Source organism: Mycobacterium timonense (genome assembly GCF_025821985.1).
Taxonomy (GTDB): domain Bacteria; phylum Actinomycetota; class Actinomycetes; order Mycobacteriales; family Mycobacteriaceae; genus Mycobacterium; species Mycobacterium avium.
Map to the genome: position 1 here is coordinate 172,643 of NZ_JACKSY010000038.1, position 50,954 is coordinate 223,596.

General features: G+C 70.1%; 40 protein-coding genes, 1 tRNA gene and 1 pseudogene (1 of these 42 cut by a window edge). 27 read left to right on the forward strand and 15 right to left on the reverse strand.

Annotated features, from left to right (window positions below; all coding sequences use genetic code 11):
* From mbtD to H7I87_RS10950, 7 genes are all read left to right on the forward strand, one after another.
* Positions 1-1,848 carry the 3' portion of a mycobactin polyketide synthase MbtD gene (gene mbtD / locus H7I87_RS10920; protein WP_081256531.1) on the forward strand. Its footprint begins 1,197 nt before the window's first position, so only the last 1,848 of its 3,045 coding nucleotides appear in the window; its start codon lies off the left edge, out of view; it ends in the stop codon at positions 1,846-1,848.
* A gap of 1 nt (position 1,849) precedes the next feature.
* Entirely contained in the window at positions 1,850-8,422 is a 6,573-nt protein-coding gene (locus H7I87_RS10925; protein ID WP_011724535.1) for a non-ribosomal peptide synthetase, read from the forward strand.
* Entirely contained in the window at positions 8,419-12,861 is a 4,443-nt protein-coding gene (locus tag H7I87_RS10930; protein WP_033713222.1) for a non-ribosomal peptide synthetase, read from the forward strand. The genes H7I87_RS10925 and H7I87_RS10930 overlap by 4 nt, the downstream gene beginning before the upstream one ends.
* On the forward strand, positions 12,858-14,144 hold the full coding sequence (gene mbtG, locus H7I87_RS10935) for an NADPH-dependent L-lysine N(6)-monooxygenase MbtG (RefSeq protein WP_011724537.1): 1,287 nt from the start codon (positions 12,858-12,860) through the stop codon (positions 14,142-14,144). Before H7I87_RS10930 ends, mbtG begins: the two co-directional genes overlap by 4 nt.
* On the forward strand, positions 14,125-14,340 hold the full coding sequence (locus H7I87_RS10940) for an MbtH family protein (protein WP_003875997.1): 216 nt from the start codon (positions 14,125-14,127) through the stop codon (positions 14,338-14,340). The genes mbtG and H7I87_RS10940 overlap by 20 nt, the downstream gene beginning before the upstream one ends.
* Positions 14,341-14,515: 175 nt before the next feature.
* Positions 14,516-15,052, forward strand: a complete 537-nt coding sequence (locus tag H7I87_RS10945; RefSeq protein ID WP_011724538.1) for an MTB12 family secreted protein — start codon at positions 14,516-14,518, stop codon at positions 15,050-15,052.
* A gap of 293 nt (positions 15,053-15,345) precedes the next feature.
* The gene (locus H7I87_RS10950) at positions 15,346-15,864 is read left to right on the forward strand and encodes an MTB12 family secreted protein (RefSeq protein WP_011724539.1); all 519 of its coding nucleotides are present in this window, start codon (positions 15,346-15,348) and stop codon (positions 15,862-15,864) included.
* Here the strand turns inward: H7I87_RS10950 and H7I87_RS10955 are convergent.
* From H7I87_RS10955 to H7I87_RS10965, 3 genes are all read right to left on the reverse strand, one after another.
* On the reverse strand, positions 15,858-16,748 hold the full coding sequence (locus tag H7I87_RS10955) for a sigma-70 family RNA polymerase sigma factor (protein WP_011724540.1): 891 nt from the start codon (positions 16,746-16,748) through the stop codon (positions 15,858-15,860). The genes H7I87_RS10950 and H7I87_RS10955 overlap by 7 nt on opposite strands.
* Positions 16,745-17,341, reverse strand: a complete 597-nt coding sequence (locus H7I87_RS10960) for a carboxymuconolactone decarboxylase family protein (RefSeq protein WP_024637522.1) — start codon at positions 17,339-17,341, stop codon at positions 16,745-16,747. Before H7I87_RS10960 ends, H7I87_RS10955 begins: the two co-directional genes overlap by 4 nt.
* 81 nt (positions 17,342-17,422) lie before the next feature.
* Positions 17,423-17,737, reverse strand: a complete 315-nt coding sequence (locus H7I87_RS10965; protein WP_003876002.1) for a type II toxin-antitoxin system VapB family antitoxin — start codon at positions 17,735-17,737, stop codon at positions 17,423-17,425.
* A gap of 215 nt (positions 17,738-17,952) precedes the next feature.
* On the opposite strand from H7I87_RS10965, the gene hrcA reads away from it, so the two are divergent.
* The 9 genes from hrcA to H7I87_RS11010 all read left to right on the forward strand — a co-directional run bounded on the left by hrcA (position 17,953) and on the right by H7I87_RS11010 (position 26,364).
* Positions 17,953-18,984 (forward strand): heat-inducible transcriptional repressor HrcA, encoded by a 1,032-nt coding sequence (hrcA, locus tag H7I87_RS10970; RefSeq protein WP_063967204.1) that lies wholly within the window; start codon positions 17,953-17,955, stop codon positions 18,982-18,984.
* Between the two features lie 56 nt (positions 18,985-19,040).
* Positions 19,041-20,186: a molecular chaperone DnaJ gene (gene dnaJ / locus H7I87_RS10975; RefSeq protein WP_019731900.1), complete on the forward strand. Its 1,146-nt coding sequence runs from the start codon at positions 19,041-19,043 to the stop codon at positions 20,184-20,186.
* Between the two features lie 23 nt (positions 20,187-20,209).
* Positions 20,210-20,971 (forward strand): 16S rRNA (uracil(1498)-N(3))-methyltransferase, encoded by a 762-nt coding sequence (locus tag H7I87_RS10980; RefSeq protein WP_003876005.1) that lies wholly within the window; start codon positions 20,210-20,212, stop codon positions 20,969-20,971.
* Positions 20,972-21,131: 160 nt separating this feature from the next.
* Positions 21,132-22,190, forward strand: a complete 1,059-nt coding sequence (locus tag H7I87_RS10985) for a PhoH family protein (RefSeq protein WP_011724544.1) — start codon at positions 21,132-21,134, stop codon at positions 22,188-22,190.
* 22 nt (positions 22,191-22,212) lie between these two features.
* A complete protein-coding gene (gene ybeY / locus H7I87_RS10990; protein ID WP_009976249.1) occupies positions 22,213-22,746 on the forward strand; it encodes an rRNA maturation RNase YbeY in 534 nt (177 codons plus the stop codon).
* Positions 22,746-24,023: a hypothetical protein gene (locus H7I87_RS10995; protein ID WP_011724545.1), complete on the forward strand. Its 1,278-nt coding sequence runs from the start codon at positions 22,746-22,748 to the stop codon at positions 24,021-24,023. Before ybeY ends, H7I87_RS10995 begins: the two co-directional genes overlap by 1 nt.
* On the forward strand, positions 24,020-25,330 hold the full coding sequence (locus tag H7I87_RS11000) for a hemolysin family protein (RefSeq protein WP_003872523.1): 1,311 nt from the start codon (positions 24,020-24,022) through the stop codon (positions 25,328-25,330). The genes H7I87_RS10995 and H7I87_RS11000 overlap by 4 nt, the downstream gene beginning before the upstream one ends.
* On the forward strand, positions 25,323-26,222 hold the full coding sequence (gene era, locus H7I87_RS11005) for a GTPase Era (RefSeq protein ID WP_011724546.1): 900 nt from the start codon (positions 25,323-25,325) through the stop codon (positions 26,220-26,222). The genes H7I87_RS11000 and era overlap by 8 nt, the downstream gene beginning before the upstream one ends.
* A 4-nt stretch (positions 26,223-26,226) precedes the next feature.
* A complete protein-coding gene (locus tag H7I87_RS11010) occupies positions 26,227-26,364 on the forward strand; it encodes a hypothetical protein (RefSeq protein WP_011724547.1) in 138 nt (45 codons plus the stop codon).
* Positions 26,365-26,368: 4 nt separating this feature from the next.
* Here the strand turns inward: H7I87_RS11010 and H7I87_RS11015 are convergent, their stop codons facing one another.
* Together H7I87_RS11015 and H7I87_RS11020 are read right to left on the reverse strand one after the other, a co-directional pair.
* A complete protein-coding gene (locus H7I87_RS11015; RefSeq protein ID WP_011724548.1) occupies positions 26,369-27,826 on the reverse strand; it encodes an aminotransferase class I/II-fold pyridoxal phosphate-dependent enzyme in 1,458 nt (485 codons plus the stop codon).
* Positions 27,827-27,900: 74 nt separating this feature from the next.
* Entirely contained in the window at positions 27,901-29,412 is a 1,512-nt protein-coding gene (locus H7I87_RS11020) for an amidase (protein WP_023861401.1), read from the reverse strand.
* A 61-nt stretch (positions 29,413-29,473) separates the two neighbouring features.
* On the opposite strand from H7I87_RS11020, the gene recO reads away from it, so the two are divergent.
* From recO to H7I87_RS11035, 3 genes are read left to right on the forward strand one after another with little or no spacing between them, the layout of a single operon-like run.
* On the forward strand, positions 29,474-30,271 hold the full coding sequence (recO, locus tag H7I87_RS11025; RefSeq protein ID WP_003878322.1) for a DNA repair protein RecO: 798 nt from the start codon (positions 29,474-29,476) through the stop codon (positions 30,269-30,271).
* The gene (locus H7I87_RS11030; protein ID WP_011724550.1) at positions 30,264-31,154 is read left to right on the forward strand and encodes a decaprenyl diphosphate synthase; all 891 of its coding nucleotides are present in this window, start codon (positions 30,264-30,266) and stop codon (positions 31,152-31,154) included. Before recO ends, H7I87_RS11030 begins: the two co-directional genes overlap by 8 nt.
* Complete coding sequence (locus H7I87_RS11035) at positions 31,154-31,582, forward strand: hypothetical protein (protein WP_011724551.1); 429 nt, start codon at positions 31,154-31,156, stop codon at positions 31,580-31,582. The genes H7I87_RS11030 and H7I87_RS11035 overlap by 1 nt, the downstream gene beginning before the upstream one ends.
* Before the next feature lie 78 nt (positions 31,583-31,660).
* Here the strand turns inward: H7I87_RS11035 and H7I87_RS11040 are convergent, their stop codons facing one another.
* On the reverse strand, positions 31,661-32,068 hold the full coding sequence (locus H7I87_RS11040) for a Fur family transcriptional regulator (RefSeq protein WP_003872515.1): 408 nt from the start codon (positions 32,066-32,068) through the stop codon (positions 31,661-31,663).
* Entirely contained in the window at positions 32,065-32,445 is a 381-nt protein-coding gene (locus tag H7I87_RS11045; protein WP_003878320.1) for an ArsR/SmtB family transcription factor, read from the reverse strand. Before H7I87_RS11045 ends, H7I87_RS11040 begins: the two co-directional genes overlap by 4 nt.
* 242 nt (positions 32,446-32,687) lie before the next feature.
* On the opposite strand from H7I87_RS11045, the gene H7I87_RS11050 reads away from it, so the two are divergent.
* The 3 genes and pseudogenes from H7I87_RS11050 to H7I87_RS29170 all read left to right on the forward strand — a co-directional run bounded on the left by H7I87_RS11050 (position 32,688) and on the right by H7I87_RS29170 (position 36,291).
* On the forward strand, positions 32,688-34,079 hold the full coding sequence (locus H7I87_RS11050; RefSeq protein ID WP_019732215.1) for a glycine--tRNA ligase: 1,392 nt from the start codon (positions 32,688-32,690) through the stop codon (positions 34,077-34,079).
* Between the two features lie 183 nt (positions 34,080-34,262).
* Positions 34,263-35,496 (forward strand): annotated as a pseudogene (locus tag H7I87_RS11055) (PPE family protein).
* Positions 35,497-36,003: 507 nt separating this feature from the next.
* Positions 36,004-36,291, forward strand: coding sequence for a hypothetical protein (locus H7I87_RS29170; RefSeq protein WP_029245112.1), 288 nt, complete (start codon positions 36,004-36,006; stop codon positions 36,289-36,291).
* A 46-nt stretch (positions 36,292-36,337) separates the two neighbouring features.
* Here the strand turns inward: H7I87_RS29170 and H7I87_RS11065 are convergent, their stop codons facing one another.
* On the reverse strand, positions 36,338-38,323 hold the full coding sequence (locus H7I87_RS11065) for a TPM domain-containing protein (protein ID WP_063967205.1): 1,986 nt from the start codon (positions 38,321-38,323) through the stop codon (positions 36,338-36,340).
* 143 nt (positions 38,324-38,466) lie between these two features.
* Between H7I87_RS11065 and H7I87_RS11070 the strand changes: the two genes are divergently transcribed.
* The 3 genes from H7I87_RS11070 (at position 38,467) to dnaG (ending at position 42,417) form a co-directional block, all read left to right on the forward strand.
* Positions 38,467-39,738, forward strand: a complete 1,272-nt coding sequence (locus H7I87_RS11070; RefSeq protein ID WP_003872507.1) for a deoxyguanosinetriphosphate triphosphohydrolase — start codon at positions 38,467-38,469, stop codon at positions 39,736-39,738.
* Between the two features lie 67 nt (positions 39,739-39,805).
* Entirely contained in the window at positions 39,806-40,423 is a 618-nt protein-coding gene (gene sodC / locus H7I87_RS11075; RefSeq protein WP_009976271.1) for a superoxide dismutase[Cu-Zn], read from the forward strand.
* 41 nt (positions 40,424-40,464) lie between these two features.
* The gene (gene dnaG / locus H7I87_RS11080; protein ID WP_011724556.1) at positions 40,465-42,417 is read left to right on the forward strand and encodes a DNA primase; all 1,953 of its coding nucleotides are present in this window, start codon (positions 40,465-40,467) and stop codon (positions 42,415-42,417) included.
* Here dnaG and H7I87_RS11085 read toward each other — a convergent pair.
* Positions 42,401-42,676, reverse strand: coding sequence for a hypothetical protein (locus H7I87_RS11085; protein ID WP_011724557.1), 276 nt, complete (start codon positions 42,674-42,676; stop codon positions 42,401-42,403). The genes dnaG and H7I87_RS11085 overlap by 17 nt on opposite strands.
* A gap of 142 nt (positions 42,677-42,818) precedes the next feature.
* Between H7I87_RS11085 and H7I87_RS11090 the strand changes: the two genes are divergently transcribed.
* Positions 42,819-42,891: transfer RNA gene (locus H7I87_RS11090), tRNA-Asn, on the forward strand.
* A gap of 51 nt (positions 42,892-42,942) precedes the next feature.
* Entirely contained in the window at positions 42,943-43,578 is a 636-nt protein-coding gene (locus tag H7I87_RS11095) for a muconolactone Delta-isomerase family protein (protein ID WP_011724558.1), read from the forward strand.
* A gap of 4 nt (positions 43,579-43,582) precedes the next feature.
* Here H7I87_RS11095 and H7I87_RS11100 read toward each other — a convergent pair whose 3' ends face one another.
* The 6 genes from H7I87_RS11100 to H7I87_RS11125 all read right to left on the reverse strand — a co-directional run bounded on the left by H7I87_RS11100 (position 43,583) and on the right by H7I87_RS11125 (position 50,372).
* A complete protein-coding gene (locus H7I87_RS11100) occupies positions 43,583-44,974 on the reverse strand; it encodes an NtaA/DmoA family FMN-dependent monooxygenase (RefSeq protein WP_011724559.1) in 1,392 nt (463 codons plus the stop codon).
* On the reverse strand, positions 44,971-46,092 hold the full coding sequence (locus H7I87_RS11105) for an LLM class flavin-dependent oxidoreductase (protein WP_011724560.1): 1,122 nt from the start codon (positions 46,090-46,092) through the stop codon (positions 44,971-44,973). The genes H7I87_RS11100 and H7I87_RS11105 overlap by 4 nt, the downstream gene beginning before the upstream one ends.
* Positions 46,089-47,210, reverse strand: coding sequence for an LLM class flavin-dependent oxidoreductase (locus tag H7I87_RS11110; protein ID WP_023881337.1), 1,122 nt, complete (start codon positions 47,208-47,210; stop codon positions 46,089-46,091). The genes H7I87_RS11105 and H7I87_RS11110 overlap by 4 nt, the downstream gene beginning before the upstream one ends.
* A gap of 245 nt (positions 47,211-47,455) precedes the next feature.
* Positions 47,456-48,145 (reverse strand): serine O-acetyltransferase, encoded by a 690-nt coding sequence (gene cysE / locus H7I87_RS11115; protein ID WP_011724562.1) that lies wholly within the window; start codon positions 48,143-48,145, stop codon positions 47,456-47,458.
* A gap of 1 nt (position 48,146) precedes the next feature.
* Positions 48,147-49,079 carry a cysteine synthase A gene (gene cysK, locus H7I87_RS11120; protein WP_019731913.1) on the reverse strand — a complete coding sequence of 311 codons (933 nt, stop codon included), beginning with the start codon at positions 49,077-49,079 and terminating at the stop codon, positions 48,147-48,149.
* Positions 49,080-50,372, reverse strand: coding sequence for a thioester domain-containing protein (locus tag H7I87_RS11125; RefSeq protein WP_023881338.1), 1,293 nt, complete (start codon positions 50,370-50,372; stop codon positions 49,080-49,082).
* Positions 50,373-50,954: the final 582 nt, after the last annotated feature.

The following is a 50,954-nucleotide window of genomic DNA, read 5'->3' on the forward strand; positions in this document are numbered from 1 at the left end:
GAATCGCTGTCGGCGAGTATGGCCGCCGTCGCGACCGCCGATCCCGGATACCGGTGGTCCGAGACCGTGCCCACCCGCAATCAGCCTGCGCTGCACGGATTCCCGAACGCGCCGATGCGGGCGACCCACCTGTGGGCCGCACCGGACCGCGTCACCGAAGCGGCGCCGCGGCCGAGGCTCACCGTGGCCGTCGAGGATTGGCGGCACACCACGTCCCCGACCACACCGACTGCGGCCGACCTCGGATTCGCCGGTGCGCACCCGATGACCCGGCGGCTCGCCGATGCCGCGGCGGCACAAGGCGGTTGCCGGGTGGTCGCGCCCGGCGAGGCGGAGATCGTGGCCATCGTCGCCCCGGAGCTCGACCAGCTCGACGCCGTCGCCGCCGTCGAGCAGATCGGCGCCCGCGAGGACGCCGGCCTCCCCGATTACCGGGGACTGATCGGTCCGCGATGCCGGGCGGTCTGGCTGCTGACCGTGCGCGCCGAACACGTCGATGGCGATGACGATCAGGCCTGCGTCGCGCAGGCGGCGCTGGCGGCGATGCACCGCAGCATCGGCTTCGAGTTCCCGGACCAGGCCTTCGGGCATGTCGACCTGCCGCACCGCGACGTCGACGCCGCCACCGCGTACGCGATCATCGAGGTTCTGCTCGCGGAGCCGGCCGAGGTTGCGCTGCGCGGCGAGCAGTCGCCGCGACGTCATGTCCGAACCTTCCGCGCGCACCACGAATCCGCCGACCGGCCCCTCGATGACGCCGCCCTGGAGCATGTGGTGATCACCGGCGGCAGCGGCGCCATCGGACTGCACTACGCGCGGTACTGCCTGCAGCGCGGGGCGCGCAACCTCACCCTGTTGAGCCGCAACGGGATCGAGGCGGCCGTGCTGCGTGAACTCACCGGCAGCCACGACGCCCGGGTGTCGGCCCCGCGCTGCGACATCACCGACCGCGCCGCCGTGACCGAGGCCGCCGCCCGATACGCGGGCTCGGGCGCGACGCTGCTGATCCACACCGCGGGCATCGCGCAGGCGCGTTCGCGAACCGATCTCACCGGCGCCGACGTGGCGGCGGTGTGCGCGGCCAAGGTCCGCGGACTGGCGCTGATGGCCGACGTCTGGCCGCTGCGGCCGGACTGCCGAATCCTGGCCTGCTCCTCGGTTTTCGGCGTATGGGGCGGTTACCACCACGCGGCGTACGCGGCCTCCAACCGGATGCTCGACGTGCTGGCAACCCAGCTGCGCGCCCGGGGTCTGGACTGCACGGCCATTCGGTGGGGGCTGTGGCAGGACGCCGGGGTGGTGGCGGGCAGTGAGATCGCCCGCACCGAACGCTCCGGACTGGTGGCGATGGACCCGCGGCGGGCGCTGCAGGCCAGCCTGCACCGGTACGAGTCCGATCCGCTGATCTTCGACGCCGACTTCGACCGGCTGCAGGTGTTCTTCGAAAGCCAGGGAATGCCAATGCCGTTCAGCGATACGCCGGCCCGCGACGACGAAGCGGCCGTCGCCGCCCCGGCGGGCAAACCCCTGGCGGAGCTGGTGCGGGCCGAACTGGCCGCGACGCTGCACCTGGGCGACTCGGTGTCGATCGATCCCAGCGCGTCGCTGATCGACCTCGGCGTGGACTCATTGCTCGCGCTCGATCTGCGCAAGCGGCTGCGCCGCACGGTGGGCAACTCGGTTCCGGTGGCCCGCATGCTCGGCGGCATCACCGTCGCGGAGCTGGTCGACGCGCTGCGCGCCGACGCCACCGGCGGCCCCGTGGTCCCACCAACCATCCAGCGCACCGGCGCCGTCAGCGGTGCGCATCCCTCAAAGCTCGCGATGCTAGAAAGGTTGGACTCCTAGCGTGACAGAAACCACCGGCGCCGGCACCCGCCTCGACGACGAGCGGCTGGAGTTGTTGCGCCGCAAGCTTGCTGAGCGCGGCCTGTCCCGGTCGGCCGGCACGGCCAGGCACGACGAGCCACGCATGTCCGTCGGTCAGCACCGGATGTGGTTCGTGCAGTCGGTCGATCCCGACAGCGCGCTGCTCAACATCTGCGTTTCCTATCGCCTCACCGGCGGCGTCGACACCGGGCGGCTGCACCGCGCGGTCGACGCCGTTGCGGCCCGACACCCGGTCCTGCACACCACGTATGACACCACCGATGAGGGGGACCCGCGGCCGGTGCTCCGCGCGGACCTGCGGCCCGAGTGGGCCGAACACGACCTGTCCGGGCTGACCGAGCAGGCCCGCCGGTTGCGGCTGGATGTGTTGGCCCAGCGGGACTTTCGCCGGCCGTTCGACCTGAGCAAGGATTCGCCGCTGCGCGTCACGGCGGCCCGCCTGGCCGACGACGAGCTGATGCTGTTGATCACCGCCCACCACATCGCCTGGGACGACGGCTCATGGGCGCCGTTTTTCGCCGACCTGACCCGGGCGTACACCGCCCCGGGCGATTTCGATGCCACGCCGGTGGTGCCTGACCTATCGGCGGATCCGACCGCGATCCGCCGGGAAGACCTGGACTATTGGCGTCCGCTGATGGCCGATCTGCCGGAGCCGCTCGAGCTGCCCGGACCTAACGGTTCGGTGGTGCCCAGCACCTGGCGCGCGCAGCGTGCCTTCGCCGAATTGCCGGCGGAGATCGTCGACCGGGCGGCCGCGCTGGCCCGCGAGACGGGCGCCACCCCGTACATGGTGTTGATGGCCGCGTTCGCCGCGCTGGTGCACCGCTACACCGGGTCGACGGACTTCCTCGTCGCCGCCCCGGTGCTCAACCGCGGCGCGGCGACCGAGAACGTCATCGGCTACTACGGCAACACCGTGGTCATCCGGCTGCGACCGCAGTCGCATCAGAGCTTTCGCGAGCTGCTGGCCCAAACCCGCGACGGCGCGGTGGGCGCCTTCGCTCACTCCCGCGCCGACCTGGATTGGCTGGTGCGCGAATCGAATCCGGATCGCCGGCACGGCGCCGACCGGATGACCCGGGTCAGCTTTGGGCAGCGCGAGCCCGATGGCGCCGGCTTCTGCCCGCCCGGCGTGCGTTGTGAACGCGGCGATTTGCGAGGGCATTTCAACCAGCTGCCGCTGAGCCTGATGGTCGAGCTGAACCGCACGCCGGACGGTTCCGGTGGCGGTTTGGTGGAGGCCGAGTATCTGGTCGAGGTGCTCGATCAGCAGTTGGTGGAGCAGATGCTGCGTCACTACCGCACCCTGCTCGACAGCCTGCTGTCCGACCCGGACGCGACGCTGTCGGCATGCGCGCTGATGAGCGACGCGGACGCCGAGTGGCTGCGCGCGGTGTCGACCGGTGAACAATTCATCACCCCGGCCGCCACGTTGTCGGAGTTGGTCAGCCGCCGGGCGGCGCGCACCCCCGACGCCGTTGCCGTCGTCTACGAGGGCCGCACCTACACCTACCGGGACATCGAGGAAGAGTCGAACCGGGTGGCGCACTGGCTCATCGAGCGGGGCGTCGGCACCGAGGACCGGGTCGCGGTGCTGCTGGACAAGTCACCCGAGCTGGTCATCACCGCGCTCGGCGTGCTCAAGGCGGGCGGGGTGTACCTGCCGGTGGACCCCACCTATCCGCAGGACCGGCTGAACTTCATCCTCGGCGACGCCGACGCCAAACTCGTGCTGCGCGAACCGGTTACCGACCTGGCCGACTATCCGGCCACCGCACCTACCGAGTTGCTGCGGCCGCTGACCCCGCAGAACACCGCCTACCTCATCTACACCTCGGGTTCCACCGGGCTGCCCAAGGGCGTTCCGGTGCCGCACGCGCCCATCGCCGAGTACTTCGTCTGGTTCGGCGACGAGTACCGCATCGACGAGACGGACCGGCTGTTGCAGGTCGCATCGCCCAGCTTCGACGTGTCCATCGGAGAGATCTTCGGCACCCTGATCATGGGTGCGCGCCTGGTGATTCCGCGGCCCGACGGGTTGCGTGACATCGGCTACCTCACCGAACTGCTGGCCCGGGAGGGCATCACGTCGATGCACTTCGTGCCGTCGCTGCTGGGGCTGTTTCTGTCGTTGCCCGGGGTCAGCCAGTGGCGCACCCTGCGTCGGGTACCCATCGGCGGCGAGGCGCTGCCCGGCGAGATCGCCGACAAGTTCCACGCCACCTTCGACGCGTCGCTGTACAACTTCTACGGGCCGACCGAGACGGTGGTCAACTGCACCAGCTACCCGGTGGAAGGCGCACAGGGGACCCGGGTGGTGCCCATCGGGCGGCCCAAGATCAACACCCGGGTGTATCTGCTCGACAACGCCCTGCAGCCGGTTCCGCCCGGTGTGATCGGCGAAATCTACATCGCCGGAACACATGTCGCGCACGGATACCACCGCCGGCCGCAGCTGACCGCCGAGCGTTTCGTCGCCGACCCGTTCTCCCGGGGCGGGCGCATGTACCGCTCCGGCGACCTGGCCCGGCGCAACGCCAACGGCGACATCGAGTTCGTCGGCCGCGCCGACGAACAGGTGAAGATCCGCGGCTTCCGCATCGAGCTGGGCGAGATCGCCGCCGCCATCTCGGTCGACCCCAGCGTGGGGCAAGCGGTCGTGCTGGCCATGGACCTGCCCCAGTTGGGCAAGAGCCTGGTGGGATACGTGACACCGGCCCAGGGTGCCGGCACGGAAACCGTTGACGTCGAACGCATCCGGGCCCGGGTGGCGGCCGCGCTGCCGGACTACATGACGCCGGCCGCCTACGTGGTGCTCGACGAGATCCCGATCACCGCGCACCAGAAGATCGACCGCGCCGCGCTGCCGCAGCCGCAGATCGGCGCGGGCACCGAATACCGCGATCCCACGACTCCCACCGAACACCGCATCGCCCAACTGTTTTCCGGACTGCTCGGTCACGAACGGGTGGGCGTCGACGACTCGTTCTTCGATCTGGGTGGCCACTCGCTGGTCGCGACCAAACTGGTCACCGCGATCCGCGCCGAATGCGGGGTCGAGATCGGGATCCGCGACGTGTTCGAGCTGGCGACGGTGGGCCTGTTGGCGGAGCGGGTCGATCAGCTCAGTTCGGGCGAACTGACCGGAACGCGGCCCAAACTGATCGCGACCGCCCACGACGAGCCCCTGCCGCTTTCGGCGTCCCAGCTGCGCAGCTGGTTCGCCTACCGGATGGATGGGCCCAGTCCGGTCAACAACATTCCCTTCGCGGCGAGGCTGACCGGGCCGTGGGACATCGACGCGCTGATCGCGGCCGTCGGCGACGTCGTCGCCCGGCACGAGATCCTGCGCACCCGCTACGTCGAACTCGACGGCGTGCCCTACCAGGTGGTGGGCCCGCCCGGCGTCGAGATCCCGGTGCGCCGCGAGGACGGCCCCGACGACCCCTGGCTGCAGCAGCAGCTCGACGCCGAGCGGCGGCACTGCTTCGAGCTGGACGGCGAATTGCCGATCCGGGTCGCGGTGCTGCGCGTCGCGAACGCGGCCGAGCATGTGCTGTCTCTGGTCGTGCACCACATCGCATCCGACCATTGGTCGGCGGGTGTGCTGTTCGCCGACGTGATGACCGCCTACCGCGCGCGGCGCGGTGGGGAAGCGCCGTCCTGGGCTCCGCTGCGCGTGCAGTACGCCGACTACGCGGCCTGGCAGCGCACGTTTCTCGGTGACGCTGGCGGCCAGGAGTCCGCGGTTGCCGGTGCGCAGCGCGAGTACTGGACCCGGCAGCTGGCCGGGCTGCCGGAGGACACCGGGCTGCGCCCGGACTTCCCGCGCCAGCCGGTGCCCAGCGGGGACGGCGAATCCGTCGACTTCCACATCGACGCGGCCACCAGGGCCAAGCTCGCCGACGTGTGCCGCGAATTGGGCATCACCGAGTTCATGCTGCTGCAAACGGCGGTCGCCGTCGTGCTGCACAAGGCCGGTGGCGGCGTGGACATTCCGCTGGGCACCCCGGTAGCCGGTCGCACCGAAGCCGAATTGGACCAGCTGATTGGCTTTTTCGTCAACATCCTGGTGCTGCGCAACGACCTGGACGGCAACCCGACGTTGCGCGAACTGCTCAAGCGGGCCCGGGAAACCGCGCTGGCCGCCTATGCGCACCAGGACCTGCCGTTCGACCGGGTGGTCGACAGCGTCAGCCCGGTGCGGTCATTGTCGCGCAATCCGCTGTTCCAGGTCGTCGTGCACGTCCGCGATCACCTGTCCGCCACCCGGGTCATCGAGACCGCACCCGTCGGAGGCGACGGCCAGGACACCGTGTGCACGTCGCTGGATCCCGTCTTCGACATGGCGCACGCCGACCTGAGCGTGAACTTCTTCGGCACCGACGGCGCCGGCGACATCGGCTACAACTGCCATCTGATCTTCCGCACCGACCTGTATCGCAGGACCACCATCGAGCGGCTGGCCGGATGGCTGGTCCGGGCCGTCACCGCGTTCGCCGACGACCTCGACCAGACGTTGCGGGACGTCGCGCTGATCGACGCCGGCGAACAACAGCGCATCCTGCGACAGTGGAGCCGCGGCGCGCAGCCGCCACGGGACCGGCCGCGCACCATACCGGAACTGCTGCAAGCCAGCCGGTCGCTGGGGGCCGACCGGATCGCGGTGCGCTGCGGCGCCGAGCACATCGACTACCCTGCGCTGCACCGCCGTTCGGACAACCTGGCCGCGCTGCTCGTCGACAGGGGGGTAGGACCGGGCACGCTGGTCGGGCTGTCCACCCGGCGCAGCATCGAGCTGGTGGTGGCGCTGGTGGCCATCATGAAGGCCGGTGCCGGTTACTTCCCCGTCGATCCCGGATATCCTTCGGCGCGTAAGCAATTCATGCTCGACGACGTGCGGCCACCGGTCGTGGTCGCGACGGTCGAAGCGGTGGACACCATGCCGGGGCTGCCCGGGGTCGAGCTGCTCTCGCTGGACGATCCGCAGGTCCGCGCGCTGGTGGACCGCGACGACGTGGACCCGCGGGCGGGCCGACTGCGACCGCCCCACCCCGACGATCCGATGTATCTGGTGTTCACCTCGGGCTCCACCGGCAAGCCGAAAGGTGCTGTGGGAACGCATCGCTCGATGGCGGCCCGGCTGGATTGGCAGCTGCGGCACTACCCGCCGCGCACCGACGACGTTCGATTGGCGCAGGCCTCCATCACCTTCCTGGAAGGCGGCATGGAGATGCTGGCCGGGCTGGCGGCGGGCGCGACGATGATCCTGGCCGACGACGCCGAACACCGCGACCCCGAGGCGCTCGGGGAGTTGATGCACCGGCATTCGGTCGCCCAGGTGACCGCGGTGCCCAGCCTGGTCTCCGCGCTGCTGGACAGCCGGCCCGATGCGGTGCGCTCGCTGTCGCGGCTGGTGTGCGGCGGCGAGCCGGTCAGCACCTCGCTGCTGCAGCGGCTGGTGTCGGTGTGCGACGAAGCCGACGGCGGCGGCCCCGAGTTGTTGAACAACATCGGCTCGACCGAAACCTCCGGCGCGGTGTCCCGCGGGCCGTTGAGTCCGCCGAATCCGCTTGTCGGGAAACCCGTTCCGGGTGCGCAGGCGTATCTGCTCGACGACGGGCTGCGCCCGGTGCCGGTCGGCGTGGTGGGGGAGCTCTACTACGCCGGCGACCAGCTCGCTCGGGGGTATTGGAAACGTCCCGGCCTGACCGCGGCCCGGTTCGTCGCGAATCCGTTCGGGGCGGAACCCGGTTCGCGCCTGTACCGCAGCGGTGACCTGGCCCGGTGGACCGAGGACGGCCAGCTGGAATTCGTCGGGCGCTCCGACCACCAGGTGCAGGTCCGTGGTTTCCGGGTCGAGTTGGCCGAGGTCGAGGCGGCTCTGGCGGGCGCCGATGGCGTCGCCGCGGCGGCGGCCCGCACCTGGGAGGTGCACGGCGGCACCTCCCTGGCCGGCTACGTGGTGCCGCAACGGCCCATTGCCGACGAGGCCGAGAAGGCGGCGTTCGCCGCACAGGTGCGCGCCGAGATCGCTGCCACCTTGCCGGGCTACATGATGCCGTCGTCGCTGACCGTGCTCGACGCCCTGCCGAAAACCGAATCCGGCAAGCTGAATCGGCCCGGCCTGCCCCGGCCGGCGGTCAGCACCGGCGGCCGGACCGAGCCGGCCCGCACCGACACCGAACGGGCATTGGCCAACGTGTTCGCCGAGCTGCTGTCCACACCCGAGGTCGGGCGGTTCGACGACTTCTTCGCGCTGGGCGGCGACAGCATCCTGTCGGTGCAGCTGGCGTCGCGGGCGCGGGCAGCCGGCCTGCCGGTGAGTCCGCGGATGATCTTCGAGAACCCCACCGTGCAGCAGCTGGCTGCCGCCCTGGATGCGTTGGGAGACAACGATAGTGACGGTCGGCTGGACGATCAGCCGGCCGACACCCGGTTCGAGCCGATGAGCACCTCCGGGTTGTCGGCCTCGGATCTGGCCGCGGTGACCCAGCTTTGGTCGTCGTCGCGGGAAGGCACCGCATGACCGCCGCCGAAACCGATGTCGCCCCCGACATCGAGGATGTGATGGCGCTGAGCCCGCTGCAGGAGGGCTTGTATTCGCTGACCACGCTTGCCGAGTTCGCCGACGGCCAGCCGGCGGACGACCCGTACGTGATCGGGATGGCCGCCGACATCACCGGGACACTCGATGTCGCCCTGCTGCGCGATTGCGCGGAAAAGATGTTGGTGCGCCACCCGAACCTGCGGGCCAGCTTCTTTTCCCGAGGCATCCCGCGGCCGGTGCAGATCGTGCCGTCCCGGGTCGAGCTGCCGTGGCGGTCCGTCACGGCCTCGCCCGCTGAGGTGCCGATGCTGGAAACCGCCGAACGCCGGCGCCCCTTCGATCTCGAGCGCGGGCCGGCCATCCGTTTCCTGCTCATCGAATTACCGGATGCGCATTGGCGTTTGGTGCTGACCGCTCATCACATCGTGATCGACGGCTGGTCGCTGCCGGTGTTCGTCAACGAGCTGATGACCCTGTACCGGGCCGGCGGCGATCGGTCGGCGCTGCCCGCCGCGCCGCGGCCCTATCGCGACTACATCGGTTGGCTGGCCGGCCGCGATCTACAAGCCAGCCAACGGGTTTGGCGCGAACACCTGGCCGGGCTGCCCGGTCCCACCCTGCTGGCCGCCTCGCTCGGCTCGGCCGAGGCGACCGGGGGACAGCGGACTGCGTTGCCGCGCACCACCGAATTGCGGATGCCGGCGGAGGCCACCGCGCGGCTGGCCGCCGAGACCCGGTCCCGCGGCATCACCGTCAACACCCTGATGCAGATGGCGTGGGCGCTGGTGCTGTCCCGGCTGACCGACACCCGCGACGTGGTTTTCGGGGTCACGGTGTCGGGCCGGCCGCCGGAGTTGACCGGTGTGGAGACCATGGTCGGTCTGTTCATCAACACCGTGCCGCTGCGGGTGCGGCTCGACCCCGCCGCGACCGTCGGCGAACAGTGCCGGGCCGTGCAGCGCGACGCCGCGCTGCTGCGTGAGCACAGCTACCTCGGGCATGCCCAGCTGCGCGCCCTCGGCGGGATCGGCGAGATGTTCGACACGCTGCTGGTGTACGAGAACTTCCCGATGGACGGATTGACCGCCGGCGGTGAATTGTCCGCCGGCGGTGCGACATTCCGGCCGTCGGCCCTGCAAACGCTGTCCCACTTCCCGATCGCCGTCGCCGCCCACATGGAAGGCGGCGAACTGGTGGTGCTGATCGAAGTGGTCGACGGCGCGCTCGGTGTCATCCCCGCCGATGCGGTCGGGCGCCGGCTGCTGACCACCGCCGAGCGACTGCTGCGGCACTGGGAGCGCCCGTTGCGTGCCGTCAGCGTCCTGTTCGACGACGAAGCCGCACCGCTGCGCGCCGCCGGGCCCATCGCGCCGCCGTCACCGAAATGCCTGCCCGCCCGATTCGCCGACGTGGTGGCGCAGACACCCGACGCGCCGGCGGTCAGCTGGGCGCAGGGCTCGCTCACCTACCGCGAACTGGACGAGGCGACCAACCGGCTCGCGGCACAACTTGTCGCGCTCGGGGTCGAACCCGAAACACCGGTCGCGATCAAGCTTTCCCGCGGGCCGCGCTACGTCGTCGCGATGCTGGCGGTGCTGAAGGCCGGCGGCATGTGCGTGCCGATGGAGCCGGGAATGCCCGCGCCGCGGGTGAACTCGATTCTGCGCCAGTCCGGCGCCTCGATCGTGCTGGACGAGGAGCGGATCGACGAACTCCTCGAGGCCGGCAGATCCCAGCACGGCGGCTTCGAGCCGCCCGACATCCCGCCGGCCCAGGCCGCCTATGTGGTGTTCACCTCCGGCACGACGGGAGAACCCAAGGGCGTCATCGGAACTCACGGCGCGGTGGGCGCCTACGCCGACGACCACCTCGACCGGGTGTTACGCCCGGCGGCGGCCGCGCTGGGCCGCCCGTTGCGCATCGCCCACGCCTGGTCCTTCGCCTTCGACGCCGCCTGGCAGCCGCTGGTTGCATTGCTCGACGGCCACGGCGTGCACGTCGTCGACGAAGCCACCCAGACCGACGCGGAGGCGCTGGTCGCGCTGATCGCCGAGCACGGCGTCGACATGATCGACACCACCCCGTCGATGTTCGCCCAGCTGCAGGCCTTCGGCCTGCTGAGCGAGGCGCCGCTGACCGTGCTGGCGTTGGGGGGCGAGGCGCTCGGCAGCGCGGCCTGGGCCCGAATCCGCAACGCGTGCAACACCACAACGATGTCGGCGTACAACTGCTACGGCCCGACCGAGACCACCGTCGAGGCGGTGGTGGCCGCCATCGCCGAGCACGCCGAGCCGTCCATCGGGCGGCCCACCCGGCACACCCGCGGCTACGTGCTGGACTCCGAGTTGCGCCCGGTGCCGTGCGGGGCGACCGGCGAGCTGTACCTGGGCGGCGCCCAGCTGGCCCGCGGCTATCTGGGCCGCGCGGGGGAGACCGCGTCCCGGTTCGTCGCCGACCCGTTCGCGGCCTCCGAACGGATGTATCGAACCGGGGACCTGGTGCGCCGGTTGCCCGACGGCTCACTGCAATACGTGGGACGCGCCGACGCCCAGGTGAAGATCCGCGGCCACCGGGTGGAGCCCGGCGAGATCGCGGCCGCACTGGAATCACACCCCGCCGTCCGGCACGCCGGTGTGCTGGTGCGCCACCGCGACGGCGCACCGCGGCTCACCGCCTACGTGGCGACGCACCGGGCCGCACCCGACACGCCGAGCCCGGCCGAGCTGCGCGGCATGCTCAGCGCCCGGCTGCCGCGCTACATGGTGCCGCAGCGCATCATCATGGTCGACGAAATCCCGTTGACCCCCAACGGGAAGCTCGACGAAACCGCGCTGGCCGCCGTGGACAACGCCGAAGCCGTCGACGGCGCGGCCACGCCACAGACCGGCACCGAATCAGCGCTGGCCGAACTGATCGCCGAGCTGCTCGGCCAGCCGCGAGTCGACGTCACCGCGGACTTCCTGGCGCTGGGCCTGGACAGCATCATGGCGCTCTCGGTGGTCCAGGCGGCCCGGGCCCGCGGAATCGCGTTGCGCGCCAGGCTCGTTCTCGACTGCACCAGCATCCGCGAACTTGCCGAAGCGATCGACGCGGAAAGCACGCCCGCCGCGGGCCGAGTGGACGACGGAACGGGCCCGATGCCGTTGCTGCCCAACGGCCGCTGGCTCTACGAACACGGCCAGCCGCGCAGACTGGCCCAAACCGAAGCCATCCGGGTCCCGCAGACGCTGCGCCGCGACCAGTTGGAGACCGCCCTGGCCGGCATCATCGACGGTCACGAGGTGCTGCGCAGCCGGGTGGACCGCGCCACGATGACCCTGGTTGCGGGACCGGCTCCCGACATCGGTAGGGAACTGGAAGAGGTTGCGGTGGTTGGTGATCTGCGCGCGGCGGTGGCCGACCACGCCACCCGGGCGATCGACCGGCTGGACCCCGAACGCGGGGTGCTGCTGAGCGCGGTGTGGCTGCGACCGGCCGACGGGGACGGCGTGCTGCTGCTCACCGCGCACGTCATCGCCCTCGACCCGGCGTCGTGGCGGGTGGTCCTCGGCGAACTCGGCGCCGCCTTGACGGCGGCGGCCACCGGTCACTCGCCGGCGGCCGTCCGGGAGCACACCAGCTACCGCCGCTGGGCGCACGCGCTGACCGCGCGTGCGCACCGGTTGGACACCGTGGGGTTCTGGGCGTCCGAATTGGACGGCGACGACCCCGATCTCGGCGCCCGGCGCGTCGACCCGGCCCGCGACCGCGCCCGCGACCTGCTCGTCCGCAACGTCGCCACCGACGCCGACCTCACCCGCCGGCTCCTGGAGTCGGGTCTGCCGCTGCCCACGCTGCTGGTGGCCGCCACCGCGGCCACCGTGACGCGCTGGCGCCGGCAACGCGGACAATCCACGCCGCCGCCACTGCTGGCCCTCGAAACACACGGCCGCGCAGACAGTTTGGTGGACGGCCCGGGTGCACACACCATCGACACCGGCGACACGGTGGGCCTGCTCAGCTCCATCTACCCGATCCGGGTCGACGCGGCGGACCCGCGACGGGTGGCCGACAAGCTGGCCGCGATCCCCGGCGACGGACTCGACTACGGGCTGCTGCGCTACCTGCGTGACGACACCGCCGAACGGCTCGCCGCCCTCCCGTCGCCGCAACTGCTGCTGAACTACCTGGGCGCCGCCCACACCGACGGCGGCACCGGGCTGACGCTCGAGCGTGAGCTGCTCGCCGGACTGTCACCGATCCCCGAGCCCGACCTGGCCGTGCGCCACGAGCTCACCATCGCGGCGATGGTGCTGACATACGGCGGACAACGGGTGCTGGCCGCGCAGTGGCGCACCCTGCCCGATATTCTCACAGACACGGATATCACTGCGCTGCAAGAGCTTTGGGTCGATTCACTGCGGGAGATGGTGACATGAGCACACTTGCGATCCTGGGCGCGGGAGCCAAGGCGGTGGCGGTGGCCGCCAAGGCTTCGGTGCTGCGCGACATGGGTGTCGAGGTTCCCGACGTGGTCGCGGTGGAACGCATCGGCGTGGCGGCGAACTGGCAGGCCAGCGGCGGCTGGACCGACGGTGCGCACCGGCTGGGTACCAGCCCGGAAAAGGACGTCGGCTTCCCCTACCGCTCGGCGCTGGTGCCGCGCCGCAACGCCGAACTGGACGAGCGGATGACCCGCTACAGTTGGCAGTCCTATCTGATCGCGACGGCGTCGTTCGCCGAATGGATCGACCGCGGCAGGCCGGCGCCGACGCACCGCCGGTGGAGCCAGTATCTGTCCTGGGTGGCCGACCACGTGGGGATGACCGTGGTGCACGGCGAGGTCGAACAACTGGCCGTCACCGGGGACCGCTGGGCGCTGCATACCCACGAAACCACCGTGCACGCCGACGCGTTGATGATCACCGGCCCCGGCCAGGCCGAAAAGTCTTTGCTCCCAGGCAATCCGCGGATGCTGTCCATCGCCCAGTTCTGGGATCGCGCCGCCAACCACGACCGGATCAGCGCCGAGCGGGTCGCGGTGATCGGCGGTGGAGAGACGGCCGCGGCGATGCTCAACGAGTTGTTCCGGCACCGGGTGTCCAGCATCACCGTCATCTCGCCCCAGGCGACGCTGTTCACCCGGGGCGAAGGGTATTTCGAGAACTCGCTGTTCTCCGACCCGACCAACTGGCCGGCCCTGACCCTGGCCGAACGCCGGGATGCGTTGGCCCGCACCGATCGCGGGGTGTTCTCGTCGTCCGTGCAGGAAGCGCTGCTGGCCGACGACCGTATCCACCACCTTCGGGGACGGGTCGCCCACGCGGTGGGCGTGCAGGGACAGATCCGGCTGACGCTGTCCACCAACCGCGGCAGTGAGAACCTGGAGACCGTGCACGGCTTCGACCTGGTGATCGACGGCTCCGGTGCCGACTCGCTTTGGTTCGCACCGCTGTTCAGCCAGGAGGCCCTCGATCTGCTGGAGCTCGGTCTGGGCGGACCCCTGAGCTCGGAGCGGCTGCAGGAGGCGATAGGTTATGACCTGGCCGTCACCGACGTCACCCCCAAGTTGTTCCTACCGAACCTGTCCGGGCTCACCCAGGGGCCCGGGTTCCCCAACCTGAGCTGCCTCGGCTTGCTGTCCGACCGGGTGTTGGGATCGACCCTTGGCCCGACGAAGTATCCCGCGCGAAGGAGACATGATGAGCGCCAACCCCTTTGACGACGACACCGCGACCTTCGTGGTGCTGGTCAACGACGAGGACCAGCACAGCCTGTGGCCGACCTTCGCCGAGACGCCCCCGGGCTGGCGTGTGGTCTTCGGTGCGGCCGGCCGCGCCGACTGCCTGCAGTACGTGGAGCAGAATTGGTCGGATATCCGGCCCAAGAGCCTGATCGAGGCGCTCGCCGGCGAGTAGCCGCCACCGCGAAACGCGGTCCGCGGCCGGAGCGTCGTCGTAACGTGACCAACTCGAGACACAAAATGCCGTGTCGCAAGGCACACTTACACCATCTTCAACCATGAAGACGTGTGACCGCGTGCGGCGCAACCGCAAAACCCCGCCACGGTCCATGCGCATCGAAGGGGGACCTGTGAAAACCGTGAAGTCCATTGCCACGGGCGTGGCGGCGCTGACCGCCATCGGCGGCCCGGCCGCCGGTGTGGCTTCCATGGCAGCGCCGACCGGTCTGCATGACGTGCAGTTGGCGGCGTTCGGAGCGCCGCTGCCGCAAGACCCGCCGCCACCGCCGCCCCTGCCGCCGGGAGCGCCGGGCCAGTTGCCGACGGCGGATCAATTGGCCAACCTCTGCAACCAGGTGACCGATCCGGGCGTGAACTACCGGGAGAAGGCCAACTTGGTGGAAAACGGCGTCAGCCAGAACGAGGGTATGGTGGCCGACCACGACCTGCGGAAGGCCTACCGCAACGGGAACTTCCCCGAGCAGTTCAACGTCACCAACATCGCGCCGGCCGGACCCAACATGGCCCAAGCCGACGTCGGCATCACGGGGCCCAAGTTCGCCGGGCCGGTCAACAAGCACCTGGTGTTCGTCAACCAGGGCGGCAACTGGGTCCTGCAGCACGACGCCGCGATCGCGCTGATCCAGGCGGCCACCGCGATGAACTGACCGACATCGGTAAACCCTTGCCGGACCGCCGAATTCGTGCACACGCAGTGACGGTCATCGACCCCCATGCGCCACCCGTCCAGGGGCGCATGGGGGTTCGGCGTCTTACCGCGCAACCATCGGCTCGCACAGCCCGCGCACAGTTTGCTCATGTCCCCTGCACATCGGCAGGCCGTAACGTATCGGTGCCGAGACACGAATTAGCAGATGCAACGGGGCACCATCCACATCCAACAAAGGGCGACCGGGGTACCACCTGCGCGTCGACATTCGTGCCCACCGAAGGGGGAATCATGAACACCGTCAAAACCATTGCCACCGGCGTGGCGGCGCTGGCCATCGTCGGGGGCGCCGCCGCCGGACTGGCCGCCGCCGCGGCGCCGAGCGCGCCGGGCACCGTGCGGCTCGCCGCCGTCGGCGCACCGCTTCCGCAGGATCCGCCGCCGGCACAGCCGGTCGCGGGCGCCAACGTCCCGACTTCCGACCAGCTCACCGGCCTGCTCAACAGCCTGGCCGACCCGAGTGTTCCGTTCGCGAACAAGAGCAACCTGGTGCAGGGCGGGATCAGCGGTGTGGAAGCGCACGTCGCCGACAAGAAGCTGCAGAAGGCCGCCAAAAATGGTGACCTGCCGCTGTCGTTCGACGTGACCAACATCCAACCGACCGCCTCGGGTGCGGCGACGGCCGACGTTTCGGTGTCCGGTCCCAAGCTGACCTCGCCGGTCACCCAGAACGTCACCTTCGTCAACCAGGGCGGTTGGGTGCTGTCGCGGGCGTCGGCGATGGAGTTGCTGCAGGCCGCCGGTCAGTGATCGGCGCGTAGCGCACCCAGCTCCAGTTTCGCGATGCGGTCCGGATCCGCCAGCACGTCGATCGCGCGGATCCGGCCGCCGCGCACCACGAAACCCATGACCGACGCGGCGCGGCCTGCGACGAAGATGACGGCACCCGCGGCGCCGTTGACCGTCGCGGCGCACGCCTCGCGCTCGGGCCCCGCGTAGCTGCGGGCCAGCTTGGCCACCGCGGCCGCGCCCTGCACCCGAACCGTCGCGGTGGCCGGCCCGAAGTCGCCGCGCAGCACCACGTCGGGATGCAGCACCGACACCAGGCGGTCGAAGTCCCCGCTGCGGCCCGCCGCGAAGAAGGCGTCGACCACCTCGCGCTGCGCGGCCAGGTCGCCGTCCGGGACCGGATCGGCCCGCTCGATGCGTCGGCGCGCCCGGCTGGCCAGCTTGCGGGCCGACTCCGGCGTGCCGTCCACGATCGCGGCGATCTGCGCGAACGGGACGGCGAACACGTCGTGCAGCACGAACGCCAGCCGCTCCGCCGGCGGCAGCGTGTCCAGCACCACGAACAGCGCCATCCCCACCGCGTCGGCCAGCATCGCGCGGTGCTCTGGATCGAACTCGCCGGCCGGCTCCACGATCGGGTCCGGCAGGTGGGCCGCCGGCTCGGCGCCGTCGCGAGTTCGGCGGTCGCGCAACATGTTCAGGCAGATGCGGGCCACCACCGTGGTCAGCCAGGCGTCCAGGTTGGCGATGTCCGCGCCGCCGCTGCGGTCGAGCCGCAGCCAGGCCTCCTGCACGGCGTCCTGGGCGTCATCGATCGAGCCCAGCATGCGGTACGCGAGCGCACCCAGCCGGGGCCGGGCCGCCTCGAACCGGGCCGTCAGGTCCGCCGCGTCCGGGCTCGTCATGGCCGCGGGGTGTCGGGCAGCGCACACACCCGGCTCCCGGAGAACCCGGACGAGGCGATGCCGAGCGCGATGTTGAAGCGGGCGCGCAGGTTGCCCAGCGTGATGACGTGGGTCAGGCCGACCAGTTGTGCGGTGTCGAAGTGCGCGCGCAGCGCGTCGAACAGCTCATCGCTCACCTCGACCGGGGTGCGGCTGATCGCGGTGGCGTATTCCAGGATCAGCTTGTCGACGTCGGAAAAGCATGCGGCGTCGCGGTAGTCGGCCATGGCCAGCAGTTCCTCGTCGGTGATTCCCCATCGCCGGGCGATCTGGGAGCCCAGGTCGATGCAGTATTCGCAGCGCACCGTCGTCGCCGCCTTCAGCTCGGCCAGCGCGCGGTGCCGCGGCGACAGGATGTCCAGCCTGGACTCGGCCTGCTCCAACCTGCCGTAGGCGTTGAGCAGTCTCGGGATATGCGCATACATGCGCAGCGGTTCCAGCATCCCCGCGGTTTCCAGCCCGGTCATCTGGGCGAGCTTGCGCCTGGTGAAGAAGAAGGCGATCCTGGCGCCCAGGCCGGCGTCGCGGTCGGACACTCCCGGCAGCCGTGACATGGCGATCCTCCTGGCAAGTTGTGCTGTTGACCAAGGTCCTCACTAGGTCGACACGCGGCCAGGCCCAAACGTGACCGCGGGTTATCCGGACGGGCCCAACGGCAGGTCCATGTCGTACACCCGGGCGTGCAACACCGTGCGGTTCCGCAGCGCCGCCCGCACCGCGCGGTGCAGCCCGTCCTCGAGATAGGTGATGCCCTTCCACCGCACCGCGTGCGGGAAGAGGTCGCCATAGAAGGTGGAGTCCTCCGACAGCAACCGATCCAGCGCCAGCACCGTTGTGGTGGTGACCAATTCGTCGAGCCGGATCTGCTGCGGCGGGATCTGCGACCAGTCCCGGTAGGACAGGTTGTGCTCGGGATAGGGTTTGCCGTCGCGCACGCCCTTGAAAATCATCGGCGCCTCTTTCCCGACGCGGTCTGGTGGGCCGAGCGTTTCATGCTGGAAAGGCTAGCCGGGACCCCGGTCGTCCGGCGAGCAGACGCGAAAGCACCCGACACGCCGGGCGGCGGGGAGCTTTTGCGTCTGCTCGCGCTTCAACGGTGAGGTCGGCGCCGCTCGAGACCGTAAAATGAACCCAGCTAACGCGGTATCGATGGAGGTGAGGGCCAGTGGGGAGTGCCGATGAGCGTCGCTTCGAGGTGCTGCGCGCCATCGTCGCCGACTTCATCGCCACCAAGGAGCCGATCGGTTCCAAGACCTTGGTGGAGCGTCACAACCTGGGCGTGTCGTCGGCCACCGTCCGCAACGACATGGCGGTGCTGGAGGCCGAGGGCTACATCACCCAGCCGCACACCAGCTCCGGGCGGGTCCCCACCGAGAAGGGCTACCGCGAATTCGTCGACCGGCTCGACGACGTCAAGCCGCTGTCGGCGGCCGAACGGCGCGCGATCCGGAACTTCATGGAATCGGGTGTCGACCTCGACGACGTGCTGCGCCGCGCGGTGCGGCTGCTCGCGCAGCTGACCCGGCAGGTGGCCATCGTGCAGTACCCGACGTTGTCGTCGTCCACCGTGCGGCACCTCGAGGTGATCGCCCTGACCCCGGCGCGGCTGCTGATGGTCGTCATCACCGACTCTGGCCGGGTGGATCAGCGCATCGTCGAACTCGGCGACGTCATCGACGACCACGAGCTGTCCCGGCTGCGCGAGATGCTCGGGCAGGCGCTGGTCGGCAAGAAGCTGTCCGCCGCGTCGGTCGCGGTGGCCGACCTTGCCGAGCAGCTGCGCAGCCCCGACGGCCTGGGTGACGCGGTGGGCCGGTCGGCCACGGTGTTGCTGGAGTCGCTGGTCGAACACAGCGAGGAACGCCTGCTGATGGGCGGTACCGCCAACCTGACCCGCAACGCCGCCGATTTCGGCGGCTCGTTGCGTTCCATCCTGGAGGCGCTCGAGGAGCAGGTCGTGGTGCTGCGGTTGCTGGCCGCCCAGCAGGAGGCCGGTAAGGTGACGGTGCGCATCGGCCACGAGACGGCCGCCGAGCAGATGGTGGGCACCTCGATGGTCACCACCGCCTACGGCACCTCCGACACCGTTTACGGGGGAATGGGTGTGCTGGGGCCCACCCGGATGGACTATCCGGGAACTATCGCCAGCGTTGCTGCGGTTGCCATGTATATCGGCGAAGTCCTGGGTGCTCGATGAGCGCGCACCCGCACCGTGGGTAGGCGCGGAAAAGACCAGGTATAGGAGAGGCAAGCGTGGCACGCGACTATTACGGGCTGCTCGGCGTGAGCCGAGGCGCCAGCGATGCGGAGATCAAACGCGCGTACCGCAAGCTGGCGCGCGAACTGCATCCCGACGTCAACCCCGACGAGGCCGCGCAGGCGAAATTCAAGGAGATCAGCGTCGCCTACGAGGTGCTCAGCGACCCGGAGAAACGGCGGATCGTCGACCTGGGCGGTGATCCGCTGGAGGGGGCGGCCGCGGCGGGCGGCGGCTTCGGAGGGTTCGGCGGCCTCGGCGATGTGTTCGAGGCCTTTTTCGGGGGCGGCTTCGGCGGCGGCACCACCTCCCGCGGCCCGATCGGGCGGGTCCGGCCGGGCTCGGATTCGCTGCTGCGGATGCGGCTCGACCTCGAGGAGTGCGCCACCGGGGTGACCAAGCAGGTCACCGTCGACACCGCCGTGCTGTGCGACCGCTGCCACGGCAAGGGCACCAACGGCGACTCCGCCCCGGTGCCATGCGACACCTGCGGCGGCCGCGGCGAGGTGCAGACGGTGCAGCGCTCGCTGCTCGGCCAGGTGATGACGTCCCGGCCGTGCCCGACCTGCCGCGGCGTCGGCGTCGTCATCCCCGACCCGTGCCACCAGTGCATGGGCGACGGCCGGGTGCGGGCCCGCCGCGAGATCAGCGTCAAGATCCCCGCCGGGGTGGGTGACGGCATGCGGGTGCGGCTGGCCGCCCAGGGCGAGGTGGGTCCCGGCGGTGGCCCGGCCGGTGACCTCTACGTCGAGGTGCACGAACAGCCCCACGACGTCTTCGTCCGCGAGGGCGACGACCTGCACTGCACGGTGTCGGTGCCGATGGTCGACGCGGCGCTGGGCGCCACCGTCACCGTCGACGCCATCCTGGACGGCGTCAGCGAAATCACCATTCCGCCCGGCACCCAACCGGGTTCGGTCATCACGCTGCGCGGCCACGGCATGCCGCACCTGCGGTCGGGCACCCGCGGCGATCTGCACGTGCACGTCGAGGTGGTGGTGCCCAGCCGGCTGGACGCCCGCGACACCGAGCTGCTGCGCGAATTCAAGGCCCGCCGCGGCCGCGACGTCCCCGAGGTCCGCTCCACCCACGCCGGCGGCGGATTGTTCAGCCGGCTGCGCGAAACCTTCACCGGGCGCTAGCCCGACGCCGCGCGGGCCCCGCCATGGTCGCGACGCTGTTCTACACCGACGAGCTGCCCGACGCCGGCTCGCTGGCCGTGCTGGGCGGCGACGAGGGGTTTCACGCCGCCACCGTCCGGCGGATCCGCCCCGGGGAACGCCTGGTGCTCGGCGACGGCGCCGGCGGGCTGGCCCGCTGCGAGGTGGAGCACGCCGGGCGCGACGGGCTGCGGGCGCGGGTGCTCGAACGCTGGACCGTGGCGCCGCCGAACCCGCCGGTGACCGTGGTACAGGCCCTGCCGAAGTCCGAGCGCTCGGAGCTGGCTGTCGAACTGGCCACCGAGGCCGGCGCGGATGGGTTCCTGGCCTGGCAGGCCGCCCGGTGTGTGGCCAATTGGCACGGCCCGCGGGTGGACAAGGGTTTGCGCCGCTGGCGGGCGGTCGCCAAGGCGGCGGCCCGCCAGTCCCGCCGGCCGCACATTCCCACCGTCGACGGGGTGCTGTCCACCGCGTCGCTGACGTCGCGGATCCGCGACGAGGTGGCCGCCGGCGCGGTGGTGCTGGCCCTGCACGAGTCGGCCACCGACCGGCTTACGGATGTGCCTGTGGCACAGGCGAAGTCGCTGTTCCTGGTGATCGGCCCCGAAGGCGGTATCGCCGACGACGAGCTCGCCGCCCTGCGGCAGGCGGGCGCGCTGAGCGTCCGGCTGGGCCCCCAGGTGCTGCGCACGTCGACGGCCGCCGCGGTGGCGCTGGGCGCGCTCGGGGTGCTGACCCCGCGCTGGGACGACGCCGCGAGCCCGTAATTTCGTCGCACTTTGGCCGCAGAAACGCAGGTCGGCCAACGACCGGGCCGCCCGGTGCGCCGCCTGAACATTGGGGCCAGCGTCGCGGCGGCGGTAGGATTAAAACGCCAGAAATCGCCGCGATCGGCCAGAACTTCAGAAGGCAGGCATCGAAAACCACGTGACGCCCCGCGACACCAGCGCTGCTGACGCAGCCGGAGCCCTCCAGGCCGACGCTCAAGTTCGCATCAGCATCGATGTTCCGCCCGACATCGTCATGGGCCTGCTGGGTTCGGCAGACGAGAACCTGCGCGCCCTGGAACGCAGCGTGATCGCCGACCTGCACGTGCGCGGCAACGCCATCACCATCTCCGGTGAGTCCGCCGATGTCGCCCGCGCCGAACGGGTGATCTCCGAGCTCGTCGCGATCGTCGCCAACGGCCAGGTGCTGACGCCGGAGGTGGTCCGGCACAGCGTCGCCATGCTGGCCGGCACCGACAACGAGTCACCGGCCGAGGTACTGACGCTGGACATCTTGTCCCGGCGCGGCAAGACGATCCGGCCCAAGACCCTCAACCAGAAGCGCTACGTCGACGCCATCGACGCCAACACCATCGTGTTCGGGGTCGGCCCGGCCGGCACCGGCAAGACCTACCTGGCGATGGCCAAGGCGGTCAACGCGTTGCAGACCAAGCAGGTCAGCCGCATCATCTTGACCCGGCCGGCGGTGGAAGCCGGTGAGCGCCTTGGCTTTCTGCCGGGCACGCTGAGCGAGAAGATCGACCCGTATCTGCGGCCGCTGTATGACGCCCTGTACGACATGATGGACCCCGAGGTGATCCCGAAGCTGATGTCGGCCGGGGTCATCGAGGTGGCGCCGCTGGCCTACATGCGCGGCCGCACCCTGAATTCGGCGTTCATCGTGCTCGACGAGGCCCAGAACACCACCGCCGAGCAGATGAAGATGTTCCTCACCCGGCTGGGTTTCGGGTCCAAGATCGTCGTCACCGGCGACATCACCCAGGTCGACCTGCCCGGCGGCGCCACGTCGGGCCTGCGCTCGGCGATGGAGATCCTGGACAGCGTCGACGACATCCACGTCGCCGAGCTGACCAGCGTGGACGTGGTGCGCCACCGGCTGGTGTCGGAGATCGTCGACGCCTATGCGAAGTTTGAAGAGCCCGGCCTGACCATGAACCGGGCGGCGCGGCGGGCGTCGGGCTCGCGCGGTCGTCGATGATGGTGTGCGGTGAGCGGGATCTATGAGCATTGAGGTGTCCAACGAGTCGGGTATCGACGTCTCCGAAGCCGAGCTGATCAGCGTCGCGCGGTTCGTCATCGCCAAGATGGACGTCAATCCGGCGGCCGAGCTGTCGATGGTGCTGCTGGACACCGCGGCGATGGCCGACCTGCACATGCGCTGGATGGACCTGCCCGGGCCGACCGACGTGATGAGCTTCCCGATGGACGAGCTGGAGCCGGGCGGCCGCCCGGATGCCCCGGAGCCGGGGCCCGCGATGCTGGGCGACATCGTGCTGTGCCCGGAATTCGCCGCCGATCAGGCGGCCGCGGCCGGGCACAGCCTGGGGCACGAGTTGGCGCTGCTGACCATCCACGGGGTGCTGCATCTGCTCGGCTACGACCACGGCGAGCCGGACGAGGAAAAGGAGATGTTCGCCCTCCAGGACCGGTTGCTCGAGGAATGGGTGGCCGATCAGGTGGAGGCCTACCACCAGGACCGCCAGCAGGAGCGCGACCGCCGATTGCTGGACAAGTCAAGGTATTTCGACAACTGATGCCCGCAAAATTGAGCCGACTCCGGATTCTGGCGGCCGCCGCGATCGCTTTCGCGCCGTTGTCGGTGGTGGTCGACGGCCCGGTGGCGCAGGCGGCGCCGTGTGCCGGCGCCGGGTCGAACCCGGTCTCCTGCCAGCACTGCATGTTCTACGTGAACGCCTACCACACCGCCAACGTGTGCAACGAGGACCGGCGGGGGGTGCAGGGCCCGCCGAGCAACGCGCCCACCCGGCCCCCGGAAGTGCCGGTGCCGGCTTACGAGCCGCCCCCGATCCCGGTGCCGGTGCAAAGCCCGCTGGTGTTGCCGCCGCCCAACGCGGGCCAGGGCGCCGTGCCGGTGCTCGAGATCAATCCGCCCGGGCCCGACGCGCCGCGCGACGCCCCCGTGGTGGCACCGCCCCGCGGCCTGGATGCGCCGTCGCTGGCGATCGCCGCGGCCAAGGCCGCCCCGGTGACCCGCGTCGACCCGGCCAACCCGCCCAAACCGCCCACCCAGGTGGACTTCAACCAGCAGGTGCAGAACGTGGTGGCCGCGCACCGGGAAAACGTCGACGTGCTCAAGGTCGACGAGCAACGGCTGATCCGCCCCCGCCACTGGGACTACATCGACTACGACGACGCCTACCGCCGCCCCACCCTCTACAACCCGCTCAATTCGGCGGTCACCTTCCGCTACTTCTACAACGGCGCCTACCAGCAGGCCTACCTGGCGCGCGGCGCGCGGATGGTGCTCGACGCCGCGACGGTCGGCGTGGTCCCGTTCACCGCGGTCGGCGACAGCTATGTGGCCGCGGGCAGCTTCTACGGCGGCGGATCGATCCCGCTGAACGGCTACAACGGCCCGCCGCCGCCGGACTACAAGCCGCCGGCGCCGCCGAAGCTGTACGAGAACGTGACGGCCTTCATTCCCGCCAAGGGTGAGACCGTCGAAGTCGGCCACGTGGCGGTGGTGGGTCACGACGGCAGCCAACCCGCGGGCAGCCAGGACACCTTCCTGCTCGACGACTCCACCCTGGCCTGGGGCCAGATCGACAACTCCAGCAGCGCCCCGGCCCAGATCCGGGTGATCAAGACCCAACCGCTGCCGGGCGCCGGGCCGACCGACGACGGCGGCTTTTTGGTGCTGCTGGCGGTCCACCACCAGGAGCCCGGTCAGCCCAGGCAGTCCGGGTGGGGTCTGGCGCTGCGGTTCGGGGGCTTCGCGGTGGTGGTGGGCGTGATCGCCTGGCTGCTGGCCCGCCGGAGCCGGTCCGAGGAGCAGAACGCCGATTCATGACCGGCTGGTCTGAGTTGCTGGGTGCGGTGGCGTTGATCGCCTTGGGCGGCCTGTTCGCGGCGATCGATGCGGCCATCAGCACGGTGTCGCTGGCCCGGGTGCAGGAGCTGGTGCGTGACGAGCGGCCCGGCGCGGTGGCGCTGTCCAAGGTGATGTCCGAGCGGCCCCGCTACATCAACCTGGTGGTGCTGCTGCGGATCACCTGCGAGATCACCGCGACCGTGCTGCTGGTGGTGTTTCTCTACGACAACTTCGGGCTCAGGTGGGGGCTGTTCGGCGCCGCCGCCATCATGGTGGTGACCAGTTTCGTGGTCATGGGGGTGGGTCCGCGCACCCTGGGCCGTCAGAACGCCTATTCCATCGCGTTGACGACAGTCCTTCCGCTGCAAGTCATTTCATGGCTGCTGATGCCGATCAGCCGGTTGCTGGTGGTGCTGGGTAATGCGGTCACTCCCGGCCGGGGGTTGCGCAACGGGCCGTTCGCCTCCGAGATCGAGCTGCGCGAGGTCGTCGACCTGGCCCAGCAACGCGGCGTGGTCGCCGCCGAGGAACGCCGCATGATCCAGTCGGTGTTCGAACTCGGTGACACCCCGGCCCGTGAGGTGATGGTGCCGCGCACCGAGATGATCTGGATCGAGAGCGACAAATCGGCGAGCCAGGCGATCAACCTGGCGGTGCGCAGCGGGCACTCGCGCATCCCGGTGATCGGCGAGAACGTCGACGACATCGTCGGGGTGGTGTACCTCAAAGACCTTGTGCAGCAGGCGCTCTTACCCGGCGGCAGCGGCCGGGCCACACCGGTGTCGCAGGTGATGCGGCCCGCCGTCTTCGTGCCGGACTCCAAGCCGCTGGATGCGTTGCTGCGGGAGATGCAGCGCGACCGGAACCACATGGCGCTGCTGGTCGACGAGTACGGGGCGATCGCCGGGCTGGTCAGCATCGAAGACGTGCTGGAGGAGATCGTCGGCGAGATCGCCGACGAATACGACCAGGCCGAGACCGCACCGATAGAAGACCTGGGCGACAAGCGGTTCCGCGTGTCGGCGCGGCTGCCCATCGAAGACCTCGGCGAGCTCTACGGCGTGGAGTTCGACGACGATCTCGACGTCGACACGGTGGGCGGCCTGCTCGCCCTGGAGCTGGGTCGGGTGCCGCTGCCCGGCGCCGAGGTGATATCGCACGGCTTGCGGCTGCACGCCGAAGGCGGCACCGATCACCGCGGCCGGGTGCGGGTGGGCACCGTGCTGCTCAGCCCGGTCGAATCCGACGGGTCACCCGACGGTGAGGAACCCGAGCATCATGACTGAATTCCGTTCCGGCTTCGTGTGTTTGGTCGGGCGCCCCAACACCGGGAAGTCCACGCTGACCAACGCGCTGGTCGGCACCAAGGTCGCGATCACCTCGATGCGGCCCCAGACCACCCGGCACACCATCCGCGGCATCGTGCACCGCGACGACTTCCAGATCATTCTGGTGGACACGCCGGGTCTGCACCGTCCCCGCACCTTGCTGGGCAAGCGGCTCAACGACTTGGTGCGCGACACCTACGCCGAAGTCGACGTGATTGGGCTGTGCATCCCGGCCGACGAGGCGATCGGCCCGGGAGACCGCTGGATCGTCGAGCAGATCCGCGCGACCGCGCCGAAGACGACGCTGGTCGCCATCGTCACCAAGATCGACAAGGTACCCAAGGACCGGGTGGCCGCGCAGTTGGTCGCGGTCAGCGAATTGGTCGGCGACTCAGCCGAGATCGTTCCGGTCTCGGCGGTGACCGGGGCGCAGGTCGACATCGTGATCGACGTGCTCGCCGCGGCGCTGCCGCCCGGGCCGGCCTACTACCCCGACGGGGAGCTCACCGACGAGCCCGAGGAGGTGCTGATGGCCGAGCTCATCCGGGAGGCCGCCCTCGAGGGTGTTCGCGACGAGCTGCCGCATTCGCTGGCGGTGGTCATCGACGAGGTCAATCCGCGGGAGGACCGCGACGATCTGATCGACGTGCACGCGCTGCTCTACGTCGAACGCGACAGCCAGAAGGGCATCATCATCGGCAAAGGGGGTGCGCGGCTGCGCGAAGTCGGCACCGCCGCGCGCGCCCAGATCGAGAAGCTGCTCGGCACCAAGGTGTATCTCGACCTGCGCGTCAAGGTCGCCAAGAACTGGCAAAGCGATCCCAAACAGCTTGGCAGGCTGGGCTTTTAGCGGGATGTGGTCGGTACGCGCAATCCTGCCCGGTCTGCGGCCGCGACTGCACCCGAACGGACCGGGCGGGCTGCGAGCATCGCTGGTGGCCGACGTGCCGGTGGACGAGGTGACCGGCGAGGTGCGCCAGTTGCTCGGGTGACGCCTCAGGCGAGCACCCGGATGGTCTGCAGCGACGGATCGGCCGCGTCGGGCAGGTTCGTCCCCGCGGCCACCCCGGAGCAAAGGTAGTCCAGCACAGCATCATTGAGCCGCTCGCCGGGGACGACGGCGGGGATGCCCGGGGGATAGGGCGTGATCTGTTCGGCGGCGATCCGGCCGGCTGCGGTTTTGGTCGGCACCTCCTGCACCCGCCCGAAAAACGCGTCGCGCGGCAATTCGACCGTTTCCAACTGCATTTCGCCCGGCGACGGCAGCGCGATCCGGGGGGCGGGGTCGAAGTCCTGCGCCGCGGTGCGCCACGCCCGCAGCGCATCGGTGAGACGGCCCAGCGTCTCCTTGTCGTCGGCCATGGACAAGGTGGCCAGGATGCGGCGGTGGTCGCTCATGCCCACGTCGATGCGCGCGTGCTCGCGCAGCCAGTCGGCGGCCTGATAACCCGATGTGCCGGTGCCGCATACGTCGATCAGCACCTGCATGCGGTCCAGGTCGTGGGACGCCTGCACGCCCAGCAGCTCGTCGTCGAGCACCTCCACATCGGGAATGAGCTCGATCTCGTCGCGCACCTGCCGCGCCAAATCCAATGCGGCGCCGAGCAATTGGTGACCGTGCTGCACCATCTGCCGGCGCCAGCCATCCATCGCCGCGTAGATCAGGACGTTGGGGCTGGTGGTCATCAGCAGATCCGCGCACGCCGAGAGGCGGTCCCGGTCGATAAGGTCGCCCTGGACGTGGAACACCGAGCCCTGCTCGAAACCGGCGCCCATCTTGTGCACGCTGACCACGCACACGTCGGCGCCGGCATCCATCGCCCAGGTCGGCAGGTCCTCGTGGAACGGCAGGTGCGCCCCCCACGCCTCGTCGAGGATCAACGGCTTGCCCCGCCGATGACACACCTCGGCGATGCCGGCGATGTCGGCGCAGGTGCCGTACGGGCTGGGGCTGACGACCAGCGCACCGGCGGCATCGGGATGCTTGTCCCAGGCCTCTTCGACCTGCTGCGGCGAGGGCGGATGAGAGAAGTGGCGCTCGGCGTCCCAGCGGGGAGTGATCCAGCGCGGCTGCACCCCGGAGAAGATCAGCCCTGCCACGATCGACTTGTGGCTGTCCCGGCCGACCAGCAGGCTGCCCTGGCCACCGGCCACCGCCATCATCGCCGCGCGCACCGACAGGGAGCTGCCGCAGGTGGAGAACCAGGCGATCTCGGCGCCGACGGCTTCGGCCATCAGGTCCTCCGCGCGCTGCAGGTAGCCGTTGCTGGTGCGACGGTCGTCGAGCCCGCCGCTGGCCAGCACGTCGTCGAGAAAGGGCTCGCGGCCCAGCACCGCGAGGACCCGATCGTCGGTGCCGCGGCCCTGCCGGTGCCCGGGCGGCGCGAACCCGTACCGGTTCTTGTCGCGATAGTCGGCCAGCGCGTTGAGCAAAGGTGCGTCGGATTGGTCCATTGCGCTCGGATACCCCGGTTGTGCACGGCCGACTCGCCGCGGCCGGCCGCCGGCGCGCTCGTCGCGGGCGGCCGTCACCCGGTGGGCGCGGGCTGGCCGGGGGCGGGGGGAGTGTCGGCGCTCTGGTCCCACCAGGGCTGCGGCTGTTTGCTCGCCCACCCGGACACCGCCTCCAACTCGGCGGCCAGCGAGATCAGCATGCCCTCGCTGTTGGCCGGGCCCATCAGCTGCACGCCGATCGGCAGGCCGTCGGAGGTGAAGCCGGCCGGAACGTTGATGGACGGCCAGCCCAGCACGTTCCACGGGAAGGTCAGCGGGCACGCCGCAATCATGGCGCGGTCGGTGCCGAAGCCGCTGAGCCGGTCGAAGGCGCGGGCCAGCGGCGGGGGTTGCGCGGTGGTCGGCGCCAGCACCACGTCGACGATGTCGAAGATCGAGCCCACCCGGCGCTGGTCGGCGGCCTCGTGGCGGCGGGCGCTGCGCAGGATCGCCTGTCCCAGCAGATGACCCAGCCGCAAGTTGGCCACCGTGCGGGGGTCCAGCACCACGCCGTCGCCCAACCGCTCCTCCCAGTCCCGCAGGCCGGCGGTGGAGCGGGCGAGAAAATCCCACGACAGCCGCATGCCGTAGTCCGGGTTGCCCGGCACCACGGTGTGGCCCAGCAGCTCGAGTTGCTTGCCCACCGCACGGGTCGCGGCCAGGATCTCCGGATGCAGCTTCGGCCGAAACCCCGTGTAGGGGAACCGGGTCGACAGCGCGATGTTCAACGGACCGGGCGCCTTGCCCACATAGTCGGAGGCGGTGATCGGGGGCGGTTTGTGCCGGTCGCCGTCGACGTTGCCGGACGCCGCGTCGAGCACCAACGCCGCGTCGGCCACCGTGCGGGCCAGCACGCCGTTGACCGTGATCCCGTTGAACGCCTCCGGCAGCGGCCAGGTCGAGATGCGTCCGCGCTGCGGCTTGATGCCCACCAGATGCGTCCACGCCGCCGGGATGCGGATGCTGCCGGCGCCGTCGGACCCGATGGCCGCGGTCACCAGGCCCGCGGCCACCGCCGCGGCGCTGCCGCCCGACGATCCGCCCGGGGTGTGCCGGCGCGACCAGGGATTGCGGGTGTGCCCGAAGCCCGGTCCGCTGGTGAACGGCCATTGCCCGAGTTCACAGGTGTTGGTTTTGCCGACGATCACCGCGCCGGCGGCCTTGAGGCGGCGAACCACCTCGGCATCGTGCGTGGCGGGCGGCACCGAGCCCTCGGTGCCGAAGGCGGTGGGCACGCCGGCAATGTCGACGTCGTCCTTGACGGCGATCGGAATGCCCAGCAGCGGGGCGGTGTCCCCGGCCGCGCGGCGCCGATCGGCCTCGGCGGCGTCGGCCAGCGCCGACTCGGTGAGCACCACCCGGAAGGCGTTCAGCGTGGGCTGGCTGGCATGGATGGCGTGCAGCGAGCGACCCACCAGTGTGGTGGAACTCACCGACCGGCTGGCCAGCTGATACAGCAGGTCAGTCAGGGTGGGCAGGCGCCGGTTGCCGGATCCGGAACCCGAGCCGGAAAGCGCCCCGGAACCCGACTCAGAAGCGCCAATCACGGGGTACGAGACTAACGGCGCGGATCCCCGCAATGTCGCGGCGGGGTGCAAAACTATTGGGATGCGGCTGTATCGAGACCGAGCTGTTGTGCTGCGCCAGCACAAGCTCGGCGAAGCCGACCGGATCGTCACCCTGTTGACCCGGGACCACGGGCTGGTTCGCGCGGTGGCCAAGGGGGTACGCCGCACCCGCAGCAAATTCGGCGCGCGGCTGGAGCCGTTCGCCCATATCGACGCGCAGTTGCATCCGGGCCGCAACCTCGACATCGTCACCCAGGTCGTCTCGATCGACGCGTTCGCCACCGACATCGTCAGCGATTACGGCCGCTACACCTGCGCGTGCGCGATGCTGGAAACCGCCGAACGCCTCGCCGGTGAGGAGCGCGCCCCCGCCCCGGCCCTGCACGGGCTCACGGTGAGCGCGTTGCGGGCGGTGGCCGACGGCCGCCGGTCCCGGGACCTGCTGCTGGACGCCTACCTGTTGCGCGCGATGGGCATCGCCGGATGGGCGCCGGCGCTGACCGAGTGCGCCCGCTGCGCCACCCCCGGCCCGCATCGGGCGTTCCACGTCGGCGCCGGCGGCAGCGTGTGCCCGCACTGCCGCCCGGCCGGTTCGACGACACCGCCTCCCGGCGTGCTGGACCTGATGTCGGCGTTGCACGACGGCGACTGGGAGTTCGCCGAGCAGACGCCGCAATCGCACCGCAACTACGTCAGCGGCCTGGTGGCCGCGCACCTGCAATGGCATCTGGAGCGCCAGCTCAAGACGTTGCCGCTCGTCGAGCGGACCTATCACATCGACCGCACCATCGCCGACCAGCGCGCCACGCTGATCGGGCAGGATATGGACTGTGGTTAGAGCCGAGCGCGCCCCGAAGTCGACCGGCTTCCCGCAGCTGCCCCCGGCGCCCGACGACTACCCGGTGTTCCCGGACAAGTCGACGTGGCCGGTGGTCTTCCCCGAGTTGCCGCCGTCGCCCGGCGGCGGGCCGAGCCGGCCGCCGCAGCACATCTCCAAGGCGGCAGCGCCGCGCATCCCCGCGGACCGACTGCCCAACCACGTGGCCATCGTGATGGACGGCAACGGCCGCTGGGCCACCGAACGGGGCATGTCACGCACCGACGGCCACAAGGCCGGCGAGGCGGTGGTCATCGACATCGTCTGCGGCGCAATCGAAATCGGCATCAAGTGGCTCAGCCTGTACGCCTTTTCCACCGAGAACTGGAAGCGGTCCCCCGAAGAGGTCCGGTTTTTGATGGGCTTCAACCGCGACGTGGTGCGGATGCGACGGGTGAACCTGAACACGATAGGGGTCAAGATCCGCTGGGTGGGTTCGCGGCCCCGGCTGTGGCGCAGCGTGATCAACGAATTGGCGATCGCCGAGGAGATGACCAAGCGCAACGACGTCATCACCGTCAACTACTGCGTCAACTACGGGGGCCGGGCCGAAATTGCCGAGGCCACAAAGGAAATCGCCCGGCTGGCCGCCGCCGGCCGGTTGAACCCCGAGCGCATCACCGAGTCCACCGTGGCGCATCACCTGCAACGGCCCGACATCCCCGATGTGGACCTGTTCTTGCGGACCTCGGGGGAGCAGCGGTCCAGCAACTTCATGTTGTGGCAGGCCGCCTACGCCGAATACATCTTCCAGGACAAGTTGTGGCCCGACTACGACCGCCGCGATCTGTGGGCCGCCTGCCAGGAATACGCTTCCCGCAACCGCAGATTCGGGAGCGCATAATGTCCTCGCTGCAAGAGCGTCTGGCATCGGTGCTGCGCGAGGTGCTGCCGTCGCAGGAGGAATCCGACGGCGCGCTGACCGTCCACCACCAGGGCACCATCGCCTCGCTGCGGGTGGTCAACATCGCCGAGGACCTCGACCTGGTGTCGCTCACCCAGATCCTGGCCTGGGACCTGCCGCTGACCAAGAAGGTCAGCGACCACGTGGCCAGGCAGGCCCGGGATGCCAACTTCGGCAGCGTGAGCGTGGTCGAGAAGGTCAACAAGACTGCGGTGCAGCGCAATTCGGGCAAGAACACCGCCAAGCTCGCCGACGTGATGCTGCGCTACAACTTTCCCGGCGCCGGCCTGACCGACGACGCGCTGCGCACCCTGGTGTTGCTGGTGCTCGATACCGGCGCCCGGATCCGTCACACCCTGACCGATTGAGTCCTTCCCGCCTGCCGAGCGTGAAGCTAGTTTCACGCTCGACCGCGAACGTGAAACTAGCGTCACGTTCGGCGCGGTTTACCGGCACTCCGAGCAGGTGCCGAAGATTTCGATGGTGTGGCTGACGTCGGAGAAACCGTGCTTGGCGGCCACCGCGGTGGCCCACTCCTCGACCTCGTGATCGCCCACCTCGATGGTGGACCCGCAACTGCGGCACACCAGGTGGTGGTGATGGTGCTCGGAACATCGGCGGTACACCGACTCGCCGGTGTCGGTGCGCAGCGTGTCGATCAGGCCCGCGGCGGCCATCGACTGCAGCGTGCGGTAGACGGTGGTCAGCCCGATGTTCTCGCCACGGCGGCGCAGCTCGTCGTGCAACTCCTGGGCGGAGCGGAAGTCGTCGAGGGTCTCCAGCAGGGTGGAGATCGCGGCGCGCTGCCGGGTGGAGCGGACACTGACTCCTGCCCCGTCGCCGGACGGCGTCATGGGCGCGGCTCTTCGCCGGCGTGGGCGACGGCGTCGACCACGATGTGCGCGAGGTGATGATCGGCGAGCCGGTAGAGCACCTCGCGTCCGGACCGCTCCCCGGCGACCACACCGGCCGCCTTGAGGATCTTCAGGTGCTGGCTGACCAGCGGCTGGGGCACCCCGAGCGCGTCGACCAGCTCGTGCACGCAGCGATGGGACTGGCGCAACTGCAGCACGATCGCGATCCGCACCGGCGCCGCCAGCGCCCGCAACAGCTCGCCGGCGGCGTCGAGGATGTCCCGCGGCGGCGGGACGGGGTAGTCGGCCGGACCGGGGTGGCCCGCGGCGGCGAGCCCGTCGTGGTCGTGGGCGGGCAGGCCCGGCTCCGGTCCCATGTCGCCGTCGGTGGCTGCCGGCATCGAAGCAGGTGAGGGGGACATCGTCATGGGAGCGGCATCACCTCGAGAATTGCCAGGTAGTGGGAAAGCATCCGCCGTTGAGTATCGCGACCGGCCGGCTTCCACTGTCACATGCATGATGACGCATGTCAAAGGTGGCGGGGCCGATCGCTACCATGACTGATGCTCTGCGCACCGCGGTCGATCGCCGCGCGTGCCCGCCCGAACCCGGAAAGGGAGTGCACCGCCTCGTGGCGTCCGTCATCGACACCGTAGTGAACCTGGCCAAACGGCGCGGCTTCGTCTATCCCTCGGGGGAGATCTACGGTGGCACCCGCTCGGCCTGGGACTACGGCCCGCTGGGCGTGGAGTTCAAGGAGAACATCAAGCGGCAATGGTGGCGCTCGGTGGTCACCGCCCGCGAGGACGTCGTCGGCCTGGATTCGTCGATCATCCTGCCCCGCCAGGTGTGGGTGGCCTCCGGCCATGTCGAGGTCTTCCACGACCCGCTGGTCGAGTCGTTGATCACCCACAAGCGCTACCGCGCCGACCATCTCATCGAGGCCTACGAGGCCAAACACGGCCACCCGCCGCCCAACGGGCTGGCCGACATCCGCGACCCGGACACCGGCGAACCCGGCCGGTGGACCGAACCGCGCGAGTTCAACATGATGCTCAAGACCTACCTCGGACCCATCGAGACCGAGGAAGGCCTGCACTATCTGCGCCCGGAGACCGCGCAGGGTATTTTCGTCAACTTCGCCAACGTGGTGACGACCGCACGCAAGAAGCCGCCGTTCGGTATCGGCCAGATCGGCAAGAGCTTTCGCAACGAGATCACCCCGGGCAACTTCATTTTCCGCACCCGCGAGTTCGAGCAAATGGAAATGGAGTTCTTCGTCGAGCCCTCGACCGCCAAGGAATGGCATCAGTATTGGATCGACACCCGGCTGCAATGGTATGTCGAATTGGGTATCGATCCGCAGAACCTGCGGCTGTTCGAGCATCCCGCCGACAAGCTGTCGCACTACTCCGACCGCACCGTCGACATCGAGTACAAGTTCGGCTTCGCCGGTAACCCGTGGGGCGAGCTGGAGGGGGTCGCCAACCGCACGGACTTCGACTTGTCCACGCACTCAAAGCATTCCGGGGTCGACCTGTCCTTCTACGACCAGGCCACCGACTCCCGCTACATCCCGTACGTGATCGAGCCGGCGGCCGGCCTGACCCGGTCGTTCATGGCCTTTCTGATCGACGCCTACGTCGAGGACGAGGCGCCGAATGCCAAGGGCAAGATGGAAAAGCGCACCGTGTTGCGGCTGGACCCGCGGCTGGCTCCGGTCAAGGCGGCGGTGCTTCCGCTGTCGCGGCACGCCGACCTGAGTCCCAAGGCCCGCGACCTGGCGGCCGAGCTGCGCCGGTTCTGGAATATCGAATTCGACGACGCGGGCGCCATCGGCCGGCGGTATCGGCGCCAGGACGAGATCGGCACACCGTTTTGCGTGACGGTGGATTTCGACTCGCTGGAGGACAACGCCGTGACGGTGCGCCGGCGCGACGACATGTCCCAGGAGCGGATCGGCATGGACGCCGTGGCCGACTACCTGTCGGCGCGGCTCAAGGGCTGCTAGCGCCGTCGTCGCCGACGCCTCCGCAGGACCGGATTCGGGAAATAAGGTTTGCGTAAATTCCGGCTTCCAACGCTAAGGGTGCCTTAGGATCTGCTCTGGGGCATAAGTCGATAACTAGTCGCCATGGGCGGATGTCGGGCCGTCCGTTGCAGGAGCCGTTAACTCGGCCGGTTGGGGTTGCGAATGATTCCCGCGTTTGTGTTCTTCCCTCCCGAGATCAACTCGGCCCTGATTGCGGGAGGCGCGGGCTCCGGACCCCTATTCGAGGCGGCCTCGGCCTGGGACGGGCTGGCCGCCGAATTGTCGTCGTCGGCGTCGTCATTCCAAACCGTGGTGACGGATTTGGCGGCGGGTCCGTGGATGGGGCCGTCGTCGGTGGCCATGACCGCGGCCGCTGCGCCCTATGTGCAGTGGCTGATCATCGCAGCGGCCCAGGCGGAAGTGGCCGCGTTGCAGGCCCGGCTGGCGGCGCTGGCCTTCGAGGGGGCGTTGGTGGCGACGGTCCCGCTGCCGGCGGTGCTGGCCAATCGGGCCAGGCTGCTGGTGTTGATCGCGACGAATTTCTTCGGCCAGAACACGGCGGCGATCGCGCAGACCGAGCTCGAGTACGTCGAGATGTGGTTGCGGGACGTGGCCGCCATGCTCGGGTATCACGCCGGCGCGCAATCGGCGGCGCAGGCCCTGCCGGCGTTCACGGTGCCCCCCGCCGGCCTGGGCGGCGGCGCGGCGTCCGCGGGCCTGGGCGGCCTGGCCGGGTTGGTGAGCGCACCGCTGAGCTTCGCGTCGCAGTTCTTCGAGGGCCTGTCCTCGCTGGGAACGGCGTTCGCCACCCAGCTGCAGTCCGTGTTGGCGGCGCTGCCGCCGGCGGTGTCGTCGCTGACCTCGTTGATCACCTCGACGCCAGTGGCGACGTTGACATCGGTGGCGCAGGCCGGGATGTATCCGGCCACCGCGCTGATGACGCCCATGGTGACGCTGGCCCAAAGCACCGCCCCGGCGGCGGCGCCGGCGGCGACACCCGCGCCGGCGCTGGTGAACACCGCCAAGATGCCCGTCGAGACCCCGCATGCCGCCGCCAACCCATTGGCCGACCTGCAGCCGCTGGCCGGTGGCGGGCTGGGCGCCCGTGGGGGTGGCCTCGGCGGGCCTGGGCACCGCGCGGTTCGTCGGGGCGATGGCAGTCCCGCCGACCTGGCAGGGGTCGATGCCGGCGTACATCGCCACCCCCGCGATGTCGGGCGCGCCCGGCGCGGCGCCGATGACGGCGGCGACAACGGGTTCGACCGGTTCGAGCAGCGGCGTGCCGGTGACCGCGATGGCGGTGGGGGACAAGAAGCCCGAGGGCGAGGACCGCGCGACCCGGGCGGAGGTGGTGCGGTCCCGGCCGAAGGTGGTGCCCCGAAACCGGCCCGGATAACGCCGCGCGGTGCCGCTGTGGCAGATGTGCATGAAGTGCATTGCGGCGCGAATTCGGAATTCTTCGGCCGGCGCGAAAACCGCGCACCGGCAAAGCCGAATTCGTCCGCCGTGTCGGTCAAACCGGAGCCCGGCGCCCGCTGCCCGCGGTGTCCCTGCCTCGCCCCGCAAGACGTCCCCGCGGTCGCCGGCCCGTCCGGCGCTCGGGGTTGCCCCGACCCCGCACGCCGTTCCCGGGCAGCGGAACCCCGTGCACGGCAAGGGTTTTAGCGCTGCCGGCGCGTACGAGGGATTAGCGCGGGCACCGGTCGGCGGCGTGTCGCGCTGCGACGGTGCACCGCCCGGGGCCGGACGGCGGCGGCCGATGCCGTTCGCCACACGCGTAACGTAAGGAAAATCAGCAATTCCCGCATATTCTCTTCAGTTTGTCTTACGATGTGAACCGGTTGGTGTAAATAGGTTCGCCACAGCGTCCGAACGCTTCGATCGGCTGTGGAAGGGGGCAGGGGTGCTGTTGCCTCTTGGTTCGCCGTTGCCGGATGACACGGTGTCGGCAGTACGCGGTGAGTCAGGCGTGCTGGGTGGCTTGTCGGTCCCACTCAAATGGGGCGTGGCCGTTCCACCCGACGACTACGACCACTGGGCGCCGAAGCCGGAAGCGAGCGCCGAGGCCGTCGAGGAGACGGCCGAGATGCCCCGCCCGACCGCGGTCGCCGACGGGGTCTGGAGCGGGTGGGACGGCGAAGCCGTACCGCGCACCGCGGGCGTTATACCGCATTCCCCGGCCGCCGGCTGAGCCCCGCTAGCACCGAAAGTCCCTGCGGGGGCTGGTTTCTGGTCGCTCAGAATCGGCCGCCGCCACCCAGGACACCGCCGCCGGAGGAACTCGTGCTGCCGCCGAACGACGCCGGGCTCCAGCCGCCGAACCCGCCGCGCATGCCCGAGCTCAGCAGGTCGCCGATGATGATGCCGCCGAGCATCGCGCCCATGTCACCGCCCCCGCCGCGCGGATAGGCGCGTCGCGCCGCTTGCACGTCGCCGTTGGCCAGCGACTGGGCCTCGGCGGCCAGCGTCGACGCCGCGTTGGCGTGCGCGATCGCATCGGCCGGGTCCGTCGCCCGCCTGTCCGCCGCGGCGTGCAAGTGCCGTTGCGCCTCGGCCAGCCGGGTGCGGGCCTCCGGCCCGATGCTGCCCCGGCGGGTGTCGATGTAGTCGGAGACCGCCCGCACCCGCGATTGCGCGGTGAACAGCGCCTGCTCCAGCGACCGGGCGAGTCGCTCGGCGGCGGCCCGCTCCTGAGCCACGGCGGCCAGCACCGCGTTGAGGCCCGCGTCGGCCTTGGTCAGCTGCCCGAACGCGCCCAGCGGATCGTCGGGCGCACCGGCGCGTGCGCCCTCGACGGCCCTGGTGGCCGCGTCGCGCGCGGCGGCCAACTCGGCGGCGTGGCCGGATTTGGTGTCGCGGGTGGCGGCCAGTAACTCCGCGGCGCGCTTGATGTCGTTTTCGATATCGGCCATCGCCGAAGGCAATTGGTCGATCGCGTGCCGGATGTCACCGGCCGCGTGGTCCACCGCGTCGAGTAGCGACCGGGCCTGCCCGAGCGCCGACTCGGCGGCGCGCACCGCGTCCACCAATCGGCCTTGCTGTCCGCTGACGGCCTGGCCGGCGAGCTCGCGGGCGGTGCCGATGTTGCGGTCGGCGAACGCCAGCCGCTCCTTGGCCGCCGTGACATTGCCGGACACCGAAGTCAGTGCGGCAGCGCTGAACTCGTTGTGCAGCGCCGCCAGCTGTTGCTCGGCCGGGCCGATGCGGGCGGTCAGTTCGACGTACTGCTGCGTCAGCCCGTCCAGCCGCGACGGGGCGTTGATCACCAGATCGCGCAGGCCCTCGAAGGCCTCGGTCTGCGATTCCAGTTCGCGGTCGGTGCGCGCCGCCGACACGATCACCTGGGTGAGCAGCTCGCGGCGCTGCGCGGGTGTCTCCGGCATGCCGTCATCCAATTGCTGGCGCACCGTAAACGCTTGGGAGAGAGCGGCTTTGGCGTTGGTGACGGCCTGGGTGAACGGTTGGGTGCGCTGGTCGCCGAATTCGGCGACGGCCAGGTCCAGTTCGTTGGCGCTGGTGCGCAACGCGTTGTCGACGTCGACCACCAGCGCGCGGGACAGGTCGTCGAGTGTCGGCAGCGGCAGCGCGGCCAGCGCGTCGAGGTCGGTGGGGTCGAGGCGGCGCGCCGCGGCCAATGCGGCGGCCCGGCGGCGCCGCCCGCGATAACGCATGACCAGCAGCAGAGCCATCACCGCGACGAGAAGGGCCGCCAGCGTCGCCAGCAGGATCACCCGGCCCGACGAGCCGGGCGCGGTGTCGAGCCCGGTGGCCGCGGCCACCGCCGCGCCGCTCCAGTCGCCGTCGTGCAGGGCGGGTTCGATCTTGTTGTGCCGCAAGGCGTCGACTCGACTCTGGTTGACGCCCCTGATGGTGGGCGGCACCAGGAAGGCGTAGGCGCGGTCGGTGGTGGCGACGGCCAGCAGCGCGTCGTAGTCGCCCAGGTCGCTGGTGCGCAGGGTGTCTTGTGCCCACCGGGTCGCGGTCTGCCCGGAGAAGGTGTCGACGTAGACCACCCACAGCCGGATGTGGCGGTCGGTGTAGAGCTTGTCGACGGCGGTGGTGATCGCCTTACGGCCGGAATCCGATAGCACTCCGGCGGTGTCGGTGAGGTAGTCGGACAAGCGCAGTGGTGGTTGCGCGCCGGCCGGCGGTGCCAGCAGACCCGCGCTGAGGCCGACCGTGAGGAGCGCGGCGAGCACGGCGAGCAGGCGAGCTGTGCGCATAGGGTCAATCTAGCCCCGCGACGATTCGGGCCGGAGGGCCCGATGAGGAGTGGGGCAATCGAACACAGCCCCGCGACGATTCGGGCCGGAGGGCCCGAGTCGAGCCGGACTCGGGCGGGCATTCCCTGGCAGACTGTGCGTCGGTGACCAGGAATCAGCACGACCCCTACGACGACTTCGACCGTCAGCGACGGGTGGCCGAAGCGCCCAAGACTGCGGGTCTGCCGGGCACCGAAGGTCAGCACCGCACCGACTTCGCCCGCGACCGCGCCCGCGTGCTGCACAGCGCCGCGCTGCGCCGCTTGGCCGACAAGACCCAGGTCGTCGGGCCGCGAGAGGGAGACACGCCGCGTACCCGGCTGACGCACTCGCTCGAGGTCGCCCAGATCGGTCGGGGGATGGCGGTGGGGCTGGGTTGCGATCTCGACCTCGTCGAGCTCGCGGGGCTGGCCCACGACATCGGCCACCCGCCCTACGGCCACAACGGCGAACGCGCGCTCGACGAGGTCGCCGCGGCATACGGCGGGTTTGAGGGCAACGCCCAGAACTTCCGGATCCTGACCAGCCTCGAGCCCAAAGTTCTTGACGCCCAAGGAAATAGCGCCGGGTTGAACCTGACGCGCGCGTCACTGGATGCGGTGATCAAATATCCGTGGCGGCGCGGCGAAGGCCCCGGGACAAGCAAGTTCGGCTTCTACGACGACGACCGGGAAGCGGCGGCCTGGGTGCGCGCCGGCGCCCCGGCCGGCCGGATGTGCCTGGAAGCGCAGGTGATGGACTGGGCCGACGATGTCGCCTATTCGGTGCACGACGTCGAGGACGGCGTCGTCTCGCAACGCATCGACCTGCGGGTGCTCGCCGACGACGACGAGGCCGCGGCCCTGGCCAAACTGGGCGAGAGCGAATTCTCCCGGGTGGGCGCCGACGACTTCATGGCCGCCGCGCGCCGGCTGTCGGCCCTGCCGGTGGTCGCCGCCGTCGGCAAGTACGACGCCACGCTGGCCTCCTCGGTGGCGCTCAAACGGTTGACCAGTGAGCTGGTCGGCAGGTTTGCCTCGGCCGCCATCGCCACCACCCGCGCGGCCGCCGGACCCGGGCCGCTGGTGCGCTACCGCGCCGAGCTCGCGGTCCCCGATCTGGTCCGCGCCGAGGTGGCCTTGCTGAAAATCCTGGCGCTGCAGTTCATCATGTCCGATCCCCGCCATCAACAGACCCAGGCCGGGCAGCGGGAACGGATCCACCGGGTGGCGCACTGGCTGTATGCGGGGGCGCCGCGAACGCTGGATCCGGTCTTTGCCGCCGCGTTCAACACCGCGGCCGATGACGGCGCCCGGTGGCGGGTGATCGTGGATCAGATCGCCTCCTACACCGAGGGCCGGCTGGAACGCATCGACGCCCGCCAGGCCGGTCCGTAGCACCGCGCCGGCGACAAGTCGCGCGGCCCGGGAAGCGGCGCGGGCGCGGCGAGTTAGGCTCCCCGATATGAAGAAAATCAGCGGCTCGCCCTGCATCGCCACCCTCTTGATGGGGCTTCCGGTTCTCGCCATGACCGCGTGCAGTTCACCGCAGCACGCGAGCACCCAGCCGGGCACCACTCCGCCGGTGAAAAGCGCCGCACCCACGTCCTCCGGTGCGACGACCACCCCGGCGCCCGGCGGCGGGGCGCTGACCGCGGAACTGAAGACGCCCGACGGCCGGTCGGTGGCCACCGCGACCTTCGACTTCACCGGGGGCTACGTCACCGTCACGGTGAAGACGGTGACCAACGGCGTCCTGACGCCCGGCCTGCACGGCCTGCACGTGCACGAGATCGGCAAGTGCGAGCCGAACTCGGTGGCCCCCACCGGCGGTGCGCCCGGGAACTTCCTGTCCGCCGGCGGTCACTACCAGGCCCCCGGCCACACCGGCAAGCCGGAAAGCGGCGATCTGGCCACGCTGCAGGTGCGCCAGGACGGCGCGGCCTATCTGGTCACCACCACCGATGCGTTCACCCGCGACGAGCTGTTGGCCGGTAACAAGACTGCGTTGATGCTGCACGGCGCCGAGGACACCGAGAACGCGATGGACCGGGTTGCCTGCGGTGTCATCGGTACCGGATAGCTTTTCCGTACCCGGCGCGCTGCGCGCCTTACACTGAGCCGATGTCCAGCCCGGCAGGTTCACGCGCTCCGGGCGATGGCCGTGCCCGGGGCCGGGGCCGGATTCCCGACCGCGACATCGCCGCCATCCGCGAACGGGTGCGCATCGATGAAGTGGTCGGCGATTACGTCCAATTGCGGCGTGCCGGTGCGGATTCGCTCAAGGGCCTGTGCCCGTTTCACGACGAGAAGTCGCCGTCGTTTCACGTCCGCCCCAACCACGGGCACTTCCACTGCTTCGGCTGCGGCGAGGGCGGCGACGTGTACGCGTTCCTCCAGAAGATCGAGCACGTCAGCTTCGTCGAGGCAGTCGAACTGCTCGCCGACCGGATCGGCCACACCATCACCTACTCCGGCCCGGCTACCAGCGTGCAGCGCGACCGCGGCAGCCGCAGCCGGCTCATCGCGGCCAACGCGGCCGCGGCGGAGTTCTACGCGGCGGCGCTCGAGTCCGACGAGGCGGCGCCGGCCCGCCAGTACCTGACCGAACGCAACTTCGATGCCGAGGCGGCCCGTCACTTCGGGTGCGGATTCGCGCCGTCGGGCTGGGATACGCTGACAAAACACCTGCAGCGCAAGGGTTTTGAGTTCAAGGAGCTGGAGGCGGCCGGCCTGTCGCGGCAGGGCCGGCGTGGCCCGATGGACCGGTTCCACCGGCGGCTGCTGTGGCCCATCCGCAGCTCGGCCGGTGAGGTGATCGGGTTCGGCGCCCGCCGGCTGTTCGACGACGATCCGATGGAAGCCAAGTACATCAACACGCCCGAGACGCTGCTGTACAAGAAGTCGAACGTGATGTTCGGCATCGATCTGGCCAAACGCGACATCGCCAAGGGCCACCAGGCCGTGGTCGTCGAGGGCTACACCGACGTGATGGCGATGCATCTGGCCGGGGTCACCACCGCGGTGGCCTCCTGCGGCACCGCCTTCGGCGACGAGCATCTGGCGATGCTGCGCCGACTCATGATGGACGACAGCTTCTTTCGCGGTGAACTGATCTACGTCTTCGACGGCGACGCGGCGGGGCGGGCCGCGGCGCTCAAGGCGTTCGGCGGCGAGCAGAACCTGGCCGGGCAGTCCTTCGTCGCGGTCGCGCCGGACGGCATGGATCCCTGCGACCTGCGGCTGCGCTCCGGCGACGCCGCGCTGCGCGACCTGGTGGCCCGGCGAACACCGTTGTTCGAGTTCGCAATCCGGTCGGCGCTCGCCGAGCTGGACCTGGACAGCGCCGAGGGCCGGGTGGCCGCGCTGCGCCGCTGCGTGCCGATGGTGGCCCAGATCAAGGACCCCACGCTGCGCGACGAGTACGCCCGCCAGCTCGCCGGCTGGGTCGGCTGGAGCGACGTCGCGCAGGTCATCGACCGGGTGCGCAGCCAGTCCAAGCACTCCGCCGGCGCGGGGCGCGGCGGCTCCGGCGGCAGGGTCTCGCGCCGCGCCGAGCAGTCCGCCGCCCCGGCCGGTCCCGCCGCCAGCCGTCCCGACCCCCGCGATCCCACCCTGTGGCCGCAGCGGGAGGCACTCAAGTCGGCGTTGCAGTACCCGGCGCTGGCCGGGCCGGTGTTCGACTCGCTGACCGTCGAGAGCTTCACCCATCCCGGGTACGCCGCCGTGCGTGCCGCGATCGAGGCGGCCGGCGGCACGTCGAGCGGTGTCACCGGCGGGCAGTGGATCGAGGCGGTGCGCGACCGGGCCTCCTCGCCGCTGACGGCGGGGCTGATCAGCGAACTGGGTGTCGAGGCCATCCAGGTCGACGACGAGAAGCTGCCGCGCTACATCGCCGGCGTGCTGGCCCGGCTGCAGGAGGTGTGGATGGGTCGGCAGATCGCCGAGGTCAAGTCGAAGCTGCAGCGCATGTCGCCCATCGAGCAGGGCGACGAATACCACGCGCTGTTCGGGGACCTGGTGGCGATGGAGGCCTACCGGCGCAGCCTGTTGGAGCAGGCTAGCGGGGACGATTAGACGGCGCCAGGGCCTCGTCGGCCGGCTCGGCCTCGCGTTCCATGATGGCGGTCCGGTCGTCGATCTGCGCCAGAGTGACGAACCCGGCGTCGGGCGAGATCCGATTCGCGATCTTGCGCCGGCCCCCTTCGATCACCGACTTGGCCACCGGGCTGCTGGTCAGCGCGCGGTAGGTGCCGACGATCTGCTCGTATCGGCGCCGCCCGGCCTTCGAGCCCAGCACATACCCCAGTCCAAGCACCACGACATACCGGATCAAAGCGTTCCTCCCGACTATCGATGGCTCCATCCTGCCTCACCGGATGGGGTGCAGGCGTCCGCGATCGCCACGGTATGCCACGGGTCACGCTAGTTGGGTGCGGTCGTGCCAGTACGCTAGAGTCGTCCCGCGATCGGGTTAGTCCCCTGTAGCTCAATTGGCAGAGCATTCGGCTGTTAACCGAAGGGTTCCTGGTTCGAGTCCAGGCGGGGGAGCACTTTCTGCAGCGCCCGGCGTCGGTGAGCACGAATCACTTGGGAGACCCGATGGAGTTCCTGGTTGCCGCGACGACCCAGGTTCCCGACGGCACCCCCGCGGAAGCGGTCGACGACCTGCGGGCCCGGGAATCCGCACGCTGCCGTGAGCTGGCTCGGCAGGGGCAGTTGCTGCGCTTGTGGCGCGCGCCGTCGCCGCCCGGCCGGTGGCGCACGCTGGGCCTGTTCGCCGCGGCCGACGACAACGCGCTGGAACAGCTGCTCGCCTCGACGCCGCTGCGGGCGTGGCGCACCGAGGAGGTGACGCCGCTGCCGGTGCACCCGAACGATCCGACCGCACGCCTGATCACCCCGGAGCCGGTTTCGGGCGGGGCTGCCGAGTTTCTGCAGGCCATCACCATCCGGGTTCCCGCCGACGCGCCGCAGCGGGTGGTCGACGACGTGCTGGCCCGTGAGGCCGAGCGCGCCGTCGAGCTGGGCGCGCAGGGCTGCCTGCAGCGGCTGTGGTGGCTGCATTCCGGCCCGGGCGATCCGCGCGTGCTGGCACTGTGGCGCACCGCGGACACCGAAAGCCTGGCGGCCGTGCTGCGCTCGCTGCCGCTGCACGCCTGGCTGCAGGTGGACACCACGACGCCGCTGCACACCCATCCGGACGACCCGGTCAGCGGCTCACTGGCGGGCCGTTAGCGAATCATCCTGTCGCGCAATGGCTTTCCAGGTCAGCGCCGGGAGCGCTGCCCGGAGCCGGCGCCAGGCCGAGATGCTCGCGCAGCGTAATGCCGCGGTATTCGGCGCGGAAGCTGCCGCGCTCTTGCAGCAGCGGCACCACCTTGTCGACGAACTCGTCGAGACCGTGCGGCGTCAGGTGCGGCACCAGGATGAAGCCGTCGCAGGCATCCGACTGCACGTAGTGGTCGATCTCGGCGGCCACCTGCTGCGGCGTTCCGACGAACTGCTGACGGCTGGTCACCTCGATGATCAGCTCCCGGATCGACAGGTTCTCGGCCCGTGCCCGGGCCCGCCAGGTCTCGGCGACCGTCTTGGGGTCGCCGTGCCGGACCCGGCCGCGGGTGATGGTCGGATTCTCGACGGGCTCGACGTCGGGCAGCGGCCCGTCGGGGTCATAGGCCGACAGGTCGACGCCCCACACCTGCTCGAGGAACGCGATCGCGGTCGGGCCGCTGACCTGCTGCTCGCGGATGTGGCGGGCGTTGTCGGCCGCCTCGGCGGGGGTGTCGCCCAACGCGAACGTCGCACCGGGCAGCACCTTGAGCTGCTCGGGGTCGCGCCCGTGGGCGGCGGCGCGGCTCTTCACGTCGGCGTAGTAGCGCTGCCCCGCCTCGAGCGACCCGTGCAGCGTGAACAGGGCGTCGGCGTGCTTGGCGCCGAAGTCCCGGCCGTCGCTGGAGTCGCCGGCCTGCAGCAGCACCGGGTGGCCCTGCGGCCCGGCGGGCAGCGAGGCCACACCGCGCACGTCGAATTGCCGACCGTGATGCTCGACGACGCCGATGCGCGCGGGATCGGCGTAGGTTCCGGCGTCGACGTCGGCGATCACCGCGCCGGGTGACCAGCTGTCCCAGAACTTTCGGGCCACGGTGATGAATTCCTCGGCCCGGCGGTATCGGTCGGCGTGGGCGAGGAATCCGCCGCGGCGGAAGTTCTCCCCGGTGAACGCGTCGGAGGAGGTGACCATGTTCCAGGCCGCGCGCCCGTCCGAGAGGTGGTCCAGCGTCGCGAATTGCCTTGCCACCTCGTAGGGTTCGTTGAAGGTGGTGTTGATGGTGCCGGCCAGTCCGAGGCGTTCGGTGACCGCGGCGAGCGCGGCCAGCACGGTGAAGGTGTCCGGTCTGCCGACGACGTCGAGGTCGTGGATCTTGCCGCGATGCTCGCGCAGCCGCAGACCCTCGGCCAGGAAGAAGAAGTCGAACAGTCCCCGCTCGGCGGTCCGGGCGAGATGCACGAACGATTCGAACGCGATCTGGCTGCCCGCGCTCGGATCGGACCACACCGTGGTGTTGTTCACCCCGGGGAAGTGGGCGCCCAGATGTATCTGCTTGCGGCGACGTGCTTTTCGCGTGGTCATCCGGTGAGCCCCCAGCGTTTGGCGATCAGTTCGTGCGAGCGCAGCCGGTCGGCGTGCCGATGCGTCACCGAGGTGATCACCAGCTCGTCGGCGCCGCTGACCCGGCGCAGCACCTCGAGCCGGTCGGCCACCTCGTCGGGGTTGCCGACGAATTGTGTTGCGGTGCGGTCGGCCACCAGCGCCCGCTGCTCCTCGGTCAACGGATCGCACAGGTCCGGGTCCGGGTAGGGGATCGCGCCCTGGCCGCTGCGGATGGAATACACCCAGTGGCCGTAGCTGGACGCGAGATGGCGCGCGGTGGCGCTGTCCTCGGCGACCACAACGTCGGCCGACACCACCACGTAGGGCCGCGCCAGCCGGGCGGACGGCCGAAAAGCATTGCGGTAGGCCTCGATTGCGTCGAGCGCGGTGCCCGGGGTGATGTGGTAACTCGCGACGAACGGAAGCCCGCGGGCCCCGGCGACCTCGGCGCTCTGGCCGCGGGTGCTGCCGAAGATCCACGGCGTCAGCTCGGCGTGCTCGCCCGGCACCACCTGCAGCCGATGGCCGTTGACGGCATAGCTGCCGTCCAGCATCGCCTCGATGTCGGCGATCTGTTCGCCGAAGTCCGCGGGTTGTGCGCACGGCGGGGCCAGGACCGACGACTGCGCCCGGATCCGTTCGCTTTTCATCAGCGCCGTCTGGTCGAAGGGGGTGGGGATGACCAGCCCGTCCGTCTCCCGCCACGGCCGGGCCTCGGGCGGGGAGGCCGCGGCCGACGACGCGGCCGCCTCGGCGCGACGCTGCCCGGATCGGCCCAGCCCCATGTCGATTCGGCCGGGATACAGCGCGTCGAGAATGCCGAAGTTCTCCACCACGGCGACCGCGGTGGTGTGGCCGATCTGCACCGCGGCCGTCCCGACCCGGATGCGCGACGTGGCCGCGGCGATCTGGCCGATCAGCGTCACCGGTGCGGAGCTGGCCACCGCGACGAAATGGTGCTCGGCGAGCCAGTACCGGTGATAGCCCCAGCGCTCGGCGTGCCGGGCCAGGTCGATGGTGTTGCGCAGCGCGGTCGCGGCGTCGCAGCCCGCGCTGATCGGCGCGAGGTCCAGGATCGACAGCGGAGTCACGGTCATGACGCCGCCGTCGCGTAGCGGTTCGGGGCGGGCGCCAATCCCAGCCGCTCGCGCAGCGTCTCGCCGTCGCGGTAGCCGGTGCGGAAACGGCCGGCCCGCTGCAGCCGCGGCACCAGGTCGTCGACGATCGCGGGCAGGTCCAGCGCGTTGACCGCCGGCCGCAGCCGCACCCCGTCGACGCCCGCGTCCTGCCAGGCGACCACGAGTTCCGCCAAATCCGTTGCGCTGCCCGCGAATACCCGGGCGTCCGACGAGATGGCCGCCGCGGCGGCCAGCGGATGCCCGACCAACGACACCACCAGGTCCGCGTACACCCGGATCGCCCGGCCCGCGGCCCGTCGCGCCCGGTCGACCTCGGCCAGGATCGCCCGCAGGGAGTCGTCTTCGCGAGGCGTGACGAAGACCAGATCGGCATTGGCGGCGGCGAATTCGTACACCGGGGGCGTGTGCGCCAGCGCCGCCACCACCGGCTGGCCCTGCGGTGGCCGCGGGGTGATGGACGGGCCCTTGACCGAGAAGTACTTGCCGGCGAAGTCGATGTAGTGCAGCTTGTCGCGGTCGATATAGCGACCGGTGGCGACATCGCGGATGACGGCGTCGTCTTCCCAGCTGTCCCAGAGCCGGCGCGCCACCTCCACGGCGTCGGCCGCCTCGTCGAACAGCTCGTCCACCCCGGGGACCGCCCGCCGCCCGAACAACGCCGCTTCCTGCTCGGTCGCGCTCACCCGCACCTGCCAGCCGGCCCGGCCGTGCGAGATATGGTCAAGCGTGGCAATCGCTTTCGACACGTGGAACGGCTCGGTATGGGTGACCGTCGCCACGGGAATCAGGCCGATGTGTTCGGTGATCGGCGCTACCCGGGCCGCCACCAGGGTGGCGTCGGCGCGTCCCACCAGTCGCCGCGGCGAGATCTCGGCCCGGCGGCCCGGCTGCGCGTCCAGGCTGTCGTCGATGGTCAGGAAATCCAGCAGTCCGCGTTCGGCGGTGCGGGCCAGCGCCGCCCAGTATCGGCCGCTGAATTGCCCGCCGCCGGTGGCGTTGTGCGCGAACGCGTATCGCCACGCCTGGGGGTGCCAGCCGTACCCGTCCAGCGCCACGGCCAGGTGCAGCTCGGTCATGACCGACCCCGGAAACGTGTCAACGGCTCACCTTCGCGTTGTGTCGATAACTCACTGTGCAACGCTGGGCGCGGCAATGCATTCCGGCACCGGGTTAAGTTCAGCCTGAGTAATACTTCGCCGAGCTCAGCCGGGGTGAAACGCCACCATCCGGGTTAGGTGCAGCGTGGGCGAATGGCGTGCGCATGACTCGGATGCCCCAACGGGCAAAAGCGTTACGGCGAAGGGCCTTTGGCGGCTCACGCTCAGATGGAAAAGTCCTCGCCGTACCAGACGCCCGCTTCGGGCGGACGGATGACCCGACCGGTCTGTGATCCGTCGACCTTCGCCTCGAGCTTGGTCACCCGGGTCAGCAGCGATTGCAGGCTGACCCCGACCAGATCGGGCATCAGCGAGTCGTCCGGACCGCCGGGGCCGGGATGGGTGCGGGCGATGACCTGCCCGGGCACGCCCACCACCACAGCGCTGGAGGGCACCTCCTTGACCACCACGGCGTTGGCGCCGATGCGGCTGTCGTCGCCGATTTTGATGGCGCCCAAGACTTTTGCCCCGGCCCCGATGATCACCCGGTCGCCGATGGTCGGATGACGCTTGCCGGTGTCGCGGCCGCTGCCGCCGAGGGTGACACCGTGGTAGATGGTCACGTCCTCGCCGACCTCGGCGGTTTCCCCGATCACCACCCCCGTCGCGTGATCGATGAACAGCCCCGGCCCCAGCACGGCGCCGGGGTGGATCTCGACGCCGGTCAGGATCCGGGTGATCTCGGCGCAGATCCGCGCGGCCAGCCGGGCGCCGCGCCGCCACAGCCAGTGGTTGACGCGGTGACCCCAGATGGCGTGCACGCCCGGGTAGGCGAAGATCACCTGCAGCGTGGTCGGAGCGGCCGGATCGCGCTCCCGGGCCGCCCTGATGTCACGACGGATGGCTGCCAGCATGCTAATCGGCCAGGTCGGCGAACAGCGGCGTGCTCAGGTACCGCTCACCGAAGTCGGGGAGCACGACGACCACCAGCTTGCCGGCGTTCTCGGGCCGGCGGGCCACTTGCAGGGCGGCCACCAGCGCCGCGCCCGAGGAGATGCCGACCAGCAGCCCCTCCTCGGCGGCCAGCCGGCGGGCCAGCGCGATCGACTCCTCGTTGCCGACGGCGATGACCTCGTCGACCAGATCCATGGCAAGCACCGGTGGCACGAACCCGGCGCCGAGACCCTGGATCGGATGCGACCCCTTCTGGCCGCCGGACAACACCGGCGACGCGGCCGGCTCCACGGCGATGAACTGCGCCGACGGCTTGCGTTCCTTGATGACTTGGGCGACACCGGTGATGGTGCCGCCGGTGCCGACGCCGGCGACGAAGATGTCGACCTTGCCGTCGGTGTCGCGCCACACTTCCTCCGCGGTGGTGCTGCGGTGAATCGCCGGGTTGGCCGGGTTCTCGAACTGCTGCGGCACGAAATACCGGTCGTCGCTCTTGGCCAATTCCTCGGCCTTGGCGATCGCGCCCGGCATGCCGTCGGCGCCCGGCGTCAGCACGATCTCGGCGCCCAAGGCGCGCAACAACATTCGCCGCTCCACGCTCATTGTCTCCGGCATGGTGAGCACGCAGCGGTAGCCGCGCGCCGCGGCCACCAGCGCCAGCGCGATACCGGTGTTGCCGCTCGTCGGCTCGAGAATGATGGTGTCCGGTTTGATCAGGCCCGCCTGCTCGGCCGCATCGATCATGGCCACCCCGATACGGTCCTTCACGCTGTTGCCCGGGTTGAAGAATTCCAACTTGGCGACGACGTCGGCGACCGCACCTTCGGTGACCCGGTTCAACCGGACCAGCGGGGTGTTTCCGATCAGCTGCGTGACGTTCTCGGCGATGCTCATCTACCTTTTGTCTCCCACGATGTAGGACCAGGCCTCGTCGGCCTGCCAGCTAATATCGAACTCTATGGCCATCTCGGTGGGGATGGCTAGCGCAACGGGGGTAAACCGTTGCGACGCTTCGTCCAGCGCCACCCCGGTGAGCACGCGTCCATGCAGATCGCCAACGGTTTTCGCGGTCAGCGTTATTCCCGAGCCGCCCGGCGCCTCACGTATATAGAAGTCCGTGCCCGGTTCGACGACCTGCCCGACGGCGAAACCGTCGGCGTCCACCAGTTGGTGGCCGTCGTCGGCGCTGAGCAGCAGCGGGATTCGCACCCGGAAGGGTCCGATCAGCCCGGCATCCGCGGTGGCGTGCCGGTCGTCGAGCAGCAGGGCGTCGTCGGCGTGGTGGTCGGCGCGTCCCGCCTGCGCGAGCAGGTAGTTGTACAGGTGCACGACCTTGTCGGCGTTGCGGTAGTGGCGGGCGCCGGTGAGCCGGAAGTTGACGTGCTCGATGGTGGGCGTGGCCGTCTCCGACGTTGCCACCAGCCGGTAGTAGCGGTAGCCGCGCCCGCCGCGGCCGTGACTGCTCGACGACAGCGTGCTGCCCTCGCCCAGCGTGCGCTGGTAGCGCCGCTGTCCGGGCCCCAACCTCAGGTGCGAACCCGAAACATCCTGCCACACAACACCATTGGTGGATTTCTGCAGTTTCAATGTGGCGTCGCCCGCCGACGAGCTCCACACCGAGTAGCCGCCGAGCTGAGGTTGGCCGTCGAATTCGAAGGTGAGCACCGGTCCGGGCGCCCGGTGCACCGCGATGGGGACGTTGAGCGGTCGGGTGTCCAGGGCCAGGCCGTTGGTGAAGAACCAGATCGCCGCCTGCGTCGCGGCGATCGCCTCGTGTTCGGTGATGTTGGCCGGCCCGAGCGGATAGCCGGCGTCGCGCACCTGCCGGCTCAGCTCGGCGGTGGAGCGCAGCGGAAACGAGTTGCGCAGGATCCAGTCGACCTTGGCCTCGTGCCGCGACGTGCGCAGATGCGGCAGCGCGGACCAGGTGTCGACCCGGTAGCGGGACGGATGCGCCGGGGCGATGCCGGCGAAATCCAGCGAATAGGCGTGCACGTTCGGGTTGAGCCGGATCAGATCGGTGCGGGCCCAGCTGCCGTCGGCGAACACCACCCGGTCGACGGTGTGCGAATACGTGCCGCCGCGGTAGCGGGTCATCCGATTGAGCGCGGTGGCCGGTCGCACCACGCAGCGCCGGCGGGTGGCCACCGGCGCCAGGGCGCGGTCGGGCTCGGACAATATGGTCATGAGTCGTTGATCTTCCTGAAAAAGGCTTTCCATCGGCCCGCATCGTCGCAGCGCCGGACAGCGCCGGCGACACCGCCCGGGCAGGGGCGAGCGCGGGGATTTCTACAGCGTCAGAGGGCTTGCGGAAATCAACGACAACAACAGCAACAACAGGCCACGACGAGGCAGCGCGACGGGGCAAAGCGCGGCTGTAGGCGGTGTTGCATGTCACCACTATAGGTCATCGCACTTGGCCGTTTGTTCGGCTCAGCCCGGCTGTAAGTCTTGGGCGGCGGCGACCGGCTGGCCTAATGTCGGGACTCGTTGAGTCACCGACCACCGCGGGCCGGCGGACTCGGCGCGGCGGAGGGATGCACGGCACGCCGAGCGACGACGCACAACACCGGCTCGGCGCGCGGCCCCGGCCCCGATGGGGCACGATGAATCCACCGATCCGGGCCGCATTTTTCGACCACGCACGAAAGGACTCTCAATGAAGATGTCAAGCCGCCGACTTGGTGATCGGGGGTGATTCGGGTTGCCAGGTGCGGTTGTCACGGATGAGGGCGTAAAGGACGTTGGTACGGCGTCGCGCCAGGCAGA

What these genes read in the sequence shown, in the direction of transcription:
- H7I87_RS11100 (WP_011724559.1), bottom strand. Translation starts at nt 44,974, where the DNA reads ATGACCACGCGAAAAGCACGTCGCCGCAAGCAGATACATCTGGGCGCC.
- H7I87_RS10980 (WP_003876005.1), top strand. Translation starts at nt 20,210, where the DNA reads ATGGTCGCGACGCTGTTCTACACCGACGAGCTGCCCGACGCCGGCTCG.
- recO (WP_003878322.1), top strand. Translation starts at nt 29,474, where the DNA reads ATGCGGCTGTATCGAGACCGAGCTGTTGTGCTGCGCCAGCACAAGCTC.
- era (WP_011724546.1), top strand. Translation starts at nt 25,323, where the DNA reads ATGACTGAATTCCGTTCCGGCTTCGTGTGTTTGGTCGGGCGCCCCAAC.
- H7I87_RS10995 (WP_011724545.1), top strand. Translation starts at nt 22,746, where the DNA reads ATGCCCGCAAAATTGAGCCGACTCCGGATTCTGGCGGCCGCCGCGATC.
- dnaG (WP_011724556.1), top strand. Translation starts at nt 40,465, where the DNA reads ATGTCCAGCCCGGCAGGTTCACGCGCTCCGGGCGATGGCCGTGCCCGG.
- H7I87_RS11015 (WP_011724548.1), bottom strand. Translation starts at nt 27,826, where the DNA reads ATGGACCAATCCGACGCACCTTTGCTCAACGCGCTGGCCGACTATCGC.
- sodC (WP_009976271.1), top strand. Translation starts at nt 39,806, where the DNA reads ATGAAGAAAATCAGCGGCTCGCCCTGCATCGCCACCCTCTTGATGGGG.
- H7I87_RS11045 (WP_003878320.1), bottom strand. Translation starts at nt 32,445, where the DNA reads ATGGGACCGGAGCCGGGCCTGCCCGCCCACGACCACGACGGGCTCGCC.
- cysK (WP_019731913.1), bottom strand. Translation starts at nt 49,079, where the DNA reads ATGAGCATCGCCGAGAACGTCACGCAGCTGATCGGAAACACCCCGCTG.
- H7I87_RS10940 (WP_003875997.1), top strand. Translation starts at nt 14,125, where the DNA reads ATGAGCGCCAACCCCTTTGACGACGACACCGCGACCTTCGTGGTGCTG.
- H7I87_RS10960 (WP_024637522.1), bottom strand. Translation starts at nt 17,341, where the DNA reads ATGTCACGGCTGCCGGGAGTGTCCGACCGCGACGCCGGCCTGGGCGCC.
- H7I87_RS11035 (WP_011724551.1), top strand. Translation starts at nt 31,154, where the DNA reads ATGTCCTCGCTGCAAGAGCGTCTGGCATCGGTGCTGCGCGAGGTGCTG.
- H7I87_RS11105 (WP_011724560.1), bottom strand. Translation starts at nt 46,092, where the DNA reads ATGACCGTGACTCCGCTGTCGATCCTGGACCTCGCGCCGATCAGCGCG.
- H7I87_RS11010 (WP_011724547.1), top strand. Translation starts at nt 26,227, where the DNA reads ATGTGGTCGGTACGCGCAATCCTGCCCGGTCTGCGGCCGCGACTGCAC.
- H7I87_RS11125 (WP_023881338.1), bottom strand. Translation starts at nt 50,372, where the DNA reads ATGACCATATTGTCCGAGCCCGACCGCGCCCTGGCGCCGGTGGCCACC.
- H7I87_RS11110 (WP_023881337.1), bottom strand. Translation starts at nt 47,210, where the DNA reads ATGACCGAGCTGCACCTGGCCGTGGCGCTGGACGGGTACGGCTGGCAC.
- H7I87_RS11000 (WP_003872523.1), top strand. Translation starts at nt 24,020, where the DNA reads ATGACCGGCTGGTCTGAGTTGCTGGGTGCGGTGGCGTTGATCGCCTTG.
- H7I87_RS10930 (WP_033713222.1), top strand. Translation starts at nt 8,419, where the DNA reads ATGACCGCCGCCGAAACCGATGTCGCCCCCGACATCGAGGATGTGATG.
- H7I87_RS11095 (WP_011724558.1), top strand. Translation starts at nt 42,943, where the DNA reads ATGGAGTTCCTGGTTGCCGCGACGACCCAGGTTCCCGACGGCACCCCC.
- H7I87_RS10955 (WP_011724540.1), bottom strand. Translation starts at nt 16,748, where the DNA reads ATGACGAGCCCGGACGCGGCGGACCTGACGGCCCGGTTCGAGGCGGCC.
- H7I87_RS10965 (WP_003876002.1), bottom strand. Translation starts at nt 17,737, where the DNA reads ATGATTTTCAAGGGCGTGCGCGACGGCAAACCCTATCCCGAGCACAAC.
- H7I87_RS11040 (WP_003872515.1), bottom strand. Translation starts at nt 32,068, where the DNA reads ATGACGCCGTCCGGCGACGGGGCAGGAGTCAGTGTCCGCTCCACCCGG.
- mbtG (WP_011724537.1), top strand. Translation starts at nt 12,858, where the DNA reads ATGAGCACACTTGCGATCCTGGGCGCGGGAGCCAAGGCGGTGGCGGTG.
- cysE (WP_011724562.1), bottom strand. Translation starts at nt 48,145, where the DNA reads ATGCTGGCAGCCATCCGTCGTGACATCAGGGCGGCCCGGGAGCGCGAT.
- ybeY (WP_009976249.1), top strand. Translation starts at nt 22,213, where the DNA reads ATGAGCATTGAGGTGTCCAACGAGTCGGGTATCGACGTCTCCGAAGCC.
- H7I87_RS10950 (WP_011724539.1), top strand. Translation starts at nt 15,346, where the DNA reads ATGAACACCGTCAAAACCATTGCCACCGGCGTGGCGGCGCTGGCCATC.
- H7I87_RS11065 (WP_063967205.1), bottom strand. Translation starts at nt 38,323, where the DNA reads ATGCGCACAGCTCGCCTGCTCGCCGTGCTCGCCGCGCTCCTCACGGTC.